Genomic DNA, 57,671 nt, shown 5'->3' with positions numbered 1-57,671 from the left:
ATATTCTTCCTTAAGGAATATTCTGCATTTTTGCTGTACTAATTACCTGAAAATTTCACATAATATTTGTTTGTGTTAAATATAGACTATTTCAGTAATTGAGCAAGTAATTGAATAGCTACTAAAGGACACAGGAGATTATAAAATTATTTTTTTACCAACTATTTGGGATAATAGTAGTGATTATTACAAATCCTGCAACTGAATGAGATTAGGTTTAGTGTAAATCTTGGTTGAGCTTATATATCTGTAAGCTGATCACAAAAGTAAAATGAGTGTTTTCTTTTCAGATGAGGCGATCGCTAGGTTAATTCAGGAAGATGTTCCCTACCTAGATTTGACAACCTACGGACTTGGCATTGGCAAGCAACCCGGTAAAATTGAGTTTTCTACCCGTCATCCGATGACCATTTGCGCTACTGAAGAAGCAGCCAGAGTATTAAAATATTGTGGTGCTGAAGTTCATTATCAAGTGGAAAGTGGTACAGTCTGCCAGGAAAAGCAAATAATTCTTCAAGCTAGTGGCACTGCTCAAGCTTTGCACAGTGGCTGGAGAGTTGCTTTAAATTTGATGGAATATACTTCTGGCATTGCTTCGCGTACCAGAGTATTAGTAGATACTGCCAAAACAGTGAATCAGTCTGTTTCTATTGTGACTACTCGTAAATGTTTTCCAGGTACTAGAGCGCTTTCCATCAAAGCAATTTTAGCTGGCGGGGGCTTTTTTCATCGCTTAGGATTATCCGAAACAGTTCTGATATTTAACCAACACCTGATATTCCTGGGAGGTATAGCTGGGCTAATTGAGTGCATGAATGAACTACGACAACAGTTTCAGGAACAACGTATTTGCGTTGAAGTAGATACACCAACAGATGCCTGGATGGTTGCTCAAGCAGGTGTAGACTTAATTCAGTTTGATAAAATTCCCCTACCAGACCTTAAGCCTCTGGTTTTGAAGTTGAAGCAGCAGTATCCGAACTTAAAACTAGCAGCGGCTGGTGGTATTACCTCTGAAAATATAAAGGATTATGCTAGCACTGGTGTAGATATTTTAGTCACAAGTTCACCGTACTTTGGTAAACCGTGCGATATTGCAGTCAAAATGACGATGGCACAGTAATGCATTTTTAATTTAGTAATATCCTGATCCTTAGTAATCAGGCTGTGGCACAACTAACAAAAGTCATTTGCTGTTAATTCCCGAAACTCTTGCTGCGGATAGCTTTGATATAGCTTATCACTCACTTTTTTTGACAAAAGCTTCTGTGATAGTTCTATTGAGCGTAGACGCTCAAGCGGCGAGTCAAGAGACATCGCAATTGTTAATTTTTGCTTGATAGCGATGCCTGCGATTTGTACTGAGCGGACTTGTACTGAGCTTGTCCTGAGCGGCGTCGTTGGCGCACTTGTGCTGAGCATAGCCGAAGTAGCCTCTCGTAGAGAAGGGCGCAGCCGAAGTATTGCCTTGAGCGTTCCTTGCGCGTCTGGTAGAGTTGCCGACTTGTGCCGAGCGTCCCTTGCGCGTCTCGTAGAGAAGCCGAGGTAAAGGAATCGAAGTAGCTTTGTCGTACCACTTCCCTACGGGACGCTCCGCGAACGTGGAAGCAAGCTAGCAAGAGCGTCTGGTAGAGTTGTGCCGGCTGCGCCTACGCCTTGAGTATATGAGAGGGTAAGCGCAATTATAGTAAGCCTTCTACCCTGGTGACATCTCACCCGTAAGCCAACAAGTTATGATCAAAACTGCCACGAAATCGTTGCTTGCACCGTCAACGGCTCACCGTAAAAAATGCCTGTTGGACCATCGGAAGCTTCAAAATAATCGATATCGAACAGATTTCTAAAATTAAGAGCGGCGCGAAAGCGATCGCGCTTGTAAAAAATTGCCGCATCCGTCCGAAAATAGCTGGGGAGTTGAAAGGTATTGCTTAAATCGCCTTCCCGCTCTCCTGTAAAGAACAAGCCCACGCCAGCGCCAAAGCCTTTCCAGGAACCGCGTTGAATTTCATAGCTTGTCCAAAAGTTAATCGCATTTCGCTCACTTTAGAAGCGGTTCGGAATTAAATTTAGTAGCGATCGCCACCGTCAAGAAGTTGATATATTCGATGGAGAGTGTGTAAGCCCTTTGTAGATGCTCGCTCACTTCTGTGCGATCGCCCCACATGCCAAAAACGTTCTTGGTAGTTGCCCGAATTCAATCAACGACTGCCCAAATTCAATCAACGACTGCCCGAATTCAATCAACGACTGCCCGAATTCAATCAACGACTGCCCGAATTCAATCAACGACTGTCTGAATTTAATCAACGACTGTCTGAATTTAATATAGGAACTTAGCAAATTTGCTTTTATTAAACACCAAAGCGATGGCTTTGCCATCGCCTGCCGTTGGATGCCCAAAGGGCTGTAGGGCGATCGCAAGAATTGAACTGATACAAAGCGTAGACGCTGACTCGGCGTTCAAATGGTTCTGATGAGTTTTGCTGGCTATTTTTGGCAGCTTCTGCCCACCATTCATCCCATTCTGGTGTGGGGGTAATGGTCATAGTAGAGGGTAATAATTAATCAAGTTAGGGGTTATTAAGATTAATTATCACTATTTTCTTGACCCCACACAAGTTATACCAATTCGTAATACTCATCAAGACGCGAGAAGCCAGCTACGTAATTAAGACATACTCTACAAAGCTTGTGCAATACTTGCCTCAAAATTTTTAAGCTCTGAATTTGGGCAACTTACTGTTGATAGTGGCAAAATAATACCAACTATTTAAGAAGGAACCAAGCTTTTTGTTAATAAAACTTTGACAAACAGAATTTATTATATAATCAAGCGAATAAGCGGCAAGAGCTATCATTACTGCTTATTTGCTTGATTAGGTAATTAGACATGAAATATCGTCTATTTTATTTGGTTTTTTTTGGCTATAGTTTACCACTTTAAAGAGCGATCGCCCTATGTCATTGTTAGAAAGCATTACTTTGCAGTAGTGTATCACCAAAAACAGTTTTTAATGAATGCTCTGCCAAGCTTTGACTATTCCACTATCGACTTTTTCGCCATATTCTAATCCCAGTCTGATATCTAAGTTCTTCTGTAAGGCAGAAGATAGCATCCCACTAAATGAGGATAATCCAACAATCTGAGATTTGTTAGTATTATCAAGTAAATTATCTTCTAACTAAGGAGAATCAAAATATGGAAGTTAGCGCTCGTAATTCCTTAAAAGGAACTATTAAGAAAATTCACCCAGGAGCAGTTAATTCTGAGATCATATTAGAAATTGTGGCTGGCGTGGAAATAACTGCAATTATTACCAAAGAGTCGGTAGAACATCTCCAACTTCAAGAGGGAAAACAAGCGATCGCTGTGATTAAAGCGTCAGATGTCATAATTGCTACAGAATAGCCCCAAATGAGTCAATAAGTTGTGGCGATCCGCTTATAGAGCGATCGCTACGATTATCCAACTATTTTGGTAAAAATTGTCGAGGACTCCAAAAAATAAATGACTCTTCAGTATCTGCTAATAGCGCGAAATTTTTAAGCTGAGGAGTTTTAATGCAGTTGCTAAAGAACTCGTTAGTAAAGTAACCTGTCAATGGAGCAAATTGCTAGCGAGTATAGCAATAGGAGGAGTTTCCAATGTGTAAGTAATCACCATCTGCCACTACACATTTTATTCGATTATTACTTGATTACTTGAAGCATCGTTCTATTCCTCTGTTTTGTTAATTCACACCGCAATCAGGAACGCCAGAGTTTACTAAACAAAAACCTAAGATTCTGGTAGCCAAAAACAAGTCTGTAGATGCAAACGGTGTTGAGTTGCATTAAGAGAAATAGGAGACACCATGTGCCAAGAGCGATCGCAACGGACAATAGCAACTGAATATTGCGGCAAGGGTGGAACTTCTTGAATTACAGAAGTAGTCTGATTATCTTTAAGGACTTGAAAATACCCTCCCCACTCTGGGTTCCATCCTTCATTGAAATAGAAAAGTTGAGTTACATGTTTACGTGGGATATCTGTATGAGGACGGTTCCAAAATCCTAAATCATGTCGTGTTAAATAAATTGTTAGTGAATGGTTTTTCAAATCCAAATTAGTAAGATGCTCCATCGCCTCTCGATAATCAGGAGTGAGAAGTTGTTCAATCAATTTTTGCCAACTAAGACTCAGATCCTTGATATCTTGTAGACCTTTGTACTTGCTTTCATCCAGAATGCAGCGTGCAAAAAACCTGTAGTCATTATATGTATATTCCGGGTATCCATCTGGCTCAAAGTCTCTAGCATAATATTCTTTATAGTTTGTAGTAGAAAAACTATTTGCTAGTTCAGATTGTACTGAAGTGTCAAGCAAGTTTTCAAACACAATCCATTTATAAGGAATTGACTGCATAGTTGCATTACTAATTGCACTCAAGTTCAACATGATCCCTCTTAAAAAACTTTCAAATAGTTTATTGTTGTTTAACTAAATATCGCTCCAAATCGTCTATCATCCGATTGGCTGCAAGGGGGCCAAACTGAACCCAGTAAAACCCCACCTCATGAACTTTTTCCTGTTGGACAACTTTCAACTTTGACCACAACGGTTCTGCTTTCAGTTGCTCAAGTATTGGGTGTAAATCGCTTGTGCCCTGTACGTCTTCTGATACTAGAAATAAAATATCCCCATCTAACTCACTCAAAAGTTCGTTTGATAAAGCATAGGCAGCAGGGCCACCCCCTAGACTTAGGGTTGCTTGACTATCCAAAGTTTGAGAGTAAGGACGTGCAACACCCGCATCTTCAAGAATAACTCCTGGAAAACTTGCCTTCGCCCACAGCCAAAGTGCATCAGTACGCAATTCGGCAACCGAGACTACAGTTGTGTTCAGGCGATCGCCCATTTTTGCTTTAAACTGTTTTAAACGTGCATAATAATTATCCATTACCTGTTGGGCTATTTTAGTTTTACCCAGAACACGGGCTGTGAAAGCAAAAGATTCTTTCCAAGCTCCAGTGGCTCCAGGAGGAGCCAAAACAGTGGGCGCAATGTGTGATAACAGTGGATAAATATCTTGATGAAAATGCATACCAAGAATTAGGTCTGGTTTAAGAAACAAGACTTTTTCGATACTAGGAGAGAGCCAATCTACATCTTCAATACCTGATAGCGGGCCTACTAATCGCTGCAATTGTGAGACAAATAACTTTGAGGCAGCTATAGGTTTGATCCCCAATGCCAAAGCATTTTCTAAACAACGACCACTAAGCACAACAACTCGTTGAGGATGAGCAGGAACTATTGTCTTACCCATAAAGTGCTGAACGACTCGAACCTGACTTAAAGAAGAAACACTATTAGAATGGCTAACTTTTGGGTAATTAAAAAAGAAACAACCGTTTAGCCACACTACCACAGTAAGCAATCCTAAAAGGGGCAGGCATAGGACAAAACACTTGGCTAACCAATGAGTTGTTCTCATTAAAATTCCCACTTCACTGACAACTCTGCTGTATACGGACGACCAGGAATAATTCTCTGGAGATAGTCAAAGCTTGCTTCATAATATCGAACATTAAATATGTTATTCAAATTGAGTCCAATGCTAAACTTATTCTGACGATAGTACAGAGCTGCATTGGTGAGAAAGTAGCTTGGGATTGTAAATGTATTCAAACTATCTGGCTTATTATCTCCAACGTAGTTAAAGCCAATTCCACCTCCAAAACCTTTGAGAGAGCCAGTACCAAAGGTGTAAGTTGTCCATAAACTAGCGACATGAGCTGGTACTCCTTCGACTCGATTCCCGACTGGAATATCATTGTCTTTGGTAATGCGTGCGTCTGTATAACCGTAGAAGCCAATCACATTCCAACCGGGAAGAATCTCTCCGGTGACACTCAGTTCTACTCCCCGACTTCTTTGTTCTCCTGTTTGCACACTATAATCGGAATCGGTAGGATCGGAAGTCAAAATGTTAGTTAATGTCAAATCATATAAAGCAAGTGTTGCTGAGAGTTTGTTATCGAATAAATCAGTCTTAACGCCCACTTCATACTGAGTACCCAGCTGTGGTTTAAAAAGGCTGTCATCTCGACCTGCACCCGTTACCTGCTCAAAAGAGCGGCTATAGCTGGCGTAAAGTGAGACAGGCGCTATGGGTTGATAAACTATGCCTACCCTTGGACTAAAGGCAGAATCAGACTGGACACTCGCCGTTGATGCAATCCGATTAGCAAACTCATTCTCTACCAAGTCATAACGTCCACCCACAAGCAGTTTGAGGTTATTGGCAAGTGTCACTTGGTCTTGAAGATAAAAGCCTAAAGCATCATCTCTGGTGTATATATCAACTCTTCCAAGAGTATCACCTAGTGGTTGACCATACACTGGGTTAAAAACATCAAGAGGGGCCGCAGCTGTTCTAGTTATACCAGTGCTTCGGGTTTGTCTGAATAGGTCAAACCCCAGCAATACTTTGTGTTTAATAATACCAATGTTAAAATCACCAACAACATGAGTATCTATTGTGTAAGCTTCATACTCTGTTGGCTTTGAATAAGTAATCTGTGTTCTTCCGATAGTGCGGTTGTCTGCTTCCAGCAGACTGGAAACATCTGTTTCACGTAAATCAATGGTTAAAAATGCAGCTTGAAATGAATTGCTAATAGACCAGTTATCGTTAAAGCGATGTTCTAGATTGTAATTATATCTATTAAGCTGGCGGTTAAAGAAATCAGTCGGTTCCCCTAAATAACGGTTAATAGGGATTTTGCCATTTGGGTTAGGAAGTATAGTTGCACTAGCAATCTGATCATCACCAGTACCTAGCGACTGTTGTATGTCTTCATATTCTGAATCAAAAGTTAGATTTGTATTTTTCCCTATGCGCCAATTAACAACAGGCGAAACGAAAAAACGCTTTTCATTGTAAAAATCAGTAAAGTCTTCTGCGGTTCTGTAAGAAGTGTTTAAACGATACGACAGACTGCCATCTTTTGTCACAGGGCCAGAAAGGTCAAGTGAAGGTTCAAAAAGTTCATAAGCACCACGCCTTACCTCTAAGGCATAGTAAGGTTGACTCAAAGGCTTTTTAGTAACTACATTAATGATCCCACCTGGATTGACTTGACCATAAATTACAGAGTTTGGTCCTCTAACAACTTCTACTCTATCTATATTTGTCAGCGAACTTGAAAAAGCAGCAACATCTGCAAAGCGGTCTTTGACACCGTTTCTATAAACGTTTCTGGCTGTAAAACCTCGAATCAAAAAAGTGTCTTCAATTCGAGATGAAAAATTATTTTGGACAACGCCAGCATTTCTAAGTATCCCAATTAAGTTACGCGGTTGTTGGTCTTCGATAACTTGCTGAGGAATCACCTGAACCGAAGCGGGAATATCACGCAATGGTGTATCTGTTTTCGTTGCAGTAGTGGCATCTGGAACCCGATAATTTGTATCTGGTGGCGCAGTCACCTCTAGTTCTATGGGTGGTTGCTTTTCCCCTGTTGGCGGTTTTTGCTCAGGGTTTGGCTGCTGTACAGTAGATGTAGTACTTGTTACCCCAAACACCAAACCCTCAGCTTGACTATCAAACAATTGCACATCTGGCGCACCCGCTTCTCCCACTACCGTCACTCGCAGGGTATTAGCATCACCATTTATCACCGTCACTTCAGTAATTCCTGCTGCTGGCTTTGATTGTCGAAAACTCTCTCCACTTACAAGTTGCAACCTAGCATTGGGGATATCTGCAACGTAAGAATTACCCTCTGTCTTCCCTCTAACTTGTAATTTTTCCGAATTAGGCGTGATTAAAATCAACTCTATCCCTTTATCTGTATTGTTCACCTTTACATCTGTGACTGACACTACATCTGATGTCGCCTGACTTAATTGGGAAACAAAGTTCTGATTTCTAGGTGTCCTCAACAAATATGTTGCACTGGTTTTATAAACTTGTATCTCACTCAATGAGTGAATTTCACTCTTGACTTCACCTGAACTTGCGTTAGATTTCTCAGATAATAGTTGTTCAGCATTAGCCGAATTATTTACAGTCAGGCAAAGAACTGGTATTGACCAGCCAATAACAGCATAAAGCAGTTTTACACGCATTTTATACATACAGACCAGCACACTACACTAGAATTGGTTCAATCAGAACTGGGTATTGGGTTCTAGTAAATCTTTTGAAATTTGGCAAGAATTGAGTCACTTCCTACATTTTTCTGATTTGATTACCTAATTCCTAATCCCCAATACTCTTAAATAAGCAAGTTGGTAAAAAAAGCTGTTTATACCAACCCGATGATTTCAAAACAATACAATACCCAGAGTGTTAGTGTCTTATTCAAGCCGGACTTTTTTTATTCAAAACGGACTTTTATGTACGACAAGACTTAGGACTGATCCCAAACTTCTTACGAAAAGCATTGCTAAATGAGGGTAAACTAACATAGCCTACTTTCAGAGCCACTTCTGTGATATTCATGTTTCCTTGGATTAGCAGTTTATGAGCTAGCTCCATCCGATACTGATGTAAATAGCCGAATACTGTAGTCCCAAACACCTCTCGAAAACCTTGTTTAAGTTTGCGATCATTTAAACCTACTTGTCGTGCTAGTTGTATAAGAGAGGGTGGGTTCTCATGATTTTTTAATAAAATTTCCTTAGCATGATAAACGCGGTCAACCTCTGACGATCTAAGTGCATAAATCTCTGGTGAACCTTGGTGAATTTGTATTTCTTGTTCTATGGTTAATGCTACTAATTCCCAAACTTTGCTTTCAAGATACACTCGCTTAGTTACACCTTGGTAGGGACATTGAAGAATTTGTTGTACGGCTACCTGCATCAGTGGAGTTTGGGTTCCACAGCGCTCATATGTTAATAGATCCCAGCGTCTGATAAGATGTTGTAATTCTGGAGTAAGTTCGCCAGAGAGATTTCCGACAAAGTAGCGAAACGCATCTGGATGTACATGAAAAGCTACTTCTACTATCTTCTGCCCTGATGGCTCTAATACAACGCACTCAGATGCCATACCACTGCCACTCAAAAAGTATTCTCCAGTCTTAAACTCAAGATTTTCAGATTGGCTATCTACTAAAGTAAGGAATCGGAATTCTAACGGATGCTTACGGTCAGGAAGTTTTAAAACTACTGATTCGTGTTGCTGATAGTTGTCAATGTCTAAAGATATACTATCTCGTAGCTGAATATGTCGCCAATATCCTTCACCAAATTGATATTTTCTGATCATGTCAAAATCATCAGAACTGTTATTATGTTTGATGATCTCTGATTGGTACAAGAGTTTTAAGTAATCAGCTTGCGAGAGTATTAGTGTCATCGTAATATTAACTTATTAGGAAGTGTTTAAAAAATCAGAATCAAAGATGTGTAATTAATTAAAATTACAAAATATGTATAAAAAGCTATGATAATCTGTGTGTTTAAATCATAAAAATTGCTTAACTAGACGCTGACGAGGAATGATTTGAATTGATTAAGTAATATCTCGCAACGATGTATCCGTCTTTGTTGCCGTACTTGCATTCGCTACTCGATAGATATCTGGCGATGTCACCTCTAATTTAATTGCTCACCACACGCTCAATTAAGCTATAAAGGGTAAGTGGAAGACCTATTACCCTTTATCCAAAACCCTATGACAATCTAACCCTAAGATTCGTGTTCCTCGAATTGGGGTTGTTACATCAGGTACGTCAGTTAACATAGTCTGAATAATACCAACTTAGTGAGTAAAATATCAAATATATTTTTGATACAAATCTTAAAAAGAGGATTTTAAATCCTGCTGAACTGACGAGGGCGACTGATCATTGGGCTACTCAAATTGAGTATTGAAGCCGTTTTTAATTAAAATAATCTGGGAAAATACTGTTAAGTTGACTTAAGTCTTTTGTCAGAGTATCTTTACCAAGTGCAGGACTAAATAGCCAATATTATTGGTAATATCATCACAATATGATTTATATATCTATCCTGAAGGGCGATCGCTAACTTGAGGGATTTTGGTATGTAATAATTCCACAGTTAAACTCGAAAGCCATCTGCCAGCAGCAGCAGCTTTGCGGCTACTTTCAGACCAATTATCTTTGCAATCAGAAAGCTCTATGGAAAACACAGTCCTTGAAACCCAACATCTGGGCCTCGCTTACGACGGCAAACCGATCATATCCGGTCTTAACCTGTTGATTCCCACAGGACAAATTACTGCTCTAGTTGGCCCCAATGGCTGCGGTAAATCTACTCTACTGCGGGGTTTGGCTAGATTACTCAAACCCCATATTGGTACTGTATATCTCAATGGCGCTGATATCTTTCGACAGTCAACAACTGTAGTTGCACAGCAACTCGGTATTCTTCCTCAAGGGCCATCTGCACCAGAAGGATTGACTGTGCGAGATTTGGTAGCACAAGGTCGTTATCCATATCAAGATAACTGGTTTCAATCTTGGACTGCTGAAGATGAACGTCTAGTCCGCAAAGCATTAACAACTACAGACCTTAATGAATTAGCTAATAGAGCCGTAGATACCCTCTCTGGTGGACAGAAGCAACGTGCTTGGATAGCCATGACTTTAGCACAAGATACACAAATTTTATTATTGGATGAGCCGACTACTTTCTTAGATTTAGCTCATCAAGTGGAGGTGCTGGAATTACTGGGGGATTTGAATCAACTTGAGGGGCGGACAATTGTCATGGTGTTGCATGATCTGAATCAGGCGTGTCGTTATGCTGATCAACTAGTAGCTTTACGCGATGGGGCTGTTATGGCTTATGGAAATCCGACAGATGTAATGACAGAAGAAATGGTGCAAGAGGTGTTTGGATTAGCTTGTCGAATTGTCCCAGATCCAGTAGTGGGAACACCTTTGTGTTTACCTTTAGGACGACAATCTCATAAATACCGAAAGTAATTACTGCTTTATATCTTTTAGTGTCTGTTGTTTTTATATCTTCAAAATCCCAACTAGCTTTAAGAAGTTCTAAACCATAGTTGTAAAGAAATCGCTTAAATCCGCTATTAGCAAGCATTTGGGAAACTTGCTTTGATTTAATTTTAGTTCCCGCTTAATAGCATATATAACTAAATCTTTATAAAGATGTTATTTGCGAATTTTTCCAGTAAGGATGGTCACCACACACCAGACATGAAGGATCATGATAAGAATGTCGTTTGGCAAATTCCATTCGCATCAAATCGATTGTCAGCAGTTGTGACAATAGGGGTTGACTAAACTTAGTTATCAGCTTTATTACCTCTAATGCACTAAGACAAGCTAGTGTTCCAGAAACAGCACCGATAACCGCGAACCCACGCCGATTCCAATCCGGCTTTTCTGGGAACAAGCATGATAGACAAGGAGTTACACCAGGAATAATCGTCGTCAGGTAAGCTTCCATTCCGTCCATTGCAGCTTCCACCATTGGTTTTTGCCAGCGCACGCAAGCTTCATTAAGCAAGTTCCGCTCTGTGAAATTGTGGGCGCAATCAACAGCTATATCAGCAGATTGCACTAAAAAGTCTACATTCTCCTTTGTAACGTAATCATCAACTGCTTCCACCTGAATATCAGGATTAATAGCTTGCAGAGTTTCTCTAGCTTTGAATACTCTTGGCTTACCTATCCAATCATTTGTCATCAGAACCTGACGATTTAAATCATCTAGCCGCAAGTTACCACCCCGAACTAGGATTAGCCGCCCAACACCCGCTACTGCCAAATAAAGCGCTGATGTACCGCCTAATCCCCCCACACCTGTAACTAAAACCGTTGCGGACTTCAAGCGCTTTTGTGCTGCCTCTCCAAAATTGGGAAGCATCATTTGGCGGTGATAGCGTTCTAACTCGTTGGGTGTTAAGTTCATCGCTTTTTACCTCTTTATCAGTCGTAGAATTTATCACCTAGTTGGTAGGAAGTATTGTACTTGTCTATACACTTTGATGATATATTACTTGTAAAGTTGGTATTTATTTCAGGCACTATTAAGGGTTTACGCTTTACAAGCCTGCCATTCAGATTTGAGCGCTAACTTCTTTGCATCAATTTAACTCAGGGTTTCTTCATCGTGTTCAACTACTTCAGATTTATCTTCTAAGGGCTTCACTACTCGCGCGATCGCTTCTTGAATAAAAGCCTTGATAAATTCATCTCTGCGATTAATTTGAAATTGTCGCTGGACAACTTCCGTCATCCTACCATCACCCCAATCTTAGTCATGACGAAAATATTCAATAAAACTTTTACCAGCAATTCGCGTTAAATAAGCTGCTGTCAGCCGCTTAACCACTCGCGCGATCGCTTCTTGAATAAAAGCCTTAATAAATTCATCTGTGCGATTAATTTGAAACTGTTGCTGGACAACTTCTGTCATTCCACCATCACCCCAATCTTGGTCATGACGAAATCATAAAGATTATGTAAAGTTTGTATAATTTTTATGTATTTATCATTGCAAAATCACAACTTTTTTAACTATTATATGGTCGTAACTACTGTTACATCTAATACAAAGCTAATAATGTCATAGAATGCTATCCTAGTACTTAATTTTTCATTACTAGTCCGTAAACGAAAAATTCAGGAGTATGGTTTGTTGATGTTTTAGCGCTAAAGCGCTAAAACATCAACAAACCATACTATCAAATCAAACTTAATAAAGTACTATAGCAACGACGTTTTTTACCAAGTAGTAATTGTATAAAGAATAGATTTGTGAGTTTCAGCTAAACAGGTTCTGACTTAAAGAGATATCCAATGAAAAGGTTTTATAAATTAGCAATTGCGTCTGCTATTGTTGGGTTCGGATTAGGAACGCTTAATACAGCCCAAGCAGCAACTTTTACTCAGACTGCATCAGATCAAGGTTGGTGGGCTGCTGAAGATGGGTGGAATGGCCCTAATTCTAACGATAATACCAACTACGTAACTGGAAATATACGCGGAATAGATTTACGTAACTTTTTTAAATTCGATCTTGGCAATGTAGTAGGAGTCACTTCAGCAACCTTGCAAATTCAACGATTTGTAGGTTCAGGAAATCCAACAGAGACTCTAGGTTTTTTTGATGTTTCAACACCTGCTGATGTGTTGAGTCAGAAAAATAATAGCCCCAATAACACTATTTATAATGATTTGGGCAGTGGTAAAAACTATGGAACTTTTAACGTTACTACTTCTGGCGATCCAAAGGAAATCTTGAATTTTGCTCTCAACTCCAATGCCATTGCAGATATTAATGCCAGAAGTGGTAATTTTTTCTCAATTGGAGGTGCGCTTCTAGGGGATCTTAGTGAGGAATATCTTTTTTCTGAGAGTGGCGATCAAGGGTTTGCTAAACTTGTGGTGGATACCGATTCAACCCGTGTTCCAGAACCTAGCCTCCTTGGCGGCATAGTGGTTGCTGGTATTGGAAGCTGGTGGCTAAAGCGCAAGCGAAAAGCGTCTCTAAAGAACAAGAATTAAATAACAATTAATCTTGGTGTAGAGACTAGCAATTGCAACGTTTCTACAAAAGTTTTGAAATCACACAAAATGATTTTCATATCTGAATTCAGCAACGCCAGAAAAAAGCTTAACTGAACTATATTGCCTTATAAAAGAGAACGAAGCTAGATACAGGATGAAGTTTTGCATTTTATTTAATCCGCCTTCCTAAAAGTTTATAGTTAACGCGGTTATTCTCTGCTATCCTCTTCTTCCATCGCCTCACTTTTATCTGTCAACGGCTTCACCACCCGCGCGATCGCTTCTTGAATAAAAGCCTTGATAAATTCATCTCTGCGATTAATTTGAAACTGTCGCTGGACAACTTCCGTCATTCCACCATCACCCCAATCTTGGTCATGACGAAAATATTCAATAAAACTTTTACCAGCAATTCGTGTTAAATAAGCTGCTGTCACGCCTTGAATAGCCCTACCAATAATAAAGGTGGCAACATTAAGCTGCAAAGCTGTAGATAATAATTGAATCGCTCCCTTGACAATGCCTAAACTGGCGAGCGTTTTTGCTAAAGAAAGGGCTAACTCTCGTCCCCGTTCCATATTCAATTCACAGCCGTACACTCTGCCAATTTCTACAACCATTTGAGCATTAACAGCGGCTGTCGCTAGTAAATCTACAACTGGTATAGGCGTGACTGATACTACACCAGCACCAATCCACTGAAACCGTTCCACGATTTTGTCAGCTTGACGGCGACGCTGGCCATCGATGAGTTTTCGCGCTTCGTCTCCCAATCGCAGAGATTGCAGGAGAATGTTATCTGCTACCAAATCTTCGCCCTCAGCCCGTAAAACAGCAGCCGTCCGCCGCAGCAAAGGAACAATATCCGGTTCTGGCTGGAAGGTTTCGCCAGTTTCTAGTTGTGCAGATTGGGGATTAGCAGCGATCGCCACCACATCATTAGTAGCAATAAATCCCCGTACCCGTTGACGCAATCTCGCGAGGATGGCTTCTTTATCTTCATCTGTATATAAATCAGTTTTGTTTAGCACCAAAAGCGATCGCTTACCAATTTCTGCCAACCCCCGCAGCGGCTCATATTCTGAGCGCCGTAAATCATTATCCACCACAAACAACAGTAAATCTGCTTCTGTTGCCAGTTCTCGCGCCATTTGTTCCCGTTCCGTTCCCGCCACCCCTGCTTCTAAAATCCCTGGCGTATCCGTAATTAAAATCTTGCGTTCTAATCCCTTCAACCGCAGACAATAAGTTTCCCCAACCTGGGTTGTACCCATTGGTGCATCCACTTGACCGACCATGCGTCCCATAATCGCATTAACTAGGGAAGTTTTGCCAGCACTCCCGGTACCAAATACCACTACTTGAATTTCACCCCGTGCTAAGTTGGCTTCAATCTCTCGCGATTTACTTAATAAAGCTTGGCGTGCTACTTCATCTTGAATTTGCCCTACCTGTTGCCGCACAGCTTGTAGAGTTGTAGAAGCAGCGTCAGATTTAGCAGCAGGAATTTGCGCCGCAGTCACTCGCTTTACTTGGCGGCGCGATCGCTTTTCCCCAGACTGAATCACCAATACATAATAGACAAAAGCGGCAACCAACGCTCCGATGAGGATAATCAGCAGCAACAGCAGCAAATTGCCTAGCAACGGCGAATAGGACAATTGCCAATAGAGGCGCGATAGGGAATCAATTAGCCATAGGGCTAGCCCCAAAATGACGATCAGACCAACAATCAGCGTTATTATGCGTGACAGAGGCATGGTTGGAAAAGATTAGTGGGTATTCAGTAGGCAGATGCTTCTAATCTTAATAGTTTCAGTATTTTTTACCAGAGTAGTAAGAAGCAGCTTTTGATAAACCAGCAACGCTTACTCCATTTTTGCGTCTATGAGAGCCAAGTATACAAATGTGGGTGAAACTTCAGCCTTTGAGGGTGGAGTTGAGCCTTTGAGTCGATCATAATTAGAAAAGTGAGTAGGAGCGATCGCGCCCAGCAACTAATTATAAAAGCGATCGCCTTGTAATACCACGCTTATCAGATTGTGGTAGAAAAACATCAGGGTAAAATTACTTGCCAATCTGAGTTAAATCGAGGTACAGAGTTTGCGTTGGCTCTACCGATTTCTCATCCTTAAGCTAGTAGCTTTTGAAATTTTATTCGTTCATTATCAAGTTCGCGTGTTTTAATTTTTTAGTAGACTTACGAAAGTCTGTCTACATAAAAGACTTCAAGTCAATTTTGGCAAGCTTTTTGAGAACAAAGAGAGAAACAAACTTATGGGACTTTTCGATCAAATTCTTGGTGCCGTTGCTAATCCCAATCAACAGGGCAGCTTAGGGCAACTTGGAGGTATTATTAACACTGTACAACAGTTGAGCGATCGCACTGGTGCAGACCCTTCTACCATCCAATCAGTCTTGTCAATTGTCGGTGGTCAAGTACGTTCTGCTTTACAAGACAAGCAAGCCACAGATGGTAATGAAGCCGCACAAACTTTAGTAAATCAATATGCTGGGACTTCACCTAACTCCCAAGCCGTCGATTCGCTGTTTTCTCCTCAGATACAACAGCAGGTAGCTGAAGTTGCTGCCCAGCGCACTGGATTGGATGCTGGTATAGTTCAACAATTGCTGCCTTTAGCAGTACCTTTGGTGCTGAAGTTTTTGCAATCAGGTGCCAATACTCAAAATCCCCAAGCTGGCGGGAATCCTGTACTGAATTCCTTCTTGGATGCTGACGGTGATGGTGATGTCGATATTGCTGATGCCATTCAGATGGCTAGTCGGTATATGAGACAGTAACAGTTCTTAATACTTCCCACTCCTAACTCCCCACTCCCGACTCCCTTATGATGAGCTGCTTGTTATCAGACATCAGCAATTAGGCCTTGCTAGATATTTAGCTAAGACATAGGCTGAGAACATGGGCCAAATTTGCAAATATAAATCAGACAGTCTATGTCTAAATTTTTTGACAGTATCACTGACGAACTGCAAGACTTTATTACTGCCCAACACCTTTTCTTTGTTGGCTCTGCACCTTTGAGTCCTACGGGTCATATTAACCTGTCTCCTAAAGGTTTAGAATGCTTTCGCATCCTTTCTCCCTACCGAGTTGCTTACTTAGACCTCACAGGCAGTGCTAACGAAACATCAGCCCATTTGCAAGAAAATGGGCGGATAACCTTCATGTTTTGTGCCTTTGAGGAAGCCGCCTGTATCCTGCGTCTTTACGGTCAAGGAAACACGATTTTACCGAGTTCTCCAGACTGGAACTCGCTGTACTCTATGTTTGTGCCGATACCTGGAACTCGTCAAATTATCGTCGCTGACATTGAACAAGTACAGACTTCCTGTGGTTTTGGCGTACCACTCTATGAATATCGAGGTCAGCGCCAGACTCTAGTAAACTGGGCTAGTAAAAAAGGTGAAGAGGGAGTTAGAGAATATCAACAGCAGAAAAATCTCGTCAGCATTGACGGTTTACCGACACCACTAAGTAAATTACCCTAAATTTCACAAAAGCGGACTTTGGGGCATGAGTTATGGATTATTCTATTCGTCCACTTACACAGGAAGATGAGCCTTTTCTTTGGCAAATGCTTTACAAAGCAGCCCATATGGTAGAAGAAGGTAATTTGACAGTGCAGGATGCAATGAATAATCCTGATTTAGCAAAATATGTGAAAAATTGGGGACATAAAGATGATAGCGGCTTCGTTGCTATTCTGGAAAGTAGTAATCAGCCAGTAGGAGCCGCATGGCTGCGTCTATTGACAGGTGAAAATAAAGGATATGGCTATGTTGACGATCGCACTCCTGAACTAGCAATAGTAATTCTTCCTCAACATAGAAATAAGGGCATAGGAACGCAGTTACTCACACATTTGTTAGCAGCAGCCAAAACATCTTATCCATCAGTATCACTTAGTACCAGAGCGACAAATCCAGCCGTAAGTTTATATAAACGACAGGGCAAACGCATCTAAATCTTGATGAGCATAGATAAAAGTAGAATGCACACTGGTTTTGCTTGGTCGGTGGTGGCTGTGTCTGCGATCGCTGTTGGACTAATCAGGTTTTTGTCAAGTAGCATGACGTTATCGATAATCACTTTGCCATCTTTTGCACCGAAGCCTAGTAGGTCAAAGTATAAGGTGGCAAGGGTTCCAGGAGCAATGTTGCTGATATCAATTTTGACGGTGCGCGGTGTGTTCAGGGCTATAAAATCGCCGGAGGTGTTTGCACCTGCTATCTTGACGTTATTACTGAAGTATGCATTGCCGGATTGTTGGAGGTTGAGGAGGGAGTCGGTTTGGGTGAGTCCGATGGATGTGCCGACTAGGGGGGTGGGGTCGATGAACCAGCCGATACCGTTAGCGTCGTCGTCGATGAGGATTGTGCCTCCGTTGGGGCGGCCTTGGGGGTCGTAGTTGGTGATTTGGGCTTCGGCTAGTTGTCCTGTGGGGAGGTCGGCGATTTGGAGGGTTAGGTCGAATGGGTTGGTGGGGTCGAAGAGGGTTTGCCAGAGAGTGGGTGCAGTAGAGTTAGGGGTATTAATGAATGTGGGTTTAGTGTTATGGACGAATTTGAAGAAATTCTCAGACTGAACGCTTTGCAAGAAGAGATTATGAGGCGTTATCTGGCTGGGGAAAGAAACTTTGCTGGTGCTGATTTGAGAAATATCTGGTTTAGCTATCCCTGTTTGATGGATATCAACTTTAGCGCTGCCAATTTGGAAGGTGCTTCTTTCGGTGGTACTTACCTCGTTAATGCAAATTTTAGTGGTACTAATTTGGAAAGGAGCCGTTTGTGTACTTGTTTTATTAATTCCGACTTGAGTCACACCAATCTCCGAGGAGCCGAATTCATCGGTGCTGAATTGACTGGTGCTGACTTGACTGGTGCTACTTTGAGAAGTACCAAATTGATTGGTTGTAACTTGAGGGATGCCGATTTGACTGACATTAAAGTTGACGAACGTACTGTTTTTGTTTCCACCGTCATGCCTGATGGCACGACGAGAACTGACTCCATCAAACAAATTATTGATACTCAAAAATTGCGTCAGCGCTTCTATGGAGAGTGGCAGGATAGCTTCCAAGGCATTATTATGCATGATGCCGATTTGGCGGGAATCGACTTGCATAGTACCTGGATGCACCCTCTCAATATTTCCGGAGCTTATTTCAGCAACGTTAATTTCAGGGATGCTAATTTGAGTAGGGTTGATTTTAATAGAAGTAGTTTCATCGGTTGTGATTTCAGGGGAGCTAACTTTGGAGCCAATTTGGAAGGTGCTGAGTTGATTGATATTGACTTCAGAGGGAGTGATTTGAGTCATGCTGCGTATCCGGCACACCAAGAACATCCAATTGAGCAATATGCTGTGCCCTTACCGCGTGGTCTATTTACCTGAAAATAGCTGTAACAAGAAGTAAATGTTGGGTTTCGGTCTTCAAGGGCCACTTGCTTCTCCCTTTGGGAGACGCTGCGCGTAGCTTGCTTCTCCGTAGGAGTACAAGTCGGGAAACCGCAAGGGCGCAGTGGCTCCCCAACCTACAGATATTATAAGTGTTTAATCGAACTTGATATAAATCCCCGTCACCAAACGTAATTGCGAATTGGTTTAAGATCCTTTTGGGTTGGTGTCACCACCAATTATTGCTTGGAACAAGTTTCCTACTAAAGAGAAAAAGGCCGAAACAAACACTACTAGCATTAAACTAGCAAGGGCAGCAAACGGAGAGACAATAAATAAGAGTAAGAGCGCAAGCATCAAAATCGTTAGTAATGTCTTATTCATCTTTTTTCACTTTTAATAGTTGCTATTCTCAAGCTAACCAACTAAGTCATGAACTTGACCAGAGTCCCTAGAAGGAATTAGTCTTAGTTCTCTAGTAAGATTTTGCAATCGAATTGAGTGCCCAAGTTTAATTGATAAATCAACCATCTGTCACCTGCCCTCTATTAGACTTAACCTGTCCGCGCTTACTTTTGTAGTCAAGGCGCTTTTTTTGAGAACTGCGAGTCGGTTTAGTGGGTTTGCGTTTTCTCGTCACTACAACTGCACTTTGAATGAGTTCTTGAAGTCGTCTCAACGCTGACTCCCGGTTGTTTTCTTGGCTTCGGTGTTCCTGCGCTTTGATTACGACAACTCCTTCTTGAGTGATGCGTCGATCATTCAGCTTTAAAAGCTGTTGTTTATAATAATCTGGTAATGATGAAGCCGCAATATCGAAGCGCAAGTGAATCGCAGTGGAAACCTTATTCACATTTTGGCCTCCCGCTCCTTGCGAACGAATCGCACTAATTTCAATATCACTCTGTGGGATAATAACTTTGTTGGAAATTTGCAGCATTACTCACAAGGCAAAAGAGGAACTTTTAAATTTCAAAGAAAAATCCTTTACTCGATTTGCTCGGTAAAATCTATTACTACGTCTTGGTCTTCATTGTTGTTCAAATTTACCTCTAAAGTCTGTCCTTGTATTGTCACTTTATCACCCGCTACTAGTCGCCGTCCTCGTCGAGTTTCCAGCATACCGTTTACTTGGACATCGCCACCTTGAATCATCAGCTTGGCTTGCCCTCCAGTTGGCACTATACCCATCAACTTTAAAAATTGATTTAACTTAATTGTGTTGTCTCTGATTTTCTTCATAATAAATAAAACTACATCACCTTAATTGTATCGTGGCGTTATCAAGGCAAGGTCAAGGCTTTTACCCAATCCGATGTGAATATGTCGCTTCTATGCCTGCAAGTTGGTTATTAGTAATACGCTCAATAAACTTAATGCTGCACTAATGATAAACATAAACGTATATCCCGTAGCGCTGGCGATCGCACCGCTAAGAACTGAAGCAGCAATTCCGCCAATGTATACTACTGACACCTGAAGTGTATAATCAGTAGCGGCTGTTGCTGGTTCGCATTTATCGATCATGGCACTTAGTAACGCAGTATATGCCATACTTTGGGCTGCATTGACTGTTATACTCACAGCATACAGCACAGGTAAACTAGCGATACCAATTGCAGGTATAATATACAAAAGTGTCATCATGCTTGCGGCAAAACCAAATATAGTTAAAGAACGTAATCTTCCCAAGCGGGTAATCAAGACTCCTGCAATCAAAGCACTAACAATACGGGCACTATAACTTACAATACCCAACATTAAGCCAATATCTGAGAGCGATAAGCCTCTATCAACAAAAAGTGGACGAAGCATTGTACCTGACATCATTTCGCCTCCCATATATAGCAATACTACCAAAAGCCACGGTAATGCTTTGGGACGCGAGAGAAAGTTGATAAAAGGTTGAAAATAAGATTTAAAAAAGCTCGATTTCTGAGATTTATTACTAACTTGTTCTTGATGTAAGAGTACTGGAATTAAAGTCAGTAAAATTACAACTGACATGATGATCAAGCTATACCGCCAGCCGATTCTATCTAGTAGAATCAGCGCTCCACCTCCACCAATAATAGCACCAAAAACATTTCCCCCGGCTTGAATAGCGTTTCCTAATCCTCTTTCTTGCGGTTCGAGTAAATTTACTGCTAATGCATCAGTTGCAATGTCTTGGCTGGAGGAGAATAAAAAAGCGAGAAATATACAAAAAACTAAGATATTGAAATTTTCTTTAATATCAATAAATCCACATCCAAATGTTACAAGTGCTAACAAAACTTGAAAACAGATAATCCAACCGCGATAATGTCCTAACTTTGGCAAACGGTAGCGGTCAATAAAAGGCGACCACAGAAATTTTAACGCTGAGGGTAGAATGAGAAAACTTAACAACCCGATAGCATCCAGCGACATATTTTGTTGTCGCAAAAAAATAGGTACGGTTTGGATAAAAAAGGTTGTCGGAATGAATTGAGTAGTATAAAGTGCGGCGAGCAGGATTAATTTAGCAAGCATAGCAATGTGCAGAGGATAACAAATCAAAAATAGCGATAATCAAGATAATCTTTACCATCGCCACAACAATTAAATTAGAAATTAGCTTTAATTTGCACGCCATACGTCACGGGATCGCCAAATCCTGCGGTTCCATCCGGTACTGGGAATAAGTATCCAGAGGTGATGTAGCGAGTATCAAACAAGTTATTTGCATACAGGTAAATGCCATACTTCTCGGCTTCGTAACCAATGCGGGCATTTACTAAGGCGTATGGATCTTGCTTAATTTGGTTTTGATCATCAAAATAAGTAATGCCATAACCACGCAATTCTGCACGAGCAAATAAGCCTCCCGGACTGCGATATTGAGCCGTTAAATTATAGGTAATTTGTGGTGCTAGAGGAACTTGATTGTTGCTTAAGTCTACACCTGTATCGGAATTAAAGTAGTTTTTGTATTCACTATCTACATAACCAACTGATGCAGTTAAATCAAATCCTTTAGCTGGTTTTGCTTTCAGTTCAAATTCTACTCCAGTGGCTTTGAGGTCAACATTGTTAACTCTGCCAAAAAATCCACTCTCATCATATTGCAAAACTTGATAGTTATTTACATCGTTGTGAAAGACTGATAGGTTGGCAATTAAACGATTATTCAACCAAGAAGATTTCAAACCCACTTCATAACTCCAGGTTTTTTCTTCTCCAAATCGAAGTTCTGCTTCACTATTGGCGCGGTAGTTCAATCCACCCGGTCTGTAACCTTCGGCAATAGTCACGTATCCCATTAAATTAGGATTTAATTGATATTTCAAACCGAAGCGGGGAATCAATGCATTGTTGCTGACTTTTTCATTGTTAAATGCCGGACGCAGTGGAGTTAGAGTTCCGTCAGCGTTTACTGACTCATAAGTACTATCTGAAGATGCATCACTAGATTCGTAACGCAAACCAGCAAATACGGTTAATGACTCTATGAGCTTATAATCTACTTGTCCAAATACGGCATAGGTTTGACGATAATCGTCTCCAGTACGTCTAAATCGTCCAAATCCAGGAAAGTCGGTTTGAGCATCACCAACATTAAAGTCGCGAGATTCGTAGTAACTACCTAATAACCATTGAAAACGCTCCGCAGTTTCCGGAGATTGGAAACGTAATTCCTGTGTCCATAATGTGGAGCCAATACCATCAATAATTTGTATCGCTCCTGTGCTTCCCGGAACAACGTTTTCTTGACGGGTAAAACGACGTGCAGTGATGGATGTGGCTCGGAAACCCTCACCGTTGTAACCGACTTTGAGAGCTTGAGTATTTGTATCTAGCTTACTATATCCTTCGGTTTGTAAATTAACCTCGAATGGGTCAGAAGGATTTAGCTTGTTATAAGTTGGATTACCGTCATCTGTAAAGCTGTTATAACTATTAAAAGATACTGTCCAATCCGGTGTAGGTGTCCACAAAAGTTGCGCTCGTGCTGCTAGGCGCGATCGCTCGCCTATTTCATTACCTGTGGCTAGGTTCTTAATAAATCCATCCTGTCCTCTGTAAGCTCCCGCAATTCTCAGTGATAGTTTATCGTCAACCAAAGCATCGTTGAGAGAGAATTGGAATTCGCGGCTGTTATATCTACCGTAACTTGCACTAATTCGTGTTTCTGGTTCTGGAGTTGCTTGCCTAGAAATGATATTGACGACCCCACCAGAACTATTTCGACCGTATAGCGTACTTTGAGGGCCTCTTAGCACTTCTACTCGCTCTAGATCGAGTAAAGCCAGGTCTAGAAAGCCGTTATAGTCAATTGGAACATCATCGATGTAAAAGGCTACGCTATCCTGAACGGTAAGGAAATTTTGATTGTTCAAACCCCGCAAACTGTAAGTATTAAACTCAGTACCGCCGGAAGATGTGGAGGAAAAGTTAAAGTTGGGCGTTTGATTGGCAATACCAACAAAAGAATTTATTTGAGCATCTTCTATTTCCTGACGGGGTATTACCGTAACACTAATGGGTACATCCTGTGCGTCTTCCGGTCGTTTTTGCGCGGTAACAATTAGTTCAATATCTGCTTGGGGAGCAGAATCTAAGCTAAAAATTAAACGGCGATCGCTACTCCTCACCCGTGCGATCGGTGCATTTTCTACCCCAGTCAAAAGCACTTGTACTTTGTTGTCATCTAGCTGTGTAACTGTTACAGAAGCAATTCCTTGAATGGGTGTTTGCGATTGAAAATTTTTACCATCAGGTAACGCCAATACCACATTCTCGATGTCTGCAATCAAAGTATTACCATCCACTCTAGTTGTCGGTTGTGACAATTCTCCCTGGAGAGTTTCTAAAACAATTTCCAAACCGCTTTGCGTTTTTTGCAGTTTAATTCTAGTTACTTTAATCACTTGAGGAGTTGTATTTTCCTGTGTCAGCAAATCAGTTGCACTCGTTTTTGGCAACTGAATTTCGCTCAGTTGGGAAATATTTGAAATTGATGTCTGAGTTTTTTGTGCTTCATTCTTAGTGCTTGTCAGTTTCTTCTCAACCTGCGACCAAGTATCTTGTTTTTTAGTACTAATTTCTGTTTCTCTTTGCTGTTCTCCGGCAAAACCTGGTTGAGCCAACACTAAACAACATACACCTGCAAAGCCTGGGTATGAAAATTGTTTCAATTTCAAAGTATCCTCCTACACCAGATGAAAATTGTACTCACACAAAAAAATCCCAACATTAAGCAGGTCTGCGTGAACTGCTTACACCAGAACATATGAAAATTTTTCTCCCTCTGCTCCCCCTGCTCTTTCAAGTCAGGAGGGAAGAGGGTTTTAGCAGAATTTGGTTTTATTGTGCTGACTTACTTAGTAGAAGTGCTGCAATAGTGAAAGCAAGTTATATTATCAATACGAAAATTTACCGTTGTCAAACGACACTTTGTCAAACTTAAGAGCTAGGTTAAGAAGTTTGACAGCCTGTCATTTGACGAAGCAAGCTATGAAAAACGAAAATTATTGGGGGTATTCTGTCGAATAAACTTTTTGTAGAGGGAACATGGGATGAAAAAGATTATTTCAGTACTGTTGCTGGGTGTAGCGATTTTAACTTTTATCTTCAATAGTCCAGCTTTAGCAGCAGATGCAGCCAGTGGAGCCAAAGTCTTTAGTGCCAATTGTGCTTCTTGTCATGCAAGTGGGAAAAACTTGGTTCAAGCTAACAAAACTTTGAAGAAAGGTGCTTTAGAAAAGTTTGGGATGTACTCAGCAGAAGCGATTATCGCCCAAGTTACAAATGGTAAAAACGCTATGCCTGCTTTCAAAAGTCGTTTAAAATCAGAGCAAATTGAAAATGTAGCAGCATATGTGCTGGGACAAGCAGACAAGGACTGGAAATAAAGCCAGAATACGAGAATAAGGCTGTCTCAAATTACCAAATAGTAGGTAGGGTATGTGCCTTATCTACTACTTTTGTTCTGCTAGGAAAGTGAGATATTATTATGAGTCGCTTTTACCGATTCATGCTCAATTTTGGTATTGCCGTTGCACTTGCGTGCTTTTTTCTCGCTTCACCAGCATATTCATTATCTACATCGGACACCCAAATTGCAGAAGGTGACTTATTCAAGCTAGGGATTGAAAAAATACAGCACGGCAGTTACCCTGAAGCTATTCAAGATTTTACTGAGGCAATTAAGCTCAAAAATGATTTTTCTTCAGCTTATAGCAATCGTTGTCTTGCTTATCTGCAATTAGGAGATTATCAGAATGCGATCGCCGATTGCAATCAAGCTCTAAAGTTTACACCCAACAATGTGGAAGCACATCTCAACCGAGGACTAGCATACTACAGACAAGGGGACTATCAAGCAGCGATGCCTACGGCGGGCTACGCCTACGCTGACGATAATCAAGTTATCGCACTCAAACCTCATGATTTCAGAGCCTACTACAACCGAGGGGTAGCCCGTGGTATGTTGGGTAATCACCAACAAGCCATATCAGATTACAATCTAGTACTCATTAATATTCCCCAATCATCTAGTCTACTAAGAGCGGATGTTTACAATGACAGAGGACTAGCTCATTTTGAGTTGTCAGACATAAAAGCAGCTATGCTCGACTTCTCACAAGCAATTCGACTCAATCACAATGACTACAGAGCTTACTATAATCGGGGTTGTGCTTGTGGTAGAAGTGGCGATAACTTTTGTGCCATTCGGGATTTTACTGAATCACTCAAACTGAACCCAACCAATGCTCAGGCTTATCTTAATCGGGGTATAGCCTACCATCAACTTGATCACGAACAATCGGCGATCGCAGACTTAAAAAAGGCGGTTGAATACTTTGCCCAACAGGAAGAAACTACAACCTATGAAAAAACTTTAGGTTTACTCAAAAATTTACAGCAACAACTTTCATCCTTATCAGAAATTGCCCTGATTTCAAAATGGCAGCTTTTTCCAATCTCAACAAATTGATGAATTTTAGCGAGGAAAATCTACTGCTATTCAAAAAATTTTAAATTAATGTAAATAGTTGGTAAATTCGGTCGTAACTTTTTATAATGCCGAGCGTCATGTACCCAGCACAAAGCTATGTCTGAGAGTATTGCTGTGCCCGTAGGGCGTCGTCTATTTACCTGAAAATTGCTGATTTTACTAATTGGCTCTGGTGGAGCGTAGGCGTAGCCCGCACTTCTCTACGAGACGCTGCGCGTAGCTTGCTTCCACGTTCGCGGAGCGTTCCGTAGGAAAGTGGTACGACATGGTTCGACTGCGCTCACCAGCCGCTCAGTGACCATCGTAGACATTGTTATGACAAAAACTGTAATACCAGTTTATTATCTATAATGTTGATCGACAAAACTGCCAGATATAGGTTAAAAACTAGTCTGGAAGGTTCTTTTAGTGCGTTCAGGGGACTGGATCTATGATTAAGCTTGGTTTATTAGTACAGTCCCAGAATAACTTTTTGGGTATAGGAAAAGTTACGGAAATATCTGATGCCAATGCAAATGTTGAGTATTTCTGCTCAATAGGGCAACGTCTCCAAAAAACTTTACCTTTAAATTCGCTCTCTGAAGTCAGGCTTGAACCCCAAGCTCGATGCTATATCAAGTCCCAAACCCAGGATAAATGGATAGTTGGCAGAATTTTTATCTGGGATGATGACACAGAAATGTATCAAATTGATTTACCAGATAAGAAAACTGCAATTGCTTGTGAAGAAGAAATTTACGTTCGTTGCAATTTACCCAACACTGACCCCATCGAAACTCTAGCAATGAAGGGTCACGAAACGCCCTACTTCCACGACAAAAGATTGGCTTTCGTGAAATCCTTGATTCAGCAACGCGCTGTCAGTCGGGGGATGACGGGACTGATTTCGGCAAATATTAATCTTTATCCTCACCAAGTTGAAGTTGTGCGGCGGGTACTGGAAGACCCAATTCAACGCTATTTGCTAGCAGACGAGGTGGGACTAGGAAAAACCATTGAAGCGGGTGCGATTCTGCGTCAATTCCTCCTTGATGAACCGAAAAAAGCTGCGGTGGTCATAGTTCCGCAATATTTGCTCAAACAATGGCAAACTGAGTTAGAAAACAAGTTTTACATTTCCCATTTTCCCAAACGGGTAGCGGTGCTGGCGGTTGAAGATATTCATAAAATCAACCTGAAAGCGAAGATAGGCTGCTTAATTTTAGATGAAGCCCATCACATCGCAGCGATGGCAACCTCTAAGGATGCGGCAGTGCGCCAGCGTTTTGAGACTTGTAAAAATATTGCTCATAAAAGCGATCGCTTACTTTTATTATCTGCCACTCCTGTTCTCAATCATGAGCAGGATTTTCTGGCGATGTTGCACTTGCTCGACCCAACAACCTATAAACTTGATGATTTAGCAGGTTTTCGTGCCAAAGTTGAAAGCCGTCAGCAAATTGGTAAAGTTCTACTTTCTTTTAATGAAGGTGCGGAACCTCTTGTTCTCAAAAGCAACTTGCAACAATTGCGAAACCTCTTTGCTGAGGATAAGTATTTACTGAAGCTGGCGGATGATTTAGAAAATTTAAAAGCAAATTCTCCTCAGCAAGAGCAAATCGTCCAAGCGATTCGCATCCACGTCAGCGATACCTATCGACTACATCGGCGAATGCTTCGCAACCGTCGTGCTGCGGTGGAAGATGTGATATTTGACCGCAATTTTACGCCGAAACAAGAGTATGATTTAGACGAGCGATCGCCTGATATCCACGAACTGATCAATCAATGGCGTAGTGTTGCTCCCGATGAAAAGCAATATCAGCGAATTTTTCTGCTGTTATTCCTCGCTTCTGGTACTTGGTTAGGCATTTTAGAACAGGTAATTACCGCGCGTTTAACTGGGAAGCCCCATTCTAAACTCATCCAGGAGTTTAAAGAAGATGATGTTCGCCTATTAACTACAACCCCCAAATTCTCAGGGGAAGAAGAGATTCTGCAATCCTTACTAAAAATTATTCGTCAACCTCAAGAAGACGGAGAACGGACGGAAAATTTGAAAACAGTGCTGCTGAATCAGTTAGGTACGTACTTCAAAATTCCCGCAAACGTTCGCAAGAATCAAAAGGAATTCATCACCAGGATACAGCAGAGAATTCAAAGACCGATTACTGGCGATATTCTGCCCAAATTTATTGTATTTACGAGTTTTGTGCAAACTTGTGCAGAAATTGTCCGGTATTTGTCTGATACCTTTGGTGTCCAGACAGTAGCCAGCCATCAATTTGGGGAATCACCAGACAAGGTTGAGGAAGGCTTAAATAGGTTCAAGAATAACCCAAACTGCTTTATTCTAGTATGCGATCGCTCTGGAGAAGAAGGGCGTAACCTCCAGTTTGCCGATTGGTTAATTCATTTTGACCTTCCTTGGTCGCCTAATCAATTAGAACAGAGAATTGGCAGACTTGACCGCATTGGTAGCAAAATTGGCGTCCAATCCTGTGCCTTGATTGGCCCATATTTAGAAGATAGCCCTCACAATGCTTGGTATCAAGTATTGAAAGATGGGTTTGGTATTTTCCAACAATCAATTGCTAGTCTACAATTTTATGTGGATGAGAAACTTGCAGAATTAGAAACAGTTTTGTTTCAATCAGGTGCTGCTGGACTGTTAGAAATGATTTCGCCGATTCAAGCGCAAATTGAAGCTGAAATCGCAAAAGTTAGCGAACAGAATGCTCTAAATGAAATTGACGCTAACGACGAAATTGCCACCCAATATTTTCAAGATTTAGATAATTACGATGCTTGTCATCTAGAAATTAAGCGAGCAATTGAAGGCTGGATTTGTGACGCACTGGGATTCAGGGCACTCAATAACCCAGATTCATCAGAAATCCGACGTTATCAACCGACAACGCGGACATTGGTTCCCATAAATGAGTTAAAAAACCGTTTTGCTGAGAGTTCTCTAGACCAATTTGGTACTTATAATCGCCGGGTAGCAAATCAGAATTCTGGTATTAAACTCTTTCGGATTGGGGAAGGATTTGTCGAAGCCCTCTTGAACTATATAAATTGGGATGACCGAGGTGAAGCCTTTGCGATGTGGCGCACTGATGCATCTTGGGATGCGAAAGAAGGGAAGGAGTGGTTCGGTTTCCAATGCAATTATGTAGTCGAAGCAAATTTAAAAATTGCCAAACAAGTTTTAATCGATAACAAACTAGATAATTCTCAATTCAAAAACTTGCAGCGACGTGTCGATGCTCTATTTCCACCAATTATAGAAACTATCTATGTTGATGGTCGCAAGCAGCCAATACGTGTTGTTGAGGATAAAGCTCTCTTAAGTATTCTGCAACGTCCATATAAAGATAAAAACAATAATCAAGGACGAGATTACAATCTGGCAAAAGAGCGCTTAGGAATTATTGACGATTTTGTTGACCCTAGTAAATGGCAAAAATTTTGCTATCAAGTGCGTAACACTTCTTCAGAATTACTCTCCAATCGTCCCGATTTTATTGACTTATGTCAAAGTTGTGCTAGTGTTGCCGAAAACAAATTAGCCAATAGAGTAGAACAATTACGCCTACGCCTGAACCAGCAAAGTTCGGATCAGGCATTAGCTGAAGAATTGAAGATAGAAACTGCTTTAAATGCAGCCATTTTAGAGGGAATTCGTCAGCCGCTTCTGAGGCTTGATTCTGTCGGTTTCATTATTGTATCGGGGCGATCGCTTGTGCAATTTGAGTGATATTATCTGCGGTTAAATAGCCATAATATCTCGTTAAAGCTGCCTGCAAAAAGGTTTTTTATTCTCGTTATCGTTCCCATGTTCAGGATGGAAACGACAACGAGTTTAACCTTTTCTGTCACCGAGAATGATAATTTCCTCTGCCCTTGGTAATGTGTCTTACAATTCAGGTTATGTGGAAAAGGCCACGAAAAACCTAACCCCCTTCCCAATGCAGGAAAGGGGAAAATTCAAAGTCTCTCTCCTTATAGGAGAGAGATTTAGAGAGAGGTTTTCCAGATCCCGTGAAAAGTCAGGGTAATGTGTCAGCGATCGCCAGGGTTTACAATAGAATTGTACTAGTGTGAAGCAGTCGCTTCAGAATGCTTATGCTAATCCAGTTTCGGTTTCATCCTGAGAAAGCTGTTGAAGCCGCAGCGGTACTCTTAAAGCTGCATGGTAAGCCTATGAAGTATTTAGGCTTACTTAAAATGCTTTACATAGCTGACCGTCTTGCATTGAAACGCATGGAACAACCGATTACTGGCGATAATTATGTGTCGATGGATCGCGGACCTGTTCTGAGCGGCGTTTATGACCTAATCAAGGGGAAGCCCGTTGATGATGCCTTACCTCTCTGGTCTAAATTCATTTCTCCTCGTAATGAAAATCATGTTTCCTTGTTACGTGATCCAGGAGACGAAGACCTTTGTGAAGAGGAAGAGGAAATCATTCAGCAGGTTTATAAAACTTTTGGGCATCTTGACCCTTTTGATGTTGCTGAGTGGACTCATGATCTTGCAGAGTGGAAAAACCCTTATGGTTCTGCCATTCCGATTTCGGTAGAGGATATTCTCAAAAATGTGGGCAAGAGTGACGAGGAAATCAGGGAAATTCAGCAAGAAGCCATTCGAGAAGCATATTTAGATGGGGTTTTGAATGGCTAGCATCACCATTAATTTGGGAGATGCATTTTTGCTGGATACGCCTCCTAACAGTGAACACCTCTACATCGCAATTGCACAAACTTCTGGAAGCAACTATCTGTTCGTCAATGTCACTAGCCGCAGACCGAATTCTGAAACTTCCTGTGTTCTCCTACCAGGTTCAGGTATACCAAGCTTTATAATCCATGAGTCGGTGATAGCTTATCAGTTTGCTCGTGAGATGGATACTACTCAACTAGCTCTTTTGATTACTATTGGTAGCCCTATTCCGAAAGGGACTTGTTCGATGGCTGTTATTACACAGATTCAGCAAGGTGGTTTAGTCTCCAAGCGATTGAAGAATAGGTATAAAACTGCTCTGAAAGCTTTCTTGGGAATACCACCGTAAGATGTCATAAGGCGCAGTCACATATAGAGAGCGCGTAGTGCTGGGAAACTGAGATAAAAATAATTATATTTTTGACTTTACCTGAAAAATAAGTAAGTATTAACACTAATGATCCTGAAACAAAGTGATTATAGTGAAAGTCGAAAATGAAACGTTCAAATCGCCTTGCTTGGATGGGAGCGATCGCACTAGCAGCGATCGTTTTACTTAGTTTGTTTGCGGCTCCCAATAATACTAAACTTAACACTGGCTCTACTTATAATCGCGCCTCCGATGGCTATGGTGCTTGGTATGCTTTTATGCAACAGCAGGGAATTTCTATCAAGCGCTGGCAAAAGCCTTTTACTGATATTCAGCCGGAGAACAGCCCAGTTACCTTCCTACAGGTAAGCGGTCATCCAAGGGAAACGATACTGAATAGTCAAGAGCGGGAATGGGTAGAAAAAGGGAATACTTTAGTTATTTTAAGTGCGGGGGCGCGGGTTACAGAAGCACAGTTTAGCACCATGCAGAAATCTCCCCAAGGTGATATCAAAATTGATACACGTAGACGATATAAGAAGGCTAATTCCAAGCAAGTTGATTTAGGCGATCGCTTTGGTGCTGTTGTCTGGGAAGAAAATTACAAAAAGGGAAAAGTGATTTTTTCTACCACTCCTTATTTAGCCGCCAACGCTTACCAAGATTATTTAAGTAATTTCAAGTATCTAGCCAATTTGGTTACGGAAAAAGGTAACACAGTATTTGTCGATGAATACATCCACGGCTATAAAGATGCCGATGTCAGAAAGAAAGAAAGCGAAGGAGATTTATCTAGTTTTTTTGCTAAAACTCCTTTATTTCCAATATTAGTGCAAGTAGGTATCCTACTATTGATACTAATTTGGGCGCAGAATCGCCGCTTTGGGAAGCCAGTAACTTTAGATACACCAGTTCTAGATAACAGCGAGGCATACATCCAAGCTTTAGCCGGAGTCTTGCAGAAAGCTGATACCACCGACTTTGTTGTAGAGATGGTGGGGAAACAAGAACAACTACAACTCCAAAAAGCTTTGGGATTAGGGCAAGTACTTTTAGAACGTCAAGCCTTGATCAATTTCTGGATAGAAAAAACAGGTGCAAGTCCAGCAGAACTAGATGCAGTTTTAAAGCTACAATCTCGCAAAGAACTCATCAGTGAACGAGAGCTGTTAAGCTGGTTGGGGAAATGGCGAACTATTAGGGGAATTCATAATTCATAATTAATTTTTGGAATTATGCATAATATTTCTGCATTAGTTATTTATCAATAAAAAATATGAGCGAAACCCATCCTATCTTAATTCGCCTTGGTCAAGGTCTTAATCAAGTAATTGTCGGACAATCTAGTCTAATACAGCAACTTTTAGTAGCACTGCTAGCGGGTGGACACGTAATTTTGGAAGGAGTACCGGGAACTGGTAAAACCCTCCTAGTAAAAGTGTTAGCGCAGTTAATCCAAGGGGAATTTCGCCGGATTCAACTAACACCAGATGTTTTACCTTCAGATATTACTGGTACAAATATTTTTGACTTGAATAGCCGCAATTTCACTTTCAAAAAAGGGCCAATATTTACCGAAGTGCTGCTAGCAGACGAAATCAACCGTACTCCTCCCAAGACACAAGCGGCGCTGCTGGAAGCGATGGAAGAGATGCAGGTAACACTGGATGGTGAAAGTTTGCCTTTACCAGATTTATTTTGGGTGATTGCAACCCAAAATCCCTTGGAATTTGAGGGGACTTATCCCTTACCAGAGGCGCAGTTGGACAGATTTTTATTTAAGCTAGTAGTAGATTACCCCGATCAAGCTGCCGAAAAGCAAATGTTACTTAATCGTCAGGCGGGTTTTGCAGCACGGCGTTTGGATATTAGCCGTTTGAAACCAATAGCAACAGTAGCCGAGATTTTGCAAGCACGACTTGCAGTCAAAGAAGTTAAAGTATCAGAAGCGATCGTTGATTATTTATTGGCCTTAGTTAGAACATCGCGTCAATATCCTGATTTAACTTTGGGTGCATCGCCTCGCGCCGCCGGTGCTTGGTTGCAGACATCTCAAGCCCTAGCGTGGTTAGCTAAAAGAGATTTTGTGACGCCAGATGATGTTAAAGCAGTTGCATCACCGCTGCTACGTCATCGCCTCATTTTGAAACCAGAGGCGATGCTGGATGGTTTACAAATGGATGCGGTAATTGCATCGGTAATTAATCAAGTACCAGTTCCAAGGTGAAAAAATTCTTTGTCAGGCTATACAAGTATTTGGGTAAAACGGGTGTAAGCAAAATGAGCGGGTATGGTGCTGTTGAGCAAACCTATAATTAAATTATCGTTTCAGCGATCGCCTTATGCGACAGTTGGTGCTTTACAGCGATCAAATTATCGCAGCAAATCAGCAGGTGGATTGGTATCTGCTTCAACTATTAGGCACGACTGCCGCACGCATTGGCTATATTTCCTCGTCAAGCGATCCAAAACGTCAGTACTTTACGGTAAAACAACAGTACTATCAACAGTATGATCTCGAACTCGCGCTCTACGTTGAACTCGATGTGGCATACAAAGCTAACCTTCTTGAACCGTTGTTCGCCTGTGATGCGATTCATTTATCTGGCGGTAATACCTATTACTTCTTATACTGGCTCCAGCAACACGGTTTGATGGAACGCCTCCAGCACTATGCTCTCCATCAAGGCGTGTTAATTGGCATTTCGGCTGGGGCAATTATGATCACACCGGAGGTATCCTCGGCGCGGCTGTGTGGTGATGCGCCCTATGCACCGCTTGCTACCTACCAGGAATTAGGTTTAGTAGACTTTGCGTTTGTGCCTCATGTGCAGGATACATCAGAGGATTATGCCCGTATGCAGGCATATGCCAACCACCAGCAACGAGTGCTATACGGTTGTCATGATGGAGATGGGATTGTAGTCGCTGGTGAAACGGTTACGTTGGTTGGCAATGTTGTAAGCATGACACCAAAAAGCGCATGAGTTCAGTGACTATGCCTAAAATATGTTCAATTTGCCGCGCTATCTGAAGTTACCTGAAATACTCTGTAAATAAGCTTTTTGATCGGAAGTTCACGATCGCGATCGCAGTCCCACACTTTGAGCATTTAGAAACTAGCCGCAAAAGGAAGCTCAAACTAACTACGTCCACAAGTTATAAAGTATGTGTAGATAAAACAGCGAGTATGTTGAGAAGAAAATCTGTATGACAAGCTCCCAAGAAACCGTAACTAGTAACGAATCCATTAATGAGCTAATCGCCGAGACGACAAGCATCAACCATCTGGAGGTAATTGAAAATGTCATTGATTCTTTGGAACAAGACGACAGTGCAATGGTTAGCCGCACTCCAGAGAGTGGTTATCTCTGGAAGTTTAAGTACGGAAGTGTGGAAGTCTTTGTCCAACTCAACGGGACAAGCGATGAAGACACCATAACGGTTTGGTCTACGGTGCTAAATTTACCTGCTAAAGATGAACCTAAGTTGATGCGGTATCTTTTGGAGTTGAACTGCTCCAGCACTTTTGAAGCGCGTTTTGGTATTATTGAAAACCGAGTGGTTGTGATCTCAACACGCACCTTAGCAGAGTTATCTCCTGGCGAAGTATCTCGACTTATTACCATTGTGGCAACGATCGCTGATAACAACGATGAAACTTTACAATCTGAATTTGGTGCGACTTGACTAATCGCTTCGCTTCAGTTAGGAGTTATGAGTGCTGAATCGTCAGTTATATAAACTTTTTAATTCAAAACTCCTAACTCCTAACTCCTAACTCCTAACTCCCAACTCCCAACTCATAACTCCTAACTCTTGAATTCTAAAGTGTGGCGACTAATTCCTTTGCTAGAGGCGGCTGGCAATGTGCAGATGGCGATTGACCGCTGGTTACTAGAACAGCACCAGTCTGGACATCCGCCAACCCTGCGCTTTTATACCTGGTCGCCACCTGCTATTTCTCTCGGCTATCATCAACGCCAATACCCTGAATATTGGCAAAATTTAACTTGGCAAGGGCAAAAACTGGATTTAGTGCGGCGTCCTAGCGGTGGACGAGCAGTGCTACACCAAGGTGATTTAACTTACGCTGTAGTCACATCTGGACTGGTGGGTAGTCGCCTCCAGGTATACGAAAAAATTTGTGAGTTTTTGATTCAAGGGTGGCGATCGCTTGGCGTAGAATTAGATTACGGTACGGCTGGGCGAGGTTACATCCATAACCCTAACTGTTTTGGCACTGCTACCAATGCAGATTTAGTTTTGCCAGATGGTGCCAAACTTATTGGTAGCGCTCAACTGCGACGTGGTGGGGTAATTTTGCAACATGGTTCTATCCGTTTGCAACCGGATGCTGAACTGTTCGATCAAGTATTTGGTGCAGAATCTTTTAGGAATGTACAACTGCCTCAAAGTCTGAGTGTGGAAAATATTATTGCAGCTTTAATTACCGCAGCTAGTTATTGTTTTGATATGCAGATAGAGGTGAAACCCCTCTCGCCGCTTGAGTGGGAGGAAATTTTGGCGAAACTGATTTCAGAGGTTGGTTCTCAGGTCATTTGATCGGATAGAAATAGAACATAATTTAAAAATGAGCACAAATTCAGTTCCTAAACAAATCATTGCAATAGGCGGTGGAGGCTTTTCAATGGAACATGAAAACCCTTTGCTGGATCGATATATCCTGGGATTATCCAAAAAGAAAAGACCGAGGATTTGTTTTATTCCTACAGCAAGTGGTGATTCTGACAAATATATTGTTAGATTCTACTCAGCTTTTATGTCAGCCATCTCATTTGTCATTGTTTAACCCACCGACATCGGACTTTCAGTAGACCGAAAAGTTTTGTGATGCCTACGGCGGGCTACGCCTACGCTAAAAAATAGTAGTCTACGATACCGTTTTTTTGAAAATGTAGAAGTGCTAATAGGCTTAGATAAATGATAAGATTCGCTTATAAAAAGCCCTAAGAATCGACTAAAATCAGCCGTATGGTAAACAAACTTCGCAGGCTACGCCATAGTTGCGGTCTACTGCTTGACGTAGAAACTCAAGCATCTGTTTAAGAACCTTTGACCTTTGACTTCCCCAAAGGGGCTGGCTTTTGAATGAGTGACTTTTGACTTCCGCCTTGCGGTACTAGGTAATTATCTCAATCATTCCAGCGAATCTGCAAGAACTTTTTTCTGCATACCAATTAAAAAGCGCCTGGGAGTGTTGCCGTGTTTCCACCCCAAACGCTTTTTATTTCTAACTTGCTCCTCACACAAATAAATACTATCACTGCTTCTATCAAAAGGTGAGTATAGTGAGTGACACTTTCAGAACTGCACCGCCAATTTAATTTCTGATACCATTTCACTAAATTTCTGCAACAAATACGTTGGAAACGCTATGACAAGCAATGCAATTTTTATATTTCTATATGCAAATTAAAAAACGCCTGGGAGTGTTGCCGTGTTTCCACCCCAGGCGCTTCTTATTTTTAACTTGCTCCTCACACACAAATAAAGATTATCACTACTTCTATCAAATGGCAAGTATATTGAGTGAGACTTCTAAAATTGCATAAGCAATCCAATTCTTGACAAATTAAAAAGCGCTTGGGAGTGTTGCCGTGTTTCCACCCCAGGCGCTTCTTATTTTTAACTTGCTCCTCACACACGACTTTATAATATCACCGCTTCTATCAAAAGGCAAGTATATTGAGTGACACTTTGAAAACTGCACACCTTACGGTCAAGAAATTAGTGTAAAAAGTGACGTACACCAGTTAAGACCATCACTAAACCCAGTTCGTTTGCAGCTTTGATTGAATCTTGATCGCGCAAACTTCCCCCTGGTTGGACAATGGCTGTAATTCCTGCTGCTGCGGCTGTTCTGACTGAATCATCAAAGGGGAAGAATCCATCGCTGGCGAGAATTGCAGCTTTGGCTTTTTCTCCAGCTTGTTCTAGGGCAATTTTAACTGAGCCGACGCGGTTCATTTGACCAGCACCTACTCCTAGTGTAGTGCGATCGCCACTGACAACAATCGCATTGGATTTCACATGTTTGCAAACTTTCCAAGCAAATAGCAATTCGGCTAATTCGCTGGCGCTGGGTTGACGTTCGGTGACTACTTGCCATTGACTAGTATCAGCAATGATGTCATCGCTAGCTTGGACAAGGAAACCACCTGCGATCGCTTTCACTGTATCCTTAGAACCACTGCTCAAATCAGCTAGAGTCAAAACCCGCACGTTAGATTTCTTGGCGAGGATTTCTTGAGCTTCTGCATCACAACTTGGTGCAACCACACATTCTAAAAATGTTTTAATCAACTCGCTGGCTGTTGCCGCATCAATTGGACGGTTGAGTGCGACAATCCCACCAAAGGCAGAAGTAGAATCAGCATTGAAAGCTTTTTGGTACGCTTCTGAAATAGTGCTTCCCAGCGCTGTACCACAGGGATTTGTATGTTTGATAATCGTTGCAGCTGGAGTATCGGTGAATTCAGCAATAATTCGGCGTGCAGCTTCTAAATCAACTAAGTTATTGTAACTAAGTTCTTTGCCTTGCAGTTTTATAGCGGCTGTCCATCCTGTTGGGGTAGTACCAGTTTGATACCAGGTGGCGGGTTGATGAGGGTTTTCGCCGTAACGCAGAGATTGCAATTGTGTGCCGCTAAGGGTGTACTGTTGTGTTCCTGCGAGGTAAGATGCGAACTGACAAGTCAGCGCTTGCGCTATCGCTTGATCATAACTAGCAGTGTGCAAAAATCCTTTTAACGCAGACTTTTGCCGAAACTCTAGGGATGCTTCGCCGTGATTTTGCCGCAATTCCTGCAAATACTCGTCATATTGTGCCGGATCACATAATACAGTCAGATGGGCAAAGTTTTTCGATGATGCTCGTAGCATTGCTGGCCCACCGATATCAATCTGTTCAACAGCTTCAGCCAATGTCACCCCTGGTTTAGCAATAGTTTCCTCAAAAGGATATAAATTTACCACCACTAAATCAATCGGGCGAATTTGGTTATTTTCTAAATCTGCAATATCTTGGGGAACATCTCGCCGGGCCAAAATCCCGCCATGAATTCGGGGATGCAGCGTTTTGACTCGGCCACCTAAAATTTCTGGAGAACCTGTGTAATCTGCAACTTTGGTAACTGGGAGTCCCGCATCTTTGAGGACTTGGGCTGTTCCCCCACTGCTGATTATATCAAAGTCAAATTCTTCAACCAAGCTACGGGCTAGGTCAATTAAACCAGTTTTGTTAGATACACTCAGCAGGGCTAGACGCGCCATTGATCAATTCCTTAAAAGTAGGCAACAAGCGAAGGATCTCAAGTTTTACATAAGCCTTGGTTCACTTCAAGACCTTTAGGAATCATTCTGAGATCCGGTAGTGGCATGGCAACAAAAGGAGTAGTACAGGTTCTCCGTACTCCGTTGATATTGAACAGTCTAGGCTAGCAAAAAGAAAAAGGTAGATAACTACTTAGCGATGTGACATCTCGCTTGTGCTTGGATTTCTTTTAAACCTGTTTTGGTTTTTGGATAGACTCTTAATATATACATTTATCAGCAAATAATATGAAGATTATACAAAGATATTTCTTTAAATATAGACATTTAAGTAAATATTCGGTATTTAGTTATTATCGGGTTATTTAGATATTTCCTATTTTCAAGCTAAACACCCACGGGCAATGTCAAGATTCGGCGAATTTTTGTGCCCGAAAACAGCACTAACAGCAACTTGAGAACTAAATTTACTCCAAAAATCAATTCAGGTAGGAAAAAATTATGGCAAATATCATTGGAACTAATGGTAACGATACGCTACTGGGTACTAACAGCGCGGATACGATTAAGGGTCTTGCAGGTAACGATACTATCACAGCTAATCAGGGCAACGACACCCTGACTGGTGGCGGTGGCAAGGATAAATTTGTTTACAACTACAACTACAGCTTCAGCGAGGGCACTGATACTATCACTGATTTCGGTGGGGTAGGTAAAGGAATAAACCCGACAGCAGCAGTGATTGCCGAAGTGGATACAATCAAATTCCAAGGCTATAACTTAACTGCCCGAAATCTGCTGCTCACCCAGAATGGTAAGAATCTGGAAATCACCTTTGAATACGTTGATGCCAAAGTTATCCTCCAAAACTTCAAATTAGAAAATTTGGAGAATCTGAAAGCCTCTGGAGCAAAACCAGCTGTTGGTAATATCCTGTTTGATGGGCAAACTAGCATTACCGACAGCTTTAATGTCCTGGATGCCAACTCGACTGAAACGAGCATCAGCATCAAGAACACGGTGACTTTCCTGAATGACCTTGACAATAATATTACAGGTTTAAACAACTCAGATGATGTGGTGAATGGTCAAGGGGGTAATGACAAAATCGACGGCTTAAGTGGCAACGACTTGCTGCGGGGTGGTGCGGGGAATGATACCCTCGTTGGTGGTGCTGGTAATGATGATCTCGTTGGTGGTGCGGGGAATAACACCCTCGTAGGTGACGCTGGTGATGATGGTCTCAATGTTGACTATTCAACAGGCAATAACTTACTCTCTGGAGGCGTTGGTGACGATCGCTTGAGTGCTACAGCTTCAAAAGGCAATAACCTACTTAATGGTGGCGATGGCAATGATTATCTTTCGACCTCTGGCAACTCGTCGTTCAACGACACAGACCCGGAAGCCCCTGACGATCCCTCCTTAGGCAATAACACCCTCAATGGTGGTGCTGGTGACGATAGCTTGTATGTTGGCTATTCATCAGGCAATAACCTACTCAATGGTGGCGATGGCAATGATACTCTTTCGGCCTCTGGCACCAACGGTAGATACGACGCATCCACTTCTGGCAATAATACCCTCAACGGTGGCGCTGGTGATGATCGCTTGGATGTTTACTTGTCAACAGGCAATAATCTGCTCTCTGGAGGCGATGGCAACGATACGATAAATGCGAGCACTACTGGCAATGATACGATAGATGGCGGAACAGGTGACGATTTATTGTCCTACTATTCTTATCCTAAGGGTATCACAACGACATTCAATGCTACTACTAACATTGGCTCAATTACGGATGGCACGAATCGGGTTAGCTACAAAAATATCGAACGATTATATATCACAGGTACAGAATACAATGACAACATTGTGGGGACCAATGGCAACGATATGATAGATGGGAGCCTTGGCAATGATATGATCGATGGAGGTAAAGGTGACGATTTATTGTCCATCAATTATGGCTATTATGATTATGGCAATTATTATACCAAGGGAATCACTTCGACATTCAATGCTACCACTAATACTGGAACAATTACGGCAGGCACGAATCGGGTTATCTACAAGAATATCGAACGATTAGATATCAGAGGTACAAATTTCGATGACTTGATTGTGGGGAGCAATGGCAACGATACGCTCTCCGGGGCCTTTGGTGGCAATGATACGATTGATGGGGGAACAGGTGACGATTTATTGTCGTTCGAGAACTATAATAATTCTACCAAGGGAATCACTTCGACATTCAATGCTACTACTAACATTGGCTTAATTACGAATGGCACGAATCGGGTTAGCTACAAAAATATCGAACGATTAAATATCTCAGGTACAAAATACGATGACTTGATTGTGGGGAGCAATGGCAACGATACGCTCGATCCGGGCAGGAGTGGAAATGATACGATAGACGGGGGAACAGGTGACGATTTATTGTCGTTCGAGAACTATAATAATTCTACCAAGGGAATCACTTCGACATTCAATGCTACTACTAACATTGGCTCAATTACGAATGGCACGAATCGGATTAGCTACAAAAATATCGAACGATTAAATATCTCAGGTACAAAATACGATGACTTGATTGTGGGCAGCAATGGGGATGATACTCTCGACGGTAGGGGTGGCAATGATATTTTCATAGGCGGCAAGGGTAATGATAGCCTAATTGGAGGATCTGGTACTGATACCTTTGCTTTCAATAGTTTCAATCAAGGCATTGATAGACTTGATGACTTCAAGGCGACTAATGACCTCATTCAAGTAACGGCTGCTGGTTTTGGTGGCGGGTTATCAATCGGTTCACTTCAGACAAGTCAGTTTACCCTCGGAGCATCTGCAATCACCAGCACTCAGCGATTTATTTACAACAACATTACAGGTGCATTGTTCTTTGATAAAGATGGCAGTGCAAGTGCCTTTACTCAGGTACAATTTGCACAATTATCGGCTGGGTTGTCACTAACCAAAAACAATTTTGCGGTTGTTTAACCGTGATTAACGCTCTATCACTCTAAGCAGAGAAAATAGAAAATGGTCGGATTGCGAGGTGTCTGAAATAGCAACTTGCATCCGATTCATCAATGCAATTATAGCGAGCGATCGCTCCAACAATTGATACTATTTCACTGAAGCTAGAAGTGGATAGTATCAAATTCCAAGGAAATGGATTGACTGCTCGAAATCTGCTGCTGACCCAGAATGGTAAGAATCTGGAAATCACCTTTGAAACGGAGCTGATTCCCAAAGTAATCCTCCAAAACTTCAAATTAGAAAACTTGGAGAGTCTGAAAGCTTCTGGAGCAAAACCAGCTGTTGGTAATATCCTGTTTGATGGGCAAACTAGCATCACCGACAGCTTTAATGTCCTGGATGCCAACTCCACTGAAACCAGCCTGGGCATCAAGAACACGGTGACTTTCCTGAATGACCTTGACAATAACATTACAGGTTTAGACAACTCAGATGATGTTGTGAATGGTCAGGGGGGTAATGACAAAATCAACGGCTTAAGTGGCAACGACCTTTTGAGGGGTGGTGCGGGGAGTGATATTCTCGTTGGTGGTGCGGGGAATAACACCCTCGTTGGTGACGCTGGTGATGATTTTCTCAATGTTGACTATTCAACAGGCAATAACTTACTCTCTGGAGGCGTTGGTAACGATGACTTGAGTGCTATAGCTTCAACAGGCGATAACCTACTTAATGGTGGCGATGGCAATGATACTCTTTCGGCCTCTGGCAACACGGCGTTCTACGACCCCAACCCGGACAACCCCAAAGATCCCTCCTTAGGCAATAATACCCTCAATGGTGGTGCTGGTGACGATTTTTTGAGTGCTAGCTATTCATCAGGCGATAACCTACTCAATGGTGGCGATTGCAATGATACTCTTTCGGCCTCTGGCACCGATAACAGATACGACACACCCACTTCTGGCAATAATATCCTCAATGGTGGCGCTGGTGACGATCGCTTGGATGTTTACTTGTCAACAGGCAATAATCTGCTCTCTGGGGGCGATGGCAACGATACGATAAATGGGAGCACTACTGGCAATGATACGATCGATGGGGGAACAGGTGACGACTTATTGTCCTCTCGCTTCTATTTTGGCGACTATTATCCTACCGAGGGAATCACTTCGACATTTAATGCTACTACTAACATTGGCTCAATTACCAGGGGCACGAATCAGGTTAGCTACAAAAATATCGAACGATTAGATATCTTAGGTACAGAATACGATGACTTGATTGTGGGAAGCAATGGCAACGATACGCTCACCGGGGGCGATGGTGGCAACGATACCCTCTATGGAGGATCTGGTACTGATACCTTTGCTTTTAATAGTTTCAATCAAGGCATTGATAGACTGTATGACTTCAACGTGACTAATGAACTCATTCAAGTAACGGCTGCTGGTTTTGGTGGCGGGTTATCAATCGGTTCACTTAAGACAAGTCAGTTTACCCTCGGAGCATCTGCAACCACTAGCACTCAACGATTTATTTACAACAACATTACAGGTGCATTATTCTTCGACCAAGATGGCAGTGCGAATGCCTTTACTCAGGTACAATTTGCACAACTATCGGCTGGGTTGTCACTAACCAAAAACAATTTTGCGGTTGTTTATCGTGATTAACGCTCTAGCACTCTAAGAGGATGTTTGAAAAGTCCTCTTGTCAGTCCCTTGGGTAAGCGTACAGCAAGCTACGCGTAGCGTCTCGTAGAGAAGATCGTCATAGACATCGCTGATATTCAAGGGATTCATTTAGTACATTTATACTATTTTGCTGCTAAAATGCCTTACAAGTCAGCAAGCCTTACTTGAGGTAGTATGAAAAAAATCCCAGACACGGACAGAAAGCCCATTTTGCTGAAAGTTTCGCTGTTGCAGCCGACATCTGTAACTACTGCTATAGTCCCACTGCAACCCCAAGAGAAAAAAATCATCAGTGAACGAGAGCGTTTTATAGCACAAGTCGAACGCATTAATCAGATGTCAGAGGAGTTGGAGGTAGCGATATTGGAGTTGAAAGCGATCGCTAACACACTGAATACTCAAAAACGTTACTCAGTTCTAAAATGCAAAAATATTTGTCAGTATTTGGCAGTTAGCGTCCCTTGGGTGAAACGAAAGCCAGACGAATCATTTATTCTGACGACGCGAAGAGTTGATTTATTCCGAGCCGAAAGGGAAGCAGCACTGCTAGCACAGCAACTTCGTCAGCAAACCAAAAAAAGATTAGCATCGCAGCGACATAGAAAAAACAAGAGTGGGGCTGAGGCTCACATAAAATGTTTGTTCAAAAAGGTATTAGTCAACAAATCTTAAAATTATCAACATTTAACGGCAACTCACCCCTAAGGTTGTAACAGTTATGCTGATTGAAGTGGCAGAAGGAACTTCTTCCTCAATAATTGTTAGATACTACACTGCCATTGCTAATTGCAACCACAGTTGGTGGCAATTAGGTAAAGCTGCCCTAATATTTGCACTCCCGTAAAACCAGAGTGCAACATCAGGGACAATCAATCAGCGCACAAAAGAGGTAAAAAGAAGGTGTTAAAGACACTTTTAGTGATTGCCGTTGGTTTTTTACCGTCCCTGATTTCCCTGTGGGTGATCCGCAAAACTCATTTGCGATCGCGCCTACGACTCAGACAAGCAGCCATGAATTTTCCACCGATGCAGGCACGGCAAAACGTCAGACCTGTTGAGAGCGATCGCTATTATTTAGAAGGTGTGGGTTACCTGATTGGCGACATCAGCTGCAAATTTAATGCCCGATCTGGCTACATCCGCTGTGCTGTCAATCCTGACGGCCCATGTAATGGTTGTCGTCACTACGAACCTAAGGGATTAGCTGGTAGTGAAAAAAGGACTTAATAAGTTTTACCTGACTAAATCTGGATTCAGAAAATCTTATTAGTAAGATAGATTTAAATTTTATTGTTTTGTGGCTCCCCTGACGGAGGGGTTTGAATCCCCTTCTAAATAGAACCTTCAGCAATAACTGCCTTCTTCAATGGGTCTTTCTATATATTAAAAAATAATCACCCTCTTCAAGTCCCCAACTTTCCCTGCTAAAGAACAGCCTCCCCAACTCCCCCATCAGAAGCTCACTGCTTCGCATTAAGTGTGAGTAGTTCAGCCTTCAAGATCAAATGCGATGACATCATCAATACACGATAATATTTCAACTTTGACTTTTTCATGAATAGGATGGGGTAAATAGGCATCGCGGGCAGCAGCGCTCTCAAAAGTCATTAAAAATCCGTGCGTATAACCCTGATTCAAGCCTTCGTTGCTGGAATATCTACCACCTGTAAAGTAGGTGATACCAGGAATCAATTTCGTGATTTCTTGGAGATGTCTAAATATATCTGCAATCTTTTCAGCAGGGGTTTGTGGTTGAAATTTTAACAAAACTATATGTTGAATTAGAGGCATCTAAAATTTCCTTGTTTATACTTGTGTAATTATTAGTGGTATACTGCTCAACTTTTGTGAATGGGGAGTCGTTGAGAAACTAACGCTAAACTCGACTTGATCCATTTTAAGCTATGTTCAGCTATCGCTTCAGCTTGAAACTGCGAATAACAGGCATTTAGCACAACACACTCGGTTCGATTAGAGAAAAGTTTAAATAAATTCGCCAATGCTTCTGAACTCACTAGTTTTGCCTGCCCAGTTGCATCCTCGAATAGCAGACCTTCCTGTTCTACTCTCTGACCGACCTGAGGCCCACTCCACGAACTGCTATTATCAGCCGTTGCATGAACACTGGTTGAATTAAACTCTACCAAAGGAAATTTTAGGTAAAATTTAGGTAAAAGTTTGTTTTACCTGGGATGGTAAAATCACGGCTAATTATAATTTGTATTGACAAACACTTTGAAAATTTGCCTTTGCATGGTCAAATAAGAATGATTTAATAGAATTCGTGCAAAAGTATAAATCTGCATAATTTTGTTTGCAGATTATGAAATTTACTATTAGCTTTTGCAAAATATCTAATAACTACATGATTATTTAACGATGAACAACGCGATCGCTCAGACAACAGCATTATTATCAACTTGCGCTTTGCTACTGACAGGCTGTAGTAGTGGCACTAAGACTGTGACTTCTGCAAATAATAGTCCAAATAGTACTACAAATAACACTGCAACTGATACCGCAGCGACAACGGGTACATTGTCAGGTGCTATTCCCATCGGTATTGCCGTTGCCCAAACTAGCAATGTAGCATTACTAGGTCAAGAGCAAGTCGCTGGAGCCAAACTTGCCGAGAAGTATTTCAATAGTAAAGGTGGTGTCAACGGGACTCCAATTAAATTGGTGTTTCAAGATACTAGCGGTGATGAAGCAGGGACAATTAACGCTTTTCAAACTTTAATTAACAAAGATAAAGTTATTGGGATTGTGGGCCCAACTTTGTCACAGCAAGCTTTTAGTGCTGATCCGATTGCCGAACGTGCAAAAGTACCAATTATTGGCCCATCCAATACTGCTAAAAACATTCCCGAAATTGGTGATTACGTTGCTCGTGTTTCGGCACCAGTTTCCATCGTCGCGCCTAATTCGGTGAAAGCTGCACTTAAGCAGAACCCCCAAATCAAAAAAGTCGCAGTTTTATATGCTCAAAATGATGCATTTAGCAAGTCAGAAACGGAGATTTTTCAACAAACAGTTAAGGATCAAGGGCTGGAATTGGTAACAGTACAAAAGTTCCAAACCAGTGATACAGATTTTCAAAGCCAAGCTACGAATGCGATTAATCTCAAACCAGATTTGGTGATTATTTCTGGTTTGGCTGCTGATGGTGGTAATTTAGTCCGACAATTGCGGGAACTGGGTTATAAAGGCTTAATTGTCGGTGGAAATGGTCTAAATACATCGAATTTATTGCCAGTTTGTAAGGCACTTTGTGATGGCGTGTTGATTGCTCAAGCCTACAGTCCAGAACATCCAGGTGAAATTAACGCGGCATTTCGCAAAGCCTATACTGAGGAATACAAAAAAGAGCCACCCCAATTTAGCGCCCAAGCTTTTACAGCGGTGCAGGTTTATGTGGAAGCACTCCAAGCTTTAGATAAAAAGAGCAAAGTCAACAAATTACAGCTACCAGAATTGCGGACAGAATTAAACAAACAGATACTTGTCGGACAATACAATACACCATTGGGTGAAATTGGTTTTACTCCCATAGGTGAAGTTGTTCAAAAAGATTTCTATGTAGCCCAAATCAAGATGGCAAAAGACGGAAGCCAGGGTAAATTCACATTTATAAAATAGTTGCTACATGAATATAAATTTGTTTTTGCAGCAATTATTAAATGGGTTATCCATCGGCAGCGTCTATGCAATTTTTGCCTTAGGATATACCTTGGTTTATTCGATTTTGGGCATCATTAATTTAGCTCATGGCGCGATTTTTACCTTGGGTGCATATTTCACTTATGCACTCATGGGTGGTAACTTTGGGTTTAACGGCTTGTTGGCTAATGCAGCCCTGCCGATAAAATTACCATTTGCTATATCCTTAATATTAGGAAGCACCTTGGCGGGATTAGTAGGGATAGTGATGGAACGCGTTGCTTTTCAACCCTTGCGGCGTCAAGGATCTGACCCCTTACTAACTGTTGTTTCTAGCTTGGGGGTAGCAGTGGTAATTGTGAATTCAATCCAGTATTTAGTAGGCGCAGAAAGTTATACATATCCTGCAAATACTTACGGTAATTTGCCACCGGCTATTAACTTTGGTAGTCCAGAAAACCCAATTCCTATTCGCAGTGTTCAGGTGGTAATTTTTACTGTATCAGTTGTGATTGTGGCAATTCTTACCTATTTTATCAATCGAACTAAATATGGCAAGGCAATGCAGGCGATCGCAGAAGATCCAACTACAGCTAGTTTGTTAGGAATTAATAGCGATCGCTTTATCATCTTAACATTCTTCATCAGCAGTTTTTTAGCAGGATTAGCAGGAACTTTAGTCGCCTCTAGTGTTAGTATTGCAGGGCCATATTTCGGCATTGCTTTTGGGTTGCGGGGTTTAGCGGTAATTGTCTTAGGTGGTTTGGGTAGTATTCCCGGTGCAGTGTTGGGAGGTTTGTTAATTGGACTAGTAGAGGCGTTTGTACCCGCCGAATACTCTGGATATAAAGACGCAGTAGCCTTTGGAATTTTGTTTATCATGCTATTAGTTAGACCCCAAGGTTTACTGGGACGGCGGTTTATTCAGAAAGTGTAGTAAGAGGAAGTTAGGAGTTAATAGTTAGGAATTGTGAGTTTAAATCCTCTTAAATCCCAACTCATAACTCATAACTCATAACTCATAACTTATAACTTAAAAAATGGCTGATTTTTTCGCTACTTACGGTTCTCTAATTGTCTCTATGGTATTGGGGGCGCTACTAGGGTTATCGCTTTACTTACCGCTAATGACAGGACAATTATCTTTAGCTAGTCCGGGATTTTATGCTTTAGGTGGATATATTGCAGCAATTCTCTCCACAAAAGTTTTGACATCTAGTAGTAGTTTATATCCCATTCCATTGTTGTTATTGGAGATGTTAATTGCTGGTGTAATTTCTGGTTTATTGGGTGTAGTAGTGGGAATTCCAGCGTTGAGATTACGAGGAATTTATTTAGCGATCGCTACTATTGCTTTTGTGGAAGTTCTGCGCGTGATCTCTCTCAATTTAGATATTACAGGTGGTGCTGTCGGGATTTTTGGCATACCTCAACCTTTCCAAACACAACTTGAATATTTATGGATTGCTCTGCCCTTACTATTAATTAGTATGGTACTGCTTTACCGTTTAGAACGCATCCGCGTCGGCAGGGCTTTTATAGCTATCCGCGAAGATGAATTAGCTGCGGGTGCAATGGGAATTAATCCCACTTATTACAAAGTTTTGGCGTTTACACTAGGGGCTATACTTGCAGGGGTTGTAGGTGCAATTAGCGCCCACTTCCTTAATACTTGGAATGCTCGTCAAGGTACTTTTGATGCCAGTATTATATATTTAACTTTTGTTTTGATTGGTGGTTCGAGAACTTTCTTAGGAGCGGTAGTCGGAGGTATTGTATTTACAGCCTTACCAGAGATTCTGCGAAGCCTAGCTGATACTGGTGGTTTACCTAATTGGTTAGCACAATTTTTGCGAGATGGGAGATTAATTATTTTTGGCTTACTAATAGTAACAGGTACAATCTTTTTCCCCCAAGGACTAATTACTCCAGATATTTTTCAAAGACGCAAAATCTAAAAGTGAATTATTCAAAATAATATGTAAAAATGTCACATAGTATTCCAGCAGCTAATAACAGTATTGTCTTAGAAGCAAGAGCATTGACTCGCCGCTTTGGTGGTCTAGTGGCGGTAAATAATGTATCTTTTAGTGTAAATAAACATGAGATTTTTGGACTGATTGGCCCTAATGGTGCTGGCAAAACAACACTATTCAATTTGATTACCGCTTTCATTCCACCTTCTAGCGGTAAATTAATTTATCAAGGTGGAGAAATTGCCCAACTGCGTCCTCATCAAATTGCTACTTTAGGAATAGCTCGTACCTTCCAAAATATCCGCTTGTTTGGGGAATTATCGGCATTAGAAAATGTGATAATTGGCCGACATTTACACACTAAAAGTAATATGATCACAGGAGTTTTGGGATTACCACCAGCGCCTAATGAAGAACTTAAAACTAAGCAAAAAGCTTTAGATTTATTGGATTTGGTGGGATTGAGCGATCGCGCTGACGAAAAAGCCAAAAACTTTGCTTATGGTGATCAACGTCGGCTGGAAATTGCCCGCGCTTTAGCATTAAAACCGCAAATCTTACTTCTTGACGAACCGGCGGCGGGGATGAACCCCAACGAAAAGCAGCAACTCAGTGCATTTATTCGTAGCCTTCGCGATCGCTTCAATTTGACGATCATCCTGATAGAACATCATGTACCCTTAGTGATGGGTTTGTGCGATCGCATTGCTGTATTAGATTTCGGTCAATTAATTGCTTTGGGTGAACCATCTGTAGTCAGAAGTAATCCGGCTGTAATTGAAGCTTATTTAGGCAATGAATGACTATCTGTCTCAAATTACAAAACCTGTTGTAATTCCTCAATATTATTTGCAGTTACAACATTCCGTAAAATTGTCTTCAAACGCTCTAAATCATTAATTTGGTTGATTTGTGGCATTAACTGTAACCCGTTATCACCGAATTTCAACTCTAAATTAATTTCAATACTAGAAAGTATTCCTCGCAGTTCCCCGCGTGCTTCCCCGCGTGCTTCTCCGCGTGCTTCTCCTTCGCGTAAAATTTCCTGATACCAAGGTGACTCACGTAATACAGTCATATCCCACCTCATGATTTCTTGAATTAGGGCATTCTCTAAAACAAACGTAGCAAAAAAAGCTAAGACTGTTTCCAGTTGGTTTAGTTGTTCATCAGCACGGAGAATTTGCAATGCTTTTCTAATAGTAGATTCATTTTCACCACCTTTAAGAATAGGTACAAACGGCAGTAATGATGGTAAAGGTTGTTCAAAAGCAATGTTGACATCGACTTCCCACAGGTTAATTACTGGAGTTTAGACTAAGCCATGCAAAAAGACCCAGCAGGGCTGAGTGAATCAGAGACTTAGCAAAAGTATGAACAATCTTTGATATTAAACAGCTACAGATGCTTCTTTCCGAGGTGGAGTTGCTGTCTTTTTAACTGTAGGGAAACGGTTTTTACGTAGACGAGGTTTTCCTGGTGTCCTAAACTCCAGTAATTACCCGATAATCTTGTATTGCCCGTAATCCAGCAATATTTGATGTAAAGCTTGTAGGTATTTCTTTGTTACCAGTTTTAAGAATGTTAATGAGAACGGGGTATGTTGCTAAATTATATTTTTCTTCCGCAAGTGCAGCGTATGCACGCATCCGACGTGGCATTTTGGATTGATAGCGTAATTGCAATTCGTTGAGAAGCAGAAATTCTCCGTGTTGGGGACTTGTGACATGGATTAATACATCACTTTCTCGGCTAATCCACTGGAATTCACTGGTGAGAATTTCTCCGGCAACGAGATTAGGAATCTGCGTTACCCATCTTACCCAGTTGTCGGGTGCAAGACTGATTAATTTTTTGGTGCTGACATCAGCAGGTTTTGCCATCGAGGTGTAGATGCTCTCAAGAAGTGAGATTTATCGTAACTTGAAGTGTGGTATTACATCTAAAGAATATTTATGAAGTAAGCTTTTAGCTGCTTTATTCGTCCGCAATGTTGGTAACAGCTAGTGATGGGGTTGTGCGAGCGCCAGTTATTAAACATCTGCGAAAATTAATTATGCGTTCACTCAAACCCTTGTAAAGACGCGAAATTTCGCGTCTCTACATTCTTTTCTGGAGATGTCTATTAAGAATAAGTTACGAAAAAATTTGGGTGATGGCTACGCCTACGCGTGGCTTGTGTGGTAACTGAAAACTGCTATAAGCGATACCGACCGTAAGCTTTGCTAACGTCATACTAACCTATAATTAATAATAACTTTTATCATTATCACTAAGCATAACAATTACCCTGACGCACAAAGAGGAGCGAGAACTGTGGGCAGAAGCTAAACTGAACAGCCTACAAAACCCAGAGCCTTATGAATTTCTTTATCAAGTACCCAAGCAACTGGGCAAAGGATATGTGCGAGATATTGAGGTGTATCCCCATCTCTGGCTTTCAATTAGTGACTCTGAATATCACGATGATGTATTGGAGGAAGTTCTTGAATATAATCATCCTCTGCAATTTTGTGTCGAGCTTTTAGGAGTTAACACAGACGATACACTGATCTCTGGTGCTGGCGTTCAACGCTCATGGACTTTCAAGACTCCAAAATTCCAACGGAGTGTGTGCGTTGATATTCACATGCCACCTTCGCTATTGGCAACCTTTTTCCCGACAGAGGGCGGCGAAATTCCTTCCCAGTTCAGCTTACTGGCGAAAGGTGATGATTGGCAGACAATGCTACACCCCAAAAAGACTACTGCTGTCAACTCTGTGGCAGAGCAAATTATTAACTGTCCTTATCAAGGAATCACCAAGCGGATGTATTTGCAGGTGAGAGTGCTGGAACTGATCAGGTTGCAGTTAACTCCGATAATTACTGATCGAGGTGGACTGCAACCACAACCGAGATTTAGAGCCGGAACTGTCGAGCGGATATACCAAGCAAGAGAAATTTTACTCTCCCGCCTAGAAAATCCACCATCATTATTAGAATTAGCACAACTTGTGGGGGTTAGCGATGCCTGCGGCGGGCTACGCCTACGCACCCTCCAACGTGGTTTTCAGCGACTCTTTAGTACTACCGTATTTGGTTACTTGACAGATAAACGCATGGAGCGAGCAAAATGCTGGCTCAGAGAAGGAAATCGCACAGTGCTAGAAGTAGCAATTATGACTGGTTACTCCAATCCCACACACTTTAGTGTTGCTTTTAAACGTAAGTTTGGTATCTCTCCGAGTCAGTGTTTGTTGGGAAAAAAGTCTGTTTAACGATGATTAGGGACTTCTTAATTACGAATTACGAATTATTCTGGTCAGTGTTTATTGCCAGAAAAGTCTGTTTGACGATGATTAGTTCTGTATTGGGGTAGACACGACCATCGAATTCCTGTAATCTACATTTCGAGTTTATTCATAAATCTTCTCAACAAAGAGGTTTTCTGTTACTGGAGTGTGAGGAAAAAATTCATGAAAATTCAGCGATCGTTGTCTAATATTTGGCTGTGGTTGGTGATCAGTTTTCTGCCTTTACAGATGCACTTGGTATTTATATCCAAGATCGAATATCCCTAAGTGAGAATCTGAAGTTGCTGTTGGGTGTCCGGTTTGATGCCTTTAAACAGACAGATGGAGATTTGGTAGCAAACACCGAAAGTAGCCAGTCAGGAGATGCGTTTAGTCCTCGTTTCGGTATTGTCTACCAACCCCTACCACCAATTTCACTCTATGCCAGCTACAGTCGCTCGTTTACCCCAGCGATTGGAACTAGCTTTGATGGCAGCACCTTTGAACCTGAACGTAGCACCCAGTATGAAGTCGGGGTGAAGGCAGATTTGAATGAGAGAATTTCTACAACACTTGCTTTCTATAATCTGACTCGCTCCAATGTTTTGACTGAAGATCCAAATAATCAAGATTTTTCGATTCAAACAGGTGAGCAGCGCAGTCGGGGTATCGAATTCAACATTGGGGGTGAAATATTACCCGGTTTGAATGTGATTGCAGGTTATGCTTACACGGATGCCATAATCACCAAAGACAATACTTACACATCAGGTAATTATCTCAACAATGTCCCAAAAAATAGTTTCAATTTGTGGACGAAGTATGAAATTCAATCTGGTAGTCTCAAAGGACTCGGCTTTGGTTTGGGATTATTCTATGTGGGCGAACGGCAAGCAGATTTAGAGAATAGCTTTCAGTTGCCGAGCTATTTCCGTACTGATGCTGCTATTTTCTATAAACAAGGACAGCTTGGCGCACAGCTTAATTTCAGAAATCTGTTTGGTGTGGATTATTTTGAGTCTGCTCGTGACCTTTTGCGTGTTTATCCTGGTGAGCCGTTCACAGTGCAGGGCACGATTTCGTGGGAGTTTTGATCTTCCTTAGTCCCTTCAAAAGGTTACTAAGCTAAAAATTGTATTGATTCATAAATCTTCTCAATAAAGAGGGTTTTGGTTACTGGAGTGTGAGGAAAAAATTCATGAAAATTCAGCGATCGTTGTCTAATACTTGGCTGTGGTTGGTGATGATTTTTCTGCCTTTGTTCATGGCACAATCTGTACGGACAGAAGTGAAACACAATTCACCAACAGTAATTACAACAATTAAGCGACTGAGCGAGATTGAACACCCAGCCACCAAGCTTACCAAATTACCAAGCAAAACATTGTTGTAGACGATCCAGCTAATCCGGGATTTAGCCTTCAGGTTGGTGAACAACGCAGTCGAGGCATTGAACTAGATGTTGCTGGTGAAATCTTGCCGGGATGGAAAATCATTGCCAATTATGCCTATATTGATCCGGAAATCACTGAAGATACCAGATCACAGTACAAAGGGAATGAACCGAGTAATGTTGCCCGAAACAGTGCCAGTTTATGAACAACTTATGAAATTCAAACTGGAGGTTGGAAGGGGTGGAGTCAGTTTTGTAGGCGACAGACAAGGAGACTTGGAGAATACATTCACGTTGCCTAGCTATGTGCGAACCGATGCAGACAAAATACTCATAAATTCTTCTAAAGAACTCACAGCGATACCTCCGGTAAGCTCCGCTAACGCGCTATCCATTAAAGTTTCTAATTGCTCCACACTCTGGCCCTCAAGCCTTGCTTCTACCTTTTGGGGAATTTCGCCAAAGCGTAGAGGCATATGGGCTGTGTAACGCAACTGTAACTCGTTAAGTACCAGAAAATCCCCGTTGGTAGTGCTGTATGCCTTCACCAAAACATCTGTTTCGCGGCTAATCCACTGAAGCTCAGAGCCGAGAATTTCTTTTGCCACGACTTCAGGAAGCTGTGTTACCCACTGTACCCATGCATCCGGAGCTAAATTAATTAGTCGCTTGCTACCAATATCTGCTGCTTTTGCCACAGGACGCTTGATATCTTGATCAGTAAATAATGGTACATCATAAAGATTGCAGTATTCTGGCGTTGGTTTTTAAGTTGAAGCAATGTCTACGATGGGTTACGCTTATGCATTGTTTTAAGAAATGTATGATTGATGTATGTTAGGTATTGAATAAACATTTCTGAATGTAAACCGCCGATGAAATCTGATAGTAGACCAAACTATACAATTTTAGAAGTTCAAGAACTTGATGTTAATTATGGCGGCATCCAAGCTCTGAAAAAGATTAATTTAATTATTCAAAAAGGTGAGGTGGTAACTCTAATTGGTGCCAATGGTGCTGGAAAAACTACTACACTTCGCGCTATATCTAAAATAGTTAATCCTCAGAGTGGCGTGATTATCTATAATGGACATAATATTACCCGCCGTCAAGCTCATGAAGTTGTACAACTTGGTATCGCCCATTGTCCTGAAGGACGCAGAGTATTAGCGCGACAAACAGTCTTTGATAATTTACTTTTAGGTGCTTATATTCGCTCCAATCAAGCCGAGATAAAAGCAGATATTCAGCGTCAATTTGAGCTATTTCCACGATTGTCACAAAGACGTGATCAACTAGCAGGAACCCTCAGCGGTGGTGAACAACAAATGTTAGCGATCGCTCGGGCTGTAATGAGTAAACCACAACTATTGCTTTTAGATGAGCCTAGCTTAGGTTTAGCACCTGCGATCGTCCGAGAAATCTTCTCCATTATTGAAAATCTCCGGGCTACAGGCGTTACTATTCTGTTAGTTGAACAAAACGCTAATCTGGCGCTACAAATTGCCGATAGAGGATATGTTTTAGAAGCTGGTTCTATAACCTTAACAGGCGCAGCATCAGAATTAATTAGTGATGAGCGAGTTAAAAAAGCTTATTTAGGGTAATTAATTAAATGGAAACTAGGAAGGTACAAGCGTATGGTAAGATCACCAATTAAACCCCTAACTTTAGAAGAATTTTTGAAACTACCAGAAACAAAACCTAGCTCAGAATACATCAATGGTCAAATTATTCAAAAGCCAATGCCACAGGGAAAACATAGTATTCTTCAGGGTGAACTAGTCAGTAATATCAATTCTGTAGCTAAGCCTCAAAGAATTGCCCTTGCATTTCCAGAATTGCGGTGTACTTTTGACGGACGTTCAATTGTGCCAGATGTAGCAGTGTTTGCTTGGGAACGGATTCCCTTAGATGAGCGTGGAGATGTGGCGAATGTCTTCAAAACACATCCAGACTGGACAATTGAGATTCTTTCGCCAGATCAAAGCCAGACTAAAGTAACCGGAAATATCTTGCATTGTCTAAAGCATGGTAGTCGCTTGGGTTGGCTAGTTGATCCAGATGATCGTTCTATTTTAGTTTATCCACTAAAGCAGCAACCAGAACTTTTACAAGAAGAACAAGAAATACTACCAGTTCCCGATTTAGTTAGCGATTTTCAGTTGACTGTTGGGCAACTATTTGGATGGCTTAAGTTATAGGATAATACATTAATGAGTTTTAAACTTAAAAATATCATTCCTTGGGGACGTTCGATGGAGGAATACGTTAAGATGTTTGACTTAACTCCTGAAGAACTAAGGTTAACTATACTCGATTGTGCTGGTGGCCCTGCTAGTTTCAATGCAGAAATGACTGCTCAAGGATACAAAGTTATTTGTTGCGATCCGATTTATCAATTCACTGCAAATGAAATTGAGAACCGCATTCAGGATACTTATCAAATAGTTATAGATAGTGTTAAAGACATCCAAGAATATTATGTTTGGCAGAATATCCAATCCCCTGAACAGATGGGTGAAATTCGCATGGCGGCAATGCGTAAATTTTTGGCAGATTTACCTTTGGGAATCAATGAAAACCGTTATCTAATAGATGAATTACCTGTCTTGCCTTTTGAAACTCATCAGTTTGACTTAGCTTTATGTTCCCATTTGTTATTTACTTATTCCGATCAGCTTTCAGAAGAATTTCATCTGGCATCAGTTTTGGAGATGTGCCGAGTTGCCAAAGAGGTACGTATTTTTCCACTATTAAAAATATCCGGTGAACCATCACCTCACCTGAAGCCAATTATGAGTGAATTACAACAACGGCATTATTCAGTGGAAATCAAGCAGGTACCTTACGAATTTCAGAAAAATAGCAACCAAATCTTGCGTATCAATTCAATGTAATATTTAATTTTTATGTCTGGTGATTGTTGGGAATTTCCAACTAAAGCTGATTTAGAAGATTTTGTCTGCGCGAATTTAAAGCAGTCAAATTAACGTTAAAAGGGCGGTTATAAACCGCGTCTATACAAAACTTTATCCACCTCCGTGGGTTTCAAACAAGGGGCAAAATCCACTTGTTTCCCTAGTCCGCGTAGGCAGCCTACCCTTCTCTACGAGAGGCTGCGCCAACAGGAACGCCTGCCGTAGGATGCCCGCAGGGCTGTAGGGCGAACGTTTGTATAGCCGTGAATTATATTCGCCCTGGCTCTAAGTTGATACGCATGAGCAATAGTGTAACCCTACCATATGTTGCATCCAAACGAAAACTGCTATAACTAATTTCTACTGATAAGTTTTCTAAATCCTTTATATTATTACAAATTATTACAAATAATGTCATATATTAATATTTGCAGCCCTCCTTGCAGATATCTATATATTTGTTTAGCGGCGAAGTCTATTCACCGGAATAATTAAACCCATGAGTCAAATAGTCTGGATCGCAAGACACGCCAACCGCCTCGATTTCGTAAACCCTGATTGGTTTCTCACCGCCGAACGACGCTACGATCCACCTTTGTCTGATGATGGTATGGTGCAGGCACAGCAGTTAGCTAAACGATTTAAAGGAGAAAATATTGGGCATATTTTCGCTTCTCCTTTCCTGCGAACCGTACAAACGGCAAACGCAGTTGCAGAAGTGCTTAACTTACCGATCAAATTGGAAACAGGCTTGAGTGAATGGCTAAATCCAGTTTGGATGACAGAAGAACCCGAAAGACTCTCAACTCCAGCATTAGCAGAGTTATTCCCCAGAATAGACCTTGGCTATACTTCGCGCATCGCCGCCAATTATCCTGAAACTCGCGAAAAAGTGCGAGAACGTTCTGGACAAACTGCTAGATGTTTAGCTACTGAATTCCTCCCAGACAATATCCTGCTAATAGCACATGGTGCATCAGTGTTGGGGGGAGCAATGGGGCTAGTGGGGGAAATTGCCATAACAGAAGTTAAAGCTTCTTTATGTTCCTTGGTAAAAGTGGTACGCGAAGATCCAGAATGGTTATTAGAACTAAAGGGAGATACTTCCCATTTAACCCACATAGAAGAAGTTATTCGATTTGCTTAAATCTCTGATCGGGATTTGCGTTCATGGCTTCTGCGAGGTTGGGTATATCCTACAAAAAAGTAATTAATTCACGAATAAGTTCTATGACTTTGTTACTAGCAGGAGACATCGGCGGGACAAAAACTATTCTGCGATTGGTTGAAACATCAGACTCACCAAGTTCAGATCCTATTTATCAGGAAAGTTTCCACAGTGGCGATTTTCCCGATTTAGTACCGATAGTGCAGAAGTTTTTGGTCAAAGCTAACACACCAATACCACAAAAGGCTTGTTTTGCGATCGCAGGCCCCATTGTCAAAAATACTGCCAAGCTGACCAATTTAGCCTGGTTTTTGGATACC

General features: G+C 41.5%; 54 protein-coding genes and 5 pseudogenes (1 of these 59 only partly in view). 37 read left to right on the top strand and 22 right to left on the bottom strand.

Annotated elements, in window-relative coordinates; genetic code table 11:
- Positions 1-271 precede the first annotated feature (271 nt).
- On the top strand, positions 272-1,123 hold the full coding sequence (gene modD / locus V7K85_RS21895; protein WP_334816504.1) for a ModD protein: 852 nt from the start codon (positions 272-274) through the stop codon (positions 1,121-1,123).
- Between the two features lie 614 nt (positions 1,124-1,737).
- Here the strand turns inward: modD and V7K85_RS21890 are convergent.
- The 3 genes from V7K85_RS21890 to V7K85_RS21880 all read right to left on the bottom strand — a co-directional run bounded on the left by V7K85_RS21890 (position 1,738) and on the right by V7K85_RS21880 (position 2,546).
- The gene (locus V7K85_RS21890) at positions 1,738-2,028 is read right to left on the bottom strand and encodes a TonB-dependent receptor domain-containing protein (RefSeq protein ID WP_334816616.1); all 291 of its coding nucleotides are present in this window, start codon (positions 2,026-2,028) and stop codon (positions 1,738-1,740) included.
- A gap of 10 nt (positions 2,029-2,038) precedes the next feature.
- The gene (locus tag V7K85_RS21885; protein WP_334816502.1) at positions 2,039-2,164 is read right to left on the bottom strand and encodes a hypothetical protein; all 126 of its coding nucleotides are present in this window, start codon (positions 2,162-2,164) and stop codon (positions 2,039-2,041) included.
- A gap of 187 nt (positions 2,165-2,351) precedes the next feature.
- Positions 2,352-2,546, bottom strand: coding sequence for a hypothetical protein (locus tag V7K85_RS21880; protein WP_334816500.1), 195 nt, complete (start codon positions 2,544-2,546; stop codon positions 2,352-2,354).
- A 653-nt stretch (positions 2,547-3,199) separates the two neighbouring features.
- On the opposite strand from V7K85_RS21880, the gene V7K85_RS21875 reads away from it, so the two are divergent.
- Positions 3,200-3,409, top strand: a complete 210-nt coding sequence (locus V7K85_RS21875; RefSeq protein WP_334736160.1) for a TOBE domain-containing protein — start codon at positions 3,200-3,202, stop codon at positions 3,407-3,409.
- Between the two features lie 369 nt (positions 3,410-3,778).
- Here the strand turns inward: V7K85_RS21875 and V7K85_RS21870 are convergent, their stop codons facing one another.
- From V7K85_RS21870 to V7K85_RS21850, 5 genes are all read right to left on the bottom strand, one after another.
- Positions 3,779-4,405: a hypothetical protein gene (locus V7K85_RS21870; protein ID WP_334816498.1), complete on the bottom strand. Its 627-nt coding sequence runs from the start codon at positions 4,403-4,405 to the stop codon at positions 3,779-3,781.
- Between the two features lie 61 nt (positions 4,406-4,466).
- Entirely contained in the window at positions 4,467-5,309 is an 843-nt protein-coding gene (locus V7K85_RS21865; protein WP_334816496.1) for an iron-siderophore ABC transporter substrate-binding protein, read from the bottom strand.
- A gap of 167 nt (positions 5,310-5,476) precedes the next feature.
- Positions 5,477-8,125: a TonB-dependent siderophore receptor gene (locus V7K85_RS21860; RefSeq protein ID WP_334816494.1), complete on the bottom strand. Its 2,649-nt coding sequence runs from the start codon at positions 8,123-8,125 to the stop codon at positions 5,477-5,479.
- A 259-nt stretch (positions 8,126-8,384) separates the two neighbouring features.
- A complete protein-coding gene (locus tag V7K85_RS21855; protein WP_334816492.1) occupies positions 8,385-9,353 on the bottom strand; it encodes a helix-turn-helix transcriptional regulator in 969 nt (322 codons plus the stop codon).
- A 651-nt stretch (positions 9,354-10,004) separates the two neighbouring features.
- Positions 10,005-10,151, bottom strand: coding sequence for a hypothetical protein (locus tag V7K85_RS21850; RefSeq protein WP_334816490.1), 147 nt, complete (start codon positions 10,149-10,151; stop codon positions 10,005-10,007).
- Between V7K85_RS21850 and V7K85_RS21845 the strand changes: the two genes are divergently transcribed.
- The gene (locus tag V7K85_RS21845) at positions 10,141-10,950 is read left to right on the top strand and encodes an ABC transporter ATP-binding protein (RefSeq protein ID WP_334816488.1); all 810 of its coding nucleotides are present in this window, start codon (positions 10,141-10,143) and stop codon (positions 10,948-10,950) included. The two genes, V7K85_RS21850 and V7K85_RS21845, sit on opposite strands and share 11 nt — an antisense overlap.
- A gap of 178 nt (positions 10,951-11,128) precedes the next feature.
- Here V7K85_RS21845 and V7K85_RS21840 read toward each other — a convergent pair whose 3' ends face one another.
- Both V7K85_RS21840 and V7K85_RS21835 read right to left on the bottom strand, forming a co-directional pair.
- Positions 11,129-11,902, bottom strand: coding sequence for a HesA/MoeB/ThiF family protein (locus V7K85_RS21840; protein WP_334816486.1), 774 nt, complete (start codon positions 11,900-11,902; stop codon positions 11,129-11,131).
- Between the two features lie 180 nt (positions 11,903-12,082).
- A pseudogene (locus tag V7K85_RS21835) lies at positions 12,083-12,313 on the bottom strand (YcjF family protein); the annotation flags it as partial.
- A 479-nt stretch (positions 12,314-12,792) separates the two neighbouring features.
- Between V7K85_RS21835 and V7K85_RS21830 the strand changes: the two are divergent.
- The gene (locus V7K85_RS21830) at positions 12,793-13,500 is read left to right on the top strand and encodes a PEP-CTERM sorting domain-containing protein (RefSeq protein ID WP_334816484.1); all 708 of its coding nucleotides are present in this window, start codon (positions 12,793-12,795) and stop codon (positions 13,498-13,500) included.
- 212 nt (positions 13,501-13,712) lie between these two features.
- On the opposite strand, the gene V7K85_RS21825 is transcribed toward V7K85_RS21830, so the two are convergent.
- Positions 13,713-15,263: a YcjF family protein gene (locus V7K85_RS21825; protein WP_334816482.1), complete on the bottom strand. Its 1,551-nt coding sequence runs from the start codon at positions 15,261-15,263 to the stop codon at positions 13,713-13,715.
- 517 nt (positions 15,264-15,780) lie between these two features.
- Between V7K85_RS21825 and V7K85_RS21820 the strand changes: the two genes are divergently transcribed.
- The 3 genes from V7K85_RS21820 (at position 15,781) to V7K85_RS21810 (ending at position 17,492) form a co-directional block, all read left to right on the top strand.
- On the top strand, positions 15,781-16,305 hold the full coding sequence (locus V7K85_RS21820; protein ID WP_334816480.1) for a DUF937 domain-containing protein: 525 nt from the start codon (positions 15,781-15,783) through the stop codon (positions 16,303-16,305).
- 156 nt (positions 16,306-16,461) lie between these two features.
- A complete protein-coding gene (locus tag V7K85_RS21815; RefSeq protein ID WP_334816478.1) occupies positions 16,462-17,016 on the top strand; it encodes a pyridoxamine 5'-phosphate oxidase family protein in 555 nt (184 codons plus the stop codon).
- A gap of 32 nt (positions 17,017-17,048) precedes the next feature.
- On the top strand, positions 17,049-17,492 hold the full coding sequence (locus V7K85_RS21810; protein ID WP_334816476.1) for a GNAT family N-acetyltransferase: 444 nt from the start codon (positions 17,049-17,051) through the stop codon (positions 17,490-17,492).
- Here the strand turns inward: V7K85_RS21810 and V7K85_RS21805 are convergent.
- Positions 17,489-18,124: a hypothetical protein gene (locus V7K85_RS21805; RefSeq protein WP_334816474.1), complete on the bottom strand. Its 636-nt coding sequence runs from the start codon at positions 18,122-18,124 to the stop codon at positions 17,489-17,491. The two genes, V7K85_RS21810 and V7K85_RS21805, sit on opposite strands and share 4 nt — an antisense overlap.
- On the opposite strand from V7K85_RS21805, the gene V7K85_RS21800 reads away from it, so the two are divergent.
- Positions 18,083-18,922: a pentapeptide repeat-containing protein gene (locus tag V7K85_RS21800; protein ID WP_334816472.1), complete on the top strand. Its 840-nt coding sequence runs from the start codon at positions 18,083-18,085 to the stop codon at positions 18,920-18,922. The two genes, V7K85_RS21805 and V7K85_RS21800, sit on opposite strands and share 42 nt — an antisense overlap.
- A 210-nt stretch (positions 18,923-19,132) precedes the next feature.
- Here the strand turns inward: V7K85_RS21800 and V7K85_RS21795 are convergent, their stop codons facing one another.
- From V7K85_RS21795 to V7K85_RS21775, 5 genes are all read right to left on the bottom strand, one after another.
- Positions 19,133-19,309 carry a hypothetical protein gene (locus tag V7K85_RS21795; RefSeq protein WP_334816471.1) on the bottom strand — a complete coding sequence of 59 codons (177 nt, stop codon included), beginning with the start codon at positions 19,307-19,309 and terminating at the stop codon, positions 19,133-19,135.
- A gap of 139 nt (positions 19,310-19,448) precedes the next feature.
- On the bottom strand, positions 19,449-19,865 hold the full coding sequence (gene arfB / locus V7K85_RS21790) for an alternative ribosome rescue aminoacyl-tRNA hydrolase ArfB (protein WP_334816469.1): 417 nt from the start codon (positions 19,863-19,865) through the stop codon (positions 19,449-19,451).
- 47 nt (positions 19,866-19,912) lie between these two features.
- Positions 19,913-20,167, bottom strand: a complete 255-nt coding sequence (locus V7K85_RS21785; protein ID WP_334816468.1) for an RNA-binding S4 domain-containing protein — start codon at positions 20,165-20,167, stop codon at positions 19,913-19,915.
- A 90-nt stretch (positions 20,168-20,257) separates the two neighbouring features.
- Entirely contained in the window at positions 20,258-21,439 is a 1,182-nt protein-coding gene (locus V7K85_RS21780; RefSeq protein ID WP_334816466.1) for an MFS transporter, read from the bottom strand.
- Positions 21,440-21,513: 74 nt separating this feature from the next.
- Positions 21,514-24,084, bottom strand: a complete 2,571-nt coding sequence (locus V7K85_RS21775; protein ID WP_334816464.1) for a TonB-dependent receptor domain-containing protein — start codon at positions 24,082-24,084, stop codon at positions 21,514-21,516.
- 381 nt (positions 24,085-24,465) lie between these two features.
- On the opposite strand from V7K85_RS21775, the gene petJ reads away from it, so the two are divergent.
- From petJ to V7K85_RS21720, 11 genes are all read left to right on the top strand, one after another.
- Complete coding sequence (petJ, locus tag V7K85_RS21770) at positions 24,466-24,801, top strand: cytochrome c6 PetJ (RefSeq protein WP_334816462.1); 336 nt, start codon at positions 24,466-24,468, stop codon at positions 24,799-24,801.
- A gap of 101 nt (positions 24,802-24,902) precedes the next feature.
- Complete coding sequence (locus V7K85_RS21765; RefSeq protein WP_334816460.1) at positions 24,903-25,886, top strand: tetratricopeptide repeat protein; 984 nt, start codon at positions 24,903-24,905, stop codon at positions 25,884-25,886.
- Between the two features lie 451 nt (positions 25,887-26,337).
- On the top strand, positions 26,338-29,646 hold the full coding sequence (gene dpdE / locus V7K85_RS21760; RefSeq protein ID WP_334816458.1) for a protein DpdE: 3,309 nt from the start codon (positions 26,338-26,340) through the stop codon (positions 29,644-29,646).
- Positions 29,647-30,014: 368 nt separating this feature from the next.
- On the top strand, positions 30,015-30,572 hold the full coding sequence (locus tag V7K85_RS21755) for a Panacea domain-containing protein (protein WP_334816456.1): 558 nt from the start codon (positions 30,015-30,017) through the stop codon (positions 30,570-30,572).
- The gene (locus V7K85_RS21750; RefSeq protein WP_334816454.1) at positions 30,565-30,960 is read left to right on the top strand and encodes a hypothetical protein; all 396 of its coding nucleotides are present in this window, start codon (positions 30,565-30,567) and stop codon (positions 30,958-30,960) included. The genes V7K85_RS21755 and V7K85_RS21750 overlap by 8 nt, the downstream gene beginning before the upstream one ends.
- A 146-nt stretch (positions 30,961-31,106) precedes the next feature.
- Complete coding sequence (locus V7K85_RS21745) at positions 31,107-32,201, top strand: DUF4350 domain-containing protein (protein WP_334816452.1); 1,095 nt, start codon at positions 31,107-31,109, stop codon at positions 32,199-32,201.
- 56 nt (positions 32,202-32,257) lie between these two features.
- Complete coding sequence (locus V7K85_RS21740; protein WP_334816450.1) at positions 32,258-33,208, top strand: AAA family ATPase; 951 nt, start codon at positions 32,258-32,260, stop codon at positions 33,206-33,208.
- Between the two features lie 115 nt (positions 33,209-33,323).
- Positions 33,324-33,968 (top strand): Type 1 glutamine amidotransferase-like domain-containing protein, encoded by a 645-nt coding sequence (locus V7K85_RS21735; RefSeq protein WP_334816448.1) that lies wholly within the window; start codon positions 33,324-33,326, stop codon positions 33,966-33,968.
- A gap of 223 nt (positions 33,969-34,191) precedes the next feature.
- On the top strand, positions 34,192-34,671 hold the full coding sequence (locus tag V7K85_RS21730) for a YbjN domain-containing protein (protein ID WP_334816446.1): 480 nt from the start codon (positions 34,192-34,194) through the stop codon (positions 34,669-34,671).
- Positions 34,672-34,857: 186 nt separating this feature from the next.
- Entirely contained in the window at positions 34,858-35,547 is a 690-nt protein-coding gene (locus V7K85_RS21725) for a lipoate--protein ligase family protein (protein ID WP_334816613.1), read from the top strand.
- Positions 35,548-35,575: 28 nt separating this feature from the next.
- Positions 35,576-35,794 carry a Type 1 glutamine amidotransferase-like domain-containing protein gene (locus V7K85_RS21720; protein WP_334816445.1) on the top strand — a complete coding sequence of 73 codons (219 nt, stop codon included), beginning with the start codon at positions 35,576-35,578 and terminating at the stop codon, positions 35,792-35,794.
- A gap of 938 nt (positions 35,795-36,732) precedes the next feature.
- Here V7K85_RS21720 and purH read toward each other — a convergent pair.
- Entirely contained in the window at positions 36,733-38,277 is a 1,545-nt protein-coding gene (purH, locus tag V7K85_RS21715) for a bifunctional phosphoribosylaminoimidazolecarboxamide formyltransferase/IMP cyclohydrolase (protein ID WP_334816443.1), read from the bottom strand.
- 501 nt (positions 38,278-38,778) lie between these two features.
- Here purH and V7K85_RS21710 point away from each other — a divergent pair.
- From V7K85_RS21710 to V7K85_RS21690, 5 genes and pseudogenes are all read left to right on the top strand, one after another.
- A pseudogene (locus V7K85_RS21710) lies at positions 38,779-41,280 on the top strand (beta strand repeat-containing protein); the annotation flags it as partial.
- A 149-nt stretch (positions 41,281-41,429) separates the two neighbouring features.
- Complete coding sequence (locus tag V7K85_RS21705; RefSeq protein WP_334816439.1) at positions 41,430-42,938, top strand: calcium-binding protein; 1,509 nt, start codon at positions 41,430-41,432, stop codon at positions 42,936-42,938.
- Positions 42,939-43,133: 195 nt separating this feature from the next.
- Positions 43,134-43,631, top strand: coding sequence for a hypothetical protein (locus tag V7K85_RS21700; protein ID WP_334816437.1), 498 nt, complete (start codon positions 43,134-43,136; stop codon positions 43,629-43,631).
- A 46-nt stretch (positions 43,632-43,677) separates the two neighbouring features.
- Positions 43,678-43,803 (top strand): hypothetical protein, encoded by a 126-nt coding sequence (locus V7K85_RS21695; RefSeq protein WP_334816435.1) that lies wholly within the window; start codon positions 43,678-43,680, stop codon positions 43,801-43,803.
- A 56-nt stretch (positions 43,804-43,859) separates the two neighbouring features.
- The gene (locus V7K85_RS21690; protein ID WP_334816433.1) at positions 43,860-44,186 is read left to right on the top strand and encodes a DUF6464 family protein; all 327 of its coding nucleotides are present in this window, start codon (positions 43,860-43,862) and stop codon (positions 44,184-44,186) included.
- Between the two features lie 261 nt (positions 44,187-44,447).
- On the opposite strand, the gene V7K85_RS21685 is transcribed toward V7K85_RS21690, so the two are convergent.
- Both V7K85_RS21685 and V7K85_RS21680 read right to left on the bottom strand, forming a co-directional pair.
- Complete coding sequence (locus V7K85_RS21685; RefSeq protein ID WP_298913628.1) at positions 44,448-44,750, bottom strand: Dabb family protein; 303 nt, start codon at positions 44,748-44,750, stop codon at positions 44,448-44,450.
- Positions 44,751-44,797: 47 nt separating this feature from the next.
- Entirely contained in the window at positions 44,798-45,106 is a 309-nt protein-coding gene (locus tag V7K85_RS21680; protein ID WP_334816431.1) for a hypothetical protein, read from the bottom strand.
- A gap of 232 nt (positions 45,107-45,338) precedes the next feature.
- Here V7K85_RS21680 and V7K85_RS21675 point away from each other — a divergent pair, with 232 nt between their 5' ends.
- From V7K85_RS21675 to V7K85_RS21660, 4 genes are all read left to right on the top strand, one after another.
- The gene (locus V7K85_RS21675) at positions 45,339-46,598 is read left to right on the top strand and encodes an ABC transporter substrate-binding protein (RefSeq protein WP_334816429.1); all 1,260 of its coding nucleotides are present in this window, start codon (positions 45,339-45,341) and stop codon (positions 46,596-46,598) included.
- A gap of 7 nt (positions 46,599-46,605) precedes the next feature.
- The gene (locus tag V7K85_RS21670) at positions 46,606-47,556 is read left to right on the top strand and encodes a branched-chain amino acid ABC transporter permease (protein WP_334816426.1); all 951 of its coding nucleotides are present in this window, start codon (positions 46,606-46,608) and stop codon (positions 47,554-47,556) included.
- Between the two features lie 103 nt (positions 47,557-47,659).
- Positions 47,660-48,577: a branched-chain amino acid ABC transporter permease gene (locus V7K85_RS21665; RefSeq protein ID WP_334816424.1), complete on the top strand. Its 918-nt coding sequence runs from the start codon at positions 47,660-47,662 to the stop codon at positions 48,575-48,577.
- A gap of 29 nt (positions 48,578-48,606) precedes the next feature.
- Positions 48,607-49,398 carry an ABC transporter ATP-binding protein gene (locus V7K85_RS21660; RefSeq protein WP_334816422.1) on the top strand — a complete coding sequence of 264 codons (792 nt, stop codon included), beginning with the start codon at positions 48,607-48,609 and terminating at the stop codon, positions 49,396-49,398.
- 14 nt (positions 49,399-49,412) lie between these two features.
- Here V7K85_RS21660 and V7K85_RS36610 read toward each other — a convergent pair.
- Positions 49,413-50,478 (bottom strand): annotated as a pseudogene (locus V7K85_RS36610) (Rpn family recombination-promoting nuclease/putative transposase).
- Positions 50,479-50,999: 521 nt separating this feature from the next.
- On the opposite strand from V7K85_RS36610, the gene V7K85_RS21645 reads away from it, so the two are divergent.
- From V7K85_RS21645 to V7K85_RS21630, 4 genes and pseudogenes are all read left to right on the top strand, one after another.
- Complete coding sequence (locus V7K85_RS21645) at positions 51,000-51,854, top strand: AraC family transcriptional regulator (protein WP_334816420.1); 855 nt, start codon at positions 51,000-51,002, stop codon at positions 51,852-51,854.
- A 251-nt stretch (positions 51,855-52,105) separates the two neighbouring features.
- A pseudogene (locus tag V7K85_RS21640) lies at positions 52,106-52,963 on the top strand (TonB-dependent siderophore receptor); the annotation flags it as partial.
- Between the two features lie 104 nt (positions 52,964-53,067).
- Positions 53,068-53,262, top strand: coding sequence for a hypothetical protein (locus V7K85_RS21635; RefSeq protein ID WP_334816418.1), 195 nt, complete (start codon positions 53,068-53,070; stop codon positions 53,260-53,262).
- On the top strand, positions 53,238-53,468 hold the full coding sequence (locus V7K85_RS21630; RefSeq protein ID WP_334816611.1) for a TonB-dependent receptor domain-containing protein: 231 nt from the start codon (positions 53,238-53,240) through the stop codon (positions 53,466-53,468). Before V7K85_RS21635 ends, V7K85_RS21630 begins: the two co-directional genes overlap by 25 nt.
- Positions 53,469-53,726: 258 nt before the next feature.
- Here the strand turns inward: V7K85_RS21630 and V7K85_RS21625 are convergent.
- Positions 53,727-53,960: pseudogene (locus V7K85_RS21625) on the bottom strand (DUF4351 domain-containing protein); the annotation flags it as partial.
- 177 nt (positions 53,961-54,137) lie between these two features.
- Between V7K85_RS21625 and V7K85_RS21620 the strand changes: the two are divergent.
- From V7K85_RS21620 to V7K85_RS21600, 5 genes are all read left to right on the top strand, one after another.
- A complete protein-coding gene (locus tag V7K85_RS21620) occupies positions 54,138-54,869 on the top strand; it encodes an ABC transporter ATP-binding protein (protein WP_334816416.1) in 732 nt (243 codons plus the stop codon).
- Positions 54,870-54,902: 33 nt separating this feature from the next.
- Positions 54,903-55,466 (top strand): Uma2 family endonuclease, encoded by a 564-nt coding sequence (locus tag V7K85_RS21615; RefSeq protein WP_334816414.1) that lies wholly within the window; start codon positions 54,903-54,905, stop codon positions 55,464-55,466.
- 12 nt (positions 55,467-55,478) lie between these two features.
- On the top strand, positions 55,479-56,162 hold the full coding sequence (locus tag V7K85_RS21610) for an SAM-dependent methyltransferase (RefSeq protein ID WP_334816412.1): 684 nt from the start codon (positions 55,479-55,481) through the stop codon (positions 56,160-56,162).
- Between the two features lie 520 nt (positions 56,163-56,682).
- Positions 56,683-57,330, top strand: a complete 648-nt coding sequence (locus tag V7K85_RS21605; RefSeq protein WP_334816410.1) for a histidine phosphatase family protein — start codon at positions 56,683-56,685, stop codon at positions 57,328-57,330.
- Positions 57,331-57,413: 83 nt separating this feature from the next.
- Positions 57,414-57,671, top strand: partial view of a glucokinase gene (locus V7K85_RS21600; RefSeq protein ID WP_334816409.1) — the 5' portion only. Its footprint extends 765 nt past the window's final position; only the first 258 of its 1,023 coding nucleotides appear in the window; the start codon lies at positions 57,414-57,416; the stop codon falls past the right edge of the window.

This window comes from Nostoc sp. (genome assembly GCF_036917615.1).
GTDB lineage: Bacteria > Cyanobacteriota > Cyanobacteriia > Cyanobacteriales > Nostocaceae > Nostoc.
The sequence above is the reverse complement of the archived record's forward strand: the minus strand, read 5'-3'. Positions and strand labels throughout refer to the sequence as shown.

What these genes read in the sequence shown, in the direction of transcription:
- modD (WP_334816504.1), top strand. Translation starts at nt 272, where the DNA reads ATGAGTGTTTTCTTTTCAGATGAGGCGATCGCTAGGTTAATTCAGGAA.
- V7K85_RS21885 (WP_334816502.1), bottom strand. Translation starts at nt 2,164, where the DNA reads ATGTGGGGCGATCGCACAGAAGTGAGCGAGCATCTACAAAGGGCTTAC.
- V7K85_RS21880 (WP_334816500.1), bottom strand. Translation starts at nt 2,546, where the DNA reads ATGACCATTACCCCCACACCAGAATGGGATGAATGGTGGGCAGAAGCT.
- V7K85_RS21875 (WP_334736160.1), top strand. Translation starts at nt 3,200, where the DNA reads ATGGAAGTTAGCGCTCGTAATTCCTTAAAAGGAACTATTAAGAAAATT.
- V7K85_RS21870 (WP_334816498.1), bottom strand. Translation starts at nt 4,405, where the DNA reads ATGCAGTCAATTCCTTATAAATGGATTGTGTTTGAAAACTTGCTTGAC.
- V7K85_RS21865 (WP_334816496.1), bottom strand. Translation starts at nt 5,309, where the DNA reads ATGGGTAAGACAATAGTTCCTGCTCATCCTCAACGAGTTGTTGTGCTT.
- V7K85_RS21860 (WP_334816494.1), bottom strand. Translation starts at nt 8,125, where the DNA reads ATGTATAAAATGCGTGTAAAACTGCTTTATGCTGTTATTGGCTGGTCA.
- V7K85_RS21855 (WP_334816492.1), bottom strand. Translation starts at nt 9,353, where the DNA reads ATGACACTAATACTCTCGCAAGCTGATTACTTAAAACTCTTGTACCAA.
- V7K85_RS21845 (WP_334816488.1), top strand. Translation starts at nt 10,141, where the DNA reads ATGGAAAACACAGTCCTTGAAACCCAACATCTGGGCCTCGCTTACGAC.
- V7K85_RS21840 (WP_334816486.1), bottom strand. Translation starts at nt 11,902, where the DNA reads ATGAACTTAACACCCAACGAGTTAGAACGCTATCACCGCCAAATGATG.
- V7K85_RS21830 (WP_334816484.1), top strand. Translation starts at nt 12,793, where the DNA reads ATGAAAAGGTTTTATAAATTAGCAATTGCGTCTGCTATTGTTGGGTTC.
- V7K85_RS21825 (WP_334816482.1), bottom strand. Translation starts at nt 15,263, where the DNA reads ATGCCTCTGTCACGCATAATAACGCTGATTGTTGGTCTGATCGTCATT.
- V7K85_RS21820 (WP_334816480.1), top strand. Translation starts at nt 15,781, where the DNA reads ATGGGACTTTTCGATCAAATTCTTGGTGCCGTTGCTAATCCCAATCAA.
- V7K85_RS21815 (WP_334816478.1), top strand. Translation starts at nt 16,462, where the DNA reads ATGTCTAAATTTTTTGACAGTATCACTGACGAACTGCAAGACTTTATT.
- V7K85_RS21810 (WP_334816476.1), top strand. Translation starts at nt 17,049, where the DNA reads ATGGATTATTCTATTCGTCCACTTACACAGGAAGATGAGCCTTTTCTT.
- V7K85_RS21800 (WP_334816472.1), top strand. Translation starts at nt 18,083, where the DNA reads ATGGACGAATTTGAAGAAATTCTCAGACTGAACGCTTTGCAAGAAGAG.
- V7K85_RS21795 (WP_334816471.1), bottom strand. Translation starts at nt 19,309, where the DNA reads ATGAATAAGACATTACTAACGATTTTGATGCTTGCGCTCTTACTCTTA.
- arfB (WP_334816469.1), bottom strand. Translation starts at nt 19,865, where the DNA reads ATGCTGCAAATTTCCAACAAAGTTATTATCCCACAGAGTGATATTGAA.
- V7K85_RS21785 (WP_334816468.1), bottom strand. Translation starts at nt 20,167, where the DNA reads ATGAAGAAAATCAGAGACAACACAATTAAGTTAAATCAATTTTTAAAG.
- V7K85_RS21780 (WP_334816466.1), bottom strand. Translation starts at nt 21,439, where the DNA reads ATGCTTGCTAAATTAATCCTGCTCGCCGCACTTTATACTACTCAATTC.
- petJ (WP_334816462.1), top strand. Translation starts at nt 24,466, where the DNA reads ATGAAAAAGATTATTTCAGTACTGTTGCTGGGTGTAGCGATTTTAACT.
- V7K85_RS21765 (WP_334816460.1), top strand. Translation starts at nt 24,903, where the DNA reads ATGAGTCGCTTTTACCGATTCATGCTCAATTTTGGTATTGCCGTTGCA.
- dpdE (WP_334816458.1), top strand. Translation starts at nt 26,338, where the DNA reads ATGATTAAGCTTGGTTTATTAGTACAGTCCCAGAATAACTTTTTGGGT.
- V7K85_RS21755 (WP_334816456.1), top strand. Translation starts at nt 30,015, where the DNA reads ATGCTAATCCAGTTTCGGTTTCATCCTGAGAAAGCTGTTGAAGCCGCA.
- V7K85_RS21750 (WP_334816454.1), top strand. Translation starts at nt 30,565, where the DNA reads ATGGCTAGCATCACCATTAATTTGGGAGATGCATTTTTGCTGGATACG.
- V7K85_RS21745 (WP_334816452.1), top strand. Translation starts at nt 31,107, where the DNA reads ATGAAACGTTCAAATCGCCTTGCTTGGATGGGAGCGATCGCACTAGCA.
- V7K85_RS21740 (WP_334816450.1), top strand. Translation starts at nt 32,258, where the DNA reads ATGAGCGAAACCCATCCTATCTTAATTCGCCTTGGTCAAGGTCTTAAT.
- V7K85_RS21735 (WP_334816448.1), top strand. Translation starts at nt 33,324, where the DNA reads ATGCGACAGTTGGTGCTTTACAGCGATCAAATTATCGCAGCAAATCAG.
- V7K85_RS21730 (WP_334816446.1), top strand. Translation starts at nt 34,192, where the DNA reads ATGACAAGCTCCCAAGAAACCGTAACTAGTAACGAATCCATTAATGAG.
- V7K85_RS21725 (WP_334816613.1), top strand. Translation starts at nt 34,858, where the DNA reads ATGGCGATTGACCGCTGGTTACTAGAACAGCACCAGTCTGGACATCCG.
- V7K85_RS21720 (WP_334816445.1), top strand. Translation starts at nt 35,576, where the DNA reads ATGAGCACAAATTCAGTTCCTAAACAAATCATTGCAATAGGCGGTGGA.
- purH (WP_334816443.1), bottom strand. Translation starts at nt 38,277, where the DNA reads ATGGCGCGTCTAGCCCTGCTGAGTGTATCTAACAAAACTGGTTTAATT.
- V7K85_RS21700 (WP_334816437.1), top strand. Translation starts at nt 43,134, where the DNA reads ATGAAAAAAATCCCAGACACGGACAGAAAGCCCATTTTGCTGAAAGTT.
- V7K85_RS21695 (WP_334816435.1), top strand. Translation starts at nt 43,678, where the DNA reads ATGCTGATTGAAGTGGCAGAAGGAACTTCTTCCTCAATAATTGTTAGA.
- V7K85_RS21685 (WP_298913628.1), bottom strand. Translation starts at nt 44,750, where the DNA reads ATGCCTCTAATTCAACATATAGTTTTGTTAAAATTTCAACCACAAACC.
- V7K85_RS21675 (WP_334816429.1), top strand. Translation starts at nt 45,339, where the DNA reads ATGAACAACGCGATCGCTCAGACAACAGCATTATTATCAACTTGCGCT.
- V7K85_RS21670 (WP_334816426.1), top strand. Translation starts at nt 46,606, where the DNA reads ATGAATATAAATTTGTTTTTGCAGCAATTATTAAATGGGTTATCCATC.
- V7K85_RS21665 (WP_334816424.1), top strand. Translation starts at nt 47,660, where the DNA reads ATGGCTGATTTTTTCGCTACTTACGGTTCTCTAATTGTCTCTATGGTA.
- V7K85_RS21660 (WP_334816422.1), top strand. Translation starts at nt 48,607, where the DNA reads ATGTCACATAGTATTCCAGCAGCTAATAACAGTATTGTCTTAGAAGCA.
- V7K85_RS21635 (WP_334816418.1), top strand. Translation starts at nt 53,068, where the DNA reads ATGAAAATTCAGCGATCGTTGTCTAATACTTGGCTGTGGTTGGTGATG.
- V7K85_RS21620 (WP_334816416.1), top strand. Translation starts at nt 54,138, where the DNA reads ATGAAATCTGATAGTAGACCAAACTATACAATTTTAGAAGTTCAAGAA.
- V7K85_RS21615 (WP_334816414.1), top strand. Translation starts at nt 54,903, where the DNA reads ATGGTAAGATCACCAATTAAACCCCTAACTTTAGAAGAATTTTTGAAA.
- V7K85_RS21610 (WP_334816412.1), top strand. Translation starts at nt 55,479, where the DNA reads ATGAGTTTTAAACTTAAAAATATCATTCCTTGGGGACGTTCGATGGAG.
- V7K85_RS21605 (WP_334816410.1), top strand. Translation starts at nt 56,683, where the DNA reads ATGAGTCAAATAGTCTGGATCGCAAGACACGCCAACCGCCTCGATTTC.